The organism is Rossellomorea sp. GQ25 (genome assembly GCF_059758515.1).
This window is the reverse complement of record NZ_JCAXEQ010000002.1, coordinates 978,807-1,036,477: the sequence shown is the minus strand read 5'-3', so window position 1 is coordinate 1,036,477 and position 57,671 is coordinate 978,807. Positions and strand designations below refer to the sequence as shown.

Annotated in this window: 51 protein-coding genes (2 of these 51 cut by a window edge); 39 read left to right on the top strand and 12 right to left on the bottom strand. The window is 42.5% G+C overall.

The window, feature by feature from the left end; translation table 11 throughout:
* The 4 genes from purM to purD form a co-directional block, all read left to right on the top strand.
* Positions 1-888 carry the 3' portion of a phosphoribosylformylglycinamidine cyclo-ligase gene (gene purM, locus AC6CIB_RS10870; RefSeq protein WP_498280455.1) on the top strand. 141 nt of this gene lie to the left of the window's left edge, so only the last 888 of its 1,029 coding nucleotides appear in the window; its start codon lies beyond the left edge, outside the window; its stop codon occupies positions 886-888.
* Positions 889-924: 36 nt separating this feature from the next.
* Positions 925-1,500, top strand: a complete 576-nt coding sequence (gene purN, locus AC6CIB_RS10865; RefSeq protein WP_498280453.1) for a phosphoribosylglycinamide formyltransferase — start codon at positions 925-927, stop codon at positions 1,498-1,500.
* A gap of 189 nt (positions 1,501-1,689) precedes the next feature.
* On the top strand, positions 1,690-3,225 hold the full coding sequence (purH, locus tag AC6CIB_RS10860; protein ID WP_498280451.1) for a bifunctional phosphoribosylaminoimidazolecarboxamide formyltransferase/IMP cyclohydrolase: 1,536 nt from the start codon (positions 1,690-1,692) through the stop codon (positions 3,223-3,225).
* A gap of 244 nt (positions 3,226-3,469) precedes the next feature.
* The gene (gene purD / locus AC6CIB_RS10855) at positions 3,470-4,744 is read left to right on the top strand and encodes a phosphoribosylamine--glycine ligase (protein WP_498280584.1); all 1,275 of its coding nucleotides are present in this window, start codon (positions 3,470-3,472) and stop codon (positions 4,742-4,744) included.
* On the opposite strand, the gene AC6CIB_RS10850 is transcribed toward purD, so the two are convergent.
* Both AC6CIB_RS10850 and AC6CIB_RS10845 read right to left on the bottom strand, forming a co-directional pair.
* Entirely contained in the window at positions 4,722-4,811 is a 90-nt protein-coding gene (locus AC6CIB_RS10850) for an EYxxD motif small membrane protein (RefSeq protein WP_348774862.1), read from the bottom strand. The two genes, purD and AC6CIB_RS10850, sit on opposite strands and share 23 nt — an antisense overlap.
* A 192-nt stretch (positions 4,812-5,003) precedes the next feature.
* Positions 5,004-5,453, bottom strand: a complete 450-nt coding sequence (locus AC6CIB_RS10845) for a YgaP family membrane protein (protein WP_498280449.1) — start codon at positions 5,451-5,453, stop codon at positions 5,004-5,006.
* Positions 5,454-5,578: 125 nt separating this feature from the next.
* On the opposite strand from AC6CIB_RS10845, the gene AC6CIB_RS10840 reads away from it, so the two are divergent.
* The 18 genes from AC6CIB_RS10840 (at position 5,579) to AC6CIB_RS10755 (ending at position 31,234) form a co-directional block, all read left to right on the top strand.
* A complete protein-coding gene (locus AC6CIB_RS10840; protein WP_498280447.1) occupies positions 5,579-7,318 on the top strand; it encodes an adenine deaminase C-terminal domain-containing protein in 1,740 nt (579 codons plus the stop codon).
* A 52-nt stretch (positions 7,319-7,370) separates the two neighbouring features.
* A complete protein-coding gene (locus AC6CIB_RS10835) occupies positions 7,371-8,408 on the top strand; it encodes a DUF3048 domain-containing protein (RefSeq protein WP_498280445.1) in 1,038 nt (345 codons plus the stop codon).
* 20 nt (positions 8,409-8,428) lie between these two features.
* On the top strand, positions 8,429-8,728 hold the full coding sequence (locus AC6CIB_RS10830) for a YerC/YecD family TrpR-related protein (protein WP_113968493.1): 300 nt from the start codon (positions 8,429-8,431) through the stop codon (positions 8,726-8,728).
* Positions 8,729-8,997: 269 nt separating this feature from the next.
* Positions 8,998-9,684 carry a heptaprenylglyceryl phosphate synthase gene (gene pcrB, locus AC6CIB_RS10825; RefSeq protein WP_498280443.1) on the top strand — a complete coding sequence of 229 codons (687 nt, stop codon included), beginning with the start codon at positions 8,998-9,000 and terminating at the stop codon, positions 9,682-9,684.
* Positions 9,685-9,768: 84 nt separating this feature from the next.
* Entirely contained in the window at positions 9,769-11,991 is a 2,223-nt protein-coding gene (gene pcrA, locus AC6CIB_RS10820; RefSeq protein WP_498280441.1) for a DNA helicase PcrA, read from the top strand.
* A gap of 80 nt (positions 11,992-12,071) precedes the next feature.
* A complete protein-coding gene (ligA, locus tag AC6CIB_RS10815) occupies positions 12,072-14,078 on the top strand; it encodes an NAD-dependent DNA ligase LigA (protein WP_498280439.1) in 2,007 nt (668 codons plus the stop codon).
* A gap of 15 nt (positions 14,079-14,093) precedes the next feature.
* Complete coding sequence (locus AC6CIB_RS10810; protein WP_498280437.1) at positions 14,094-15,245, top strand: CamS family sex pheromone protein; 1,152 nt, start codon at positions 14,094-14,096, stop codon at positions 15,243-15,245.
* Positions 15,246-16,197: 952 nt separating this feature from the next.
* Positions 16,198-17,706 carry a sodium/proline symporter PutP gene (gene putP / locus AC6CIB_RS10805; protein ID WP_498280435.1) on the top strand — a complete coding sequence of 503 codons (1,509 nt, stop codon included), beginning with the start codon at positions 16,198-16,200 and terminating at the stop codon, positions 17,704-17,706.
* A 273-nt stretch (positions 17,707-17,979) separates the two neighbouring features.
* Positions 17,980-19,572 (top strand): malate synthase A, encoded by a 1,593-nt coding sequence (gene aceB, locus AC6CIB_RS10800; protein WP_498280433.1) that lies wholly within the window; start codon positions 17,980-17,982, stop codon positions 19,570-19,572.
* Between the two features lie 194 nt (positions 19,573-19,766).
* Positions 19,767-21,047, top strand: a complete 1,281-nt coding sequence (gene aceA, locus AC6CIB_RS10795) for an isocitrate lyase (protein WP_498280431.1) — start codon at positions 19,767-19,769, stop codon at positions 21,045-21,047.
* A 221-nt stretch (positions 21,048-21,268) separates the two neighbouring features.
* Positions 21,269-22,303 (top strand): N-acetyl-gamma-glutamyl-phosphate reductase, encoded by a 1,035-nt coding sequence (gene argC, locus AC6CIB_RS10790; protein WP_498280429.1) that lies wholly within the window; start codon positions 21,269-21,271, stop codon positions 22,301-22,303.
* Positions 22,304-22,317: 14 nt separating this feature from the next.
* Positions 22,318-23,547, top strand: a complete 1,230-nt coding sequence (gene argJ / locus AC6CIB_RS10785) for a bifunctional ornithine acetyltransferase/N-acetylglutamate synthase (RefSeq protein ID WP_498280427.1) — start codon at positions 22,318-22,320, stop codon at positions 23,545-23,547.
* Positions 23,510-24,319, top strand: coding sequence for an acetylglutamate kinase (gene argB / locus AC6CIB_RS10780; RefSeq protein WP_498280425.1), 810 nt, complete (start codon positions 23,510-23,512; stop codon positions 24,317-24,319). Before argJ ends, argB begins: the two co-directional genes overlap by 38 nt.
* Positions 24,316-25,476 (top strand): acetylornithine transaminase, encoded by a 1,161-nt coding sequence (gene argD, locus AC6CIB_RS10775; RefSeq protein WP_498280423.1) that lies wholly within the window; start codon positions 24,316-24,318, stop codon positions 25,474-25,476. Before argB ends, argD begins: the two co-directional genes overlap by 4 nt.
* Positions 25,477-25,549: 73 nt before the next feature.
* Complete coding sequence (locus tag AC6CIB_RS10770) at positions 25,550-26,614, top strand: carbamoyl phosphate synthase small subunit (RefSeq protein ID WP_498280421.1); 1,065 nt, start codon at positions 25,550-25,552, stop codon at positions 26,612-26,614.
* Positions 26,607-29,684 (top strand): carbamoyl-phosphate synthase (glutamine-hydrolyzing) large subunit, encoded by a 3,078-nt coding sequence (carB, locus tag AC6CIB_RS10765; RefSeq protein WP_498280419.1) that lies wholly within the window; start codon positions 26,607-26,609, stop codon positions 29,682-29,684. The genes AC6CIB_RS10770 and carB overlap by 8 nt, the downstream gene beginning before the upstream one ends.
* On the top strand, positions 29,684-30,634 hold the full coding sequence (argF, locus tag AC6CIB_RS10760) for an ornithine carbamoyltransferase (protein WP_498280582.1): 951 nt from the start codon (positions 29,684-29,686) through the stop codon (positions 30,632-30,634). The genes carB and argF overlap by 1 nt, the downstream gene beginning before the upstream one ends.
* A 150-nt stretch (positions 30,635-30,784) precedes the next feature.
* Positions 30,785-31,234, top strand: a complete 450-nt coding sequence (locus AC6CIB_RS10755; RefSeq protein WP_498280417.1) for a YueI family protein — start codon at positions 30,785-30,787, stop codon at positions 31,232-31,234.
* Here the strand turns inward: AC6CIB_RS10755 and AC6CIB_RS10750 are convergent.
* Positions 31,231-32,298, bottom strand: coding sequence for an AbrB family transcriptional regulator (locus AC6CIB_RS10750; protein WP_498280415.1), 1,068 nt, complete (start codon positions 32,296-32,298; stop codon positions 31,231-31,233). The two genes, AC6CIB_RS10755 and AC6CIB_RS10750, sit on opposite strands and share 4 nt — an antisense overlap.
* 291 nt (positions 32,299-32,589) lie before the next feature.
* Between AC6CIB_RS10750 and gatC the strand changes: the two genes are divergently transcribed.
* The 4 genes from gatC to AC6CIB_RS10730 all read left to right on the top strand — a co-directional run bounded on the left by gatC (position 32,590) and on the right by AC6CIB_RS10730 (position 37,746).
* On the top strand, positions 32,590-32,880 hold the full coding sequence (gatC, locus tag AC6CIB_RS10745) for an Asp-tRNA(Asn)/Glu-tRNA(Gln) amidotransferase subunit GatC (RefSeq protein ID WP_498280413.1): 291 nt from the start codon (positions 32,590-32,592) through the stop codon (positions 32,878-32,880).
* A 12-nt stretch (positions 32,881-32,892) separates the two neighbouring features.
* Positions 32,893-34,353: an Asp-tRNA(Asn)/Glu-tRNA(Gln) amidotransferase subunit GatA gene (gene gatA / locus AC6CIB_RS10740; protein ID WP_498280411.1), complete on the top strand. Its 1,461-nt coding sequence runs from the start codon at positions 32,893-32,895 to the stop codon at positions 34,351-34,353.
* Positions 34,354-34,365: 12 nt separating this feature from the next.
* Complete coding sequence (gene gatB / locus AC6CIB_RS10735) at positions 34,366-35,796, top strand: Asp-tRNA(Asn)/Glu-tRNA(Gln) amidotransferase subunit GatB (protein WP_498280409.1); 1,431 nt, start codon at positions 34,366-34,368, stop codon at positions 35,794-35,796.
* Positions 35,797-36,111: 315 nt separating this feature from the next.
* Complete coding sequence (locus tag AC6CIB_RS10730) at positions 36,112-37,746, top strand: M4 family metallopeptidase (protein WP_498280580.1); 1,635 nt, start codon at positions 36,112-36,114, stop codon at positions 37,744-37,746.
* Positions 37,747-37,876: 130 nt separating this feature from the next.
* On the opposite strand, the gene AC6CIB_RS10725 is transcribed toward AC6CIB_RS10730, so the two are convergent.
* The gene (locus tag AC6CIB_RS10725) at positions 37,877-38,032 is read right to left on the bottom strand and encodes a hypothetical protein (RefSeq protein ID WP_498280407.1); all 156 of its coding nucleotides are present in this window, start codon (positions 38,030-38,032) and stop codon (positions 37,877-37,879) included.
* Between the two features lie 101 nt (positions 38,033-38,133).
* On the opposite strand from AC6CIB_RS10725, the gene AC6CIB_RS10720 reads away from it, so the two are divergent.
* The 6 genes from AC6CIB_RS10720 to AC6CIB_RS10695 all read left to right on the top strand — a co-directional run bounded on the left by AC6CIB_RS10720 (position 38,134) and on the right by AC6CIB_RS10695 (position 42,354).
* A complete protein-coding gene (locus AC6CIB_RS10720) occupies positions 38,134-38,562 on the top strand; it encodes a DUF4257 domain-containing protein (RefSeq protein ID WP_148967220.1) in 429 nt (142 codons plus the stop codon).
* Positions 38,528-38,692: a hypothetical protein gene (locus tag AC6CIB_RS10715; RefSeq protein WP_188048373.1), complete on the top strand. Its 165-nt coding sequence runs from the start codon at positions 38,528-38,530 to the stop codon at positions 38,690-38,692. Before AC6CIB_RS10720 ends, AC6CIB_RS10715 begins: the two co-directional genes overlap by 35 nt.
* Positions 38,693-39,289: 597 nt before the next feature.
* Positions 39,290-39,856 carry a thioredoxin family protein gene (locus AC6CIB_RS10710; protein WP_498280405.1) on the top strand — a complete coding sequence of 189 codons (567 nt, stop codon included), beginning with the start codon at positions 39,290-39,292 and terminating at the stop codon, positions 39,854-39,856.
* A 183-nt stretch (positions 39,857-40,039) separates the two neighbouring features.
* The gene (locus AC6CIB_RS10705) at positions 40,040-40,420 is read left to right on the top strand and encodes a helix-turn-helix domain-containing protein (protein ID WP_498280403.1); all 381 of its coding nucleotides are present in this window, start codon (positions 40,040-40,042) and stop codon (positions 40,418-40,420) included.
* Positions 40,421-40,762: 342 nt separating this feature from the next.
* Entirely contained in the window at positions 40,763-41,542 is a 780-nt protein-coding gene (locus AC6CIB_RS10700) for a class I SAM-dependent methyltransferase (protein ID WP_498280402.1), read from the top strand.
* 5 nt (positions 41,543-41,547) lie between these two features.
* Positions 41,548-42,354 (top strand): arylamine N-acetyltransferase, encoded by an 807-nt coding sequence (locus tag AC6CIB_RS10695; protein ID WP_498280401.1) that lies wholly within the window; start codon positions 41,548-41,550, stop codon positions 42,352-42,354.
* A 213-nt stretch (positions 42,355-42,567) separates the two neighbouring features.
* Here AC6CIB_RS10695 and AC6CIB_RS10690 read toward each other — a convergent pair whose 3' ends face one another.
* Positions 42,568-42,876 (bottom strand): hypothetical protein, encoded by a 309-nt coding sequence (locus AC6CIB_RS10690; protein WP_498280399.1) that lies wholly within the window; start codon positions 42,874-42,876, stop codon positions 42,568-42,570.
* A gap of 285 nt (positions 42,877-43,161) precedes the next feature.
* On the opposite strand from AC6CIB_RS10690, the gene AC6CIB_RS10685 reads away from it, so the two are divergent.
* Complete coding sequence (locus AC6CIB_RS10685; protein ID WP_498280397.1) at positions 43,162-44,076, top strand: diacylglycerol kinase; 915 nt, start codon at positions 43,162-43,164, stop codon at positions 44,074-44,076.
* 170 nt (positions 44,077-44,246) lie between these two features.
* Here AC6CIB_RS10685 and AC6CIB_RS10680 read toward each other — a convergent pair whose 3' ends face one another.
* The gene (locus tag AC6CIB_RS10680) at positions 44,247-44,597 is read right to left on the bottom strand and encodes a hypothetical protein (RefSeq protein ID WP_498280395.1); all 351 of its coding nucleotides are present in this window, start codon (positions 44,595-44,597) and stop codon (positions 44,247-44,249) included.
* Between the two features lie 581 nt (positions 44,598-45,178).
* On the opposite strand from AC6CIB_RS10680, the gene rlmD reads away from it, so the two are divergent.
* Genes rlmD through AC6CIB_RS10665 form a run of 3 tightly spaced genes read left to right on the top strand, consistent with a single transcriptional unit; the run spans position 45,179 to position 47,033 of the window.
* Positions 45,179-46,555, top strand: coding sequence for a 23S rRNA (uracil(1939)-C(5))-methyltransferase RlmD (rlmD, locus tag AC6CIB_RS10675; protein WP_498280393.1), 1,377 nt, complete (start codon positions 45,179-45,181; stop codon positions 46,553-46,555).
* Positions 46,556-46,571: 16 nt separating this feature from the next.
* Positions 46,572-46,802, top strand: a complete 231-nt coding sequence (locus tag AC6CIB_RS10670) for an excisionase family DNA-binding protein (protein ID WP_498280391.1) — start codon at positions 46,572-46,574, stop codon at positions 46,800-46,802.
* Positions 46,803-46,838: 36 nt separating this feature from the next.
* Positions 46,839-47,033, top strand: a complete 195-nt coding sequence (locus AC6CIB_RS10665) for a YwbE family protein (protein ID WP_044339059.1) — start codon at positions 46,839-46,841, stop codon at positions 47,031-47,033.
* Between the two features lie 670 nt (positions 47,034-47,703).
* On the opposite strand, the gene AC6CIB_RS10660 is transcribed toward AC6CIB_RS10665, so the two are convergent.
* From AC6CIB_RS10660 to pxpB, 3 genes are all read right to left on the bottom strand, one after another.
* On the bottom strand, positions 47,704-48,846 hold the full coding sequence (locus tag AC6CIB_RS10660; protein ID WP_498280578.1) for an NRAMP family divalent metal transporter: 1,143 nt from the start codon (positions 48,844-48,846) through the stop codon (positions 47,704-47,706).
* 83 nt (positions 48,847-48,929) lie between these two features.
* Positions 48,930-49,931 (bottom strand): 5-oxoprolinase subunit C family protein, encoded by a 1,002-nt coding sequence (locus AC6CIB_RS10655; RefSeq protein ID WP_498280389.1) that lies wholly within the window; start codon positions 49,929-49,931, stop codon positions 48,930-48,932.
* Positions 49,928-50,647: a 5-oxoprolinase subunit PxpB gene (pxpB, locus tag AC6CIB_RS10650; RefSeq protein WP_498280388.1), complete on the bottom strand. Its 720-nt coding sequence runs from the start codon at positions 50,645-50,647 to the stop codon at positions 49,928-49,930. The genes AC6CIB_RS10655 and pxpB overlap by 4 nt, the downstream gene beginning before the upstream one ends.
* 488 nt (positions 50,648-51,135) lie before the next feature.
* On the opposite strand from pxpB, the gene AC6CIB_RS10645 reads away from it, so the two are divergent.
* Positions 51,136-52,329, top strand: a complete 1,194-nt coding sequence (locus AC6CIB_RS10645; RefSeq protein WP_498280386.1) for an MFS transporter — start codon at positions 51,136-51,138, stop codon at positions 52,327-52,329.
* 245 nt (positions 52,330-52,574) lie between these two features.
* Positions 52,575-55,319: a GTP-binding protein gene (locus AC6CIB_RS10640; RefSeq protein WP_498280384.1), complete on the top strand. Its 2,745-nt coding sequence runs from the start codon at positions 52,575-52,577 to the stop codon at positions 55,317-55,319.
* A 72-nt stretch (positions 55,320-55,391) separates the two neighbouring features.
* Here the strand turns inward: AC6CIB_RS10640 and AC6CIB_RS10635 are convergent, their stop codons facing one another.
* Positions 55,392-56,255, bottom strand: coding sequence for an STAS domain-containing protein (locus AC6CIB_RS10635; protein ID WP_498280382.1), 864 nt, complete (start codon positions 56,253-56,255; stop codon positions 55,392-55,394).
* 230 nt (positions 56,256-56,485) lie between these two features.
* Here AC6CIB_RS10635 and AC6CIB_RS10630 point away from each other — a divergent pair, with 230 nt between their 5' ends.
* Complete coding sequence (locus AC6CIB_RS10630) at positions 56,486-56,647, top strand: hypothetical protein (protein ID WP_498280380.1); 162 nt, start codon at positions 56,486-56,488, stop codon at positions 56,645-56,647.
* Here the strand turns inward: AC6CIB_RS10630 and AC6CIB_RS10625 are convergent.
* Together AC6CIB_RS10625 and AC6CIB_RS10620 are read right to left on the bottom strand one after the other, a co-directional pair.
* Complete coding sequence (locus AC6CIB_RS10625; RefSeq protein ID WP_498280378.1) at positions 56,629-57,159, bottom strand: RNA polymerase sigma factor; 531 nt, start codon at positions 57,157-57,159, stop codon at positions 56,629-56,631. The genes AC6CIB_RS10630 and AC6CIB_RS10625 overlap by 19 nt on opposite strands.
* A 25-nt stretch (positions 57,160-57,184) precedes the next feature.
* Positions 57,185-57,671, bottom strand: partial view of a hypothetical protein gene (locus AC6CIB_RS10620; RefSeq protein WP_498280376.1) — the 3' portion only. Its footprint extends 1,484 nt past the window's final position; 487 of the gene's 1,971 nt are visible here — the last part of the coding sequence; the start codon falls outside the window, past its right edge; it ends in the stop codon at positions 57,185-57,187.

Here is a 57,671-nt window from a genome sequence, read left to right as displayed (position 1 = left end):
TCTTCTTTGAATTTAAAAGAGCCTGTTCTTGTATCAGGTACAGACGGAGTCGGAACGAAGCTAAAGCTTGCGTTCATGGCAGACAAACACGATACGATCGGGATCGATTGTGTGGCCATGTGTGTGAATGACATTGTCGTTCAAGGAGCGGAACCACTGTATTTCTTAGACTATATAGCGACTGGAAAAGCACTTCCTGAGAAGATAGAAGGTATAGTAAAGGGTATTGCGGACGGATGCGATATGGCGGGCTGCGCTTTAATCGGAGGCGAAACCGCTGAAATGCCTGGTATGTATTCAGAAGAAGAATATGATATCGCCGGCTTTGCAGTAGGGGCTTGTGAAAAAAAAGAGATCATTACAGGTGAAAAAATTTCTGAAGGAAATGTGTTAGTCGGACTGGGTTCCAGTGGTATACACAGTAATGGATACTCTTTAGTACGAAAAGTATTCTTTGAAGATCAGTCGTTCTCTTTGGAAGAATCATTACCAGAAGTCGGGACCACATTAAAAGAAGCATTACTTACACCAACCAAGATTTACGTGAAACCAGTATTAGCGGCACTGAAACAATTCTCCATCAAGGGTATGTCCCATATTACAGGCGGTGGCTTCATTGAAAATATCCCCCGTATGCTGCCGGATCATTTGCAAGCAGACATTACAGAAGGTAGCTGGGATATTCCAAGCATTTTCACTGCCCTTGAGCACTATGGGGAAATTCCCCGCAGCGAAATGTACAACATTTTCAACATGGGAATTGGATTTGTGTTAGCGGTTGAAGAAAAGGAAGCAGAAGACATTCTTCAATTTTTCAACGAACAGGGAGAAGAAGCCTTTATCATCGGACGTGTGACCACTGGAAATGGAGTACGTTTCGTTCGTTGAAATGAAGGGTGAGCAAGTCAATAACGGGGGCGAGTCATGAGACAGATTGCCATTTTTGCATCAGGAAGCGGAAGTAATTTTCAAGCATTGGTAGATGCTGTTCAAGGTGGAACACTGAAAGCGAATATTAAACTTCTTGTATGTGACCAGCCGGGCGCTTTTGTTATTCACCGCGCTCAATCAGCAGGGATTCAGACTTTCGTCTTCCGTGCAAAAGATTACGAAAACAAGCATGCATTTGAACAGGAAATCCTAAATGAGCTGGCTCATTTGGGTGTTGATTTTATTGTATTAGCAGGGTATATGAGGTTGATTGGTCCCACTTTACTGGAAAGCTTCGGAGGACGGATTGTGAATATCCACCCTTCTCTTCTCCCTTCCTTTCCAGGAAAAGATGCCATTGGGCAAGCCATCGATGGAGGAGTGAAAATCACCGGAGTCACCGTTCACTATGTAGACGCCGGAATGGATACAGGCGAAATCATTGCACAGGAAATCGTACGGGTCACAACAGGTGAAACCAAACAGTCACTCCAGGACAAAATCCAGCACGTCGAACACCACCTGTATCCAACCACCCTGAATCACCTCTTCCTTACTACGGGTTACTAAAGCCAGGGAGAGGTTGCTGCTTTATTGTGGTAGAGTGGTGAGGGACGGACCTTGGGTTTGAGTTCATTATAAGTAATAGGTGGAGTCTTTCCACCCATAAAAATCTTATGAAAACCCTCAAACCCATCTCCAATTCAACAAAATAATGAAATAAAATCAGCATTACAGCAGGCAGAGGAGGATCAGACATTGAAAAAGAGAGCATTAATCAGTGTTTCAGATAAAAGCGGAGTAATCGAATTTGCTAAAGAATTAAAGTCACTTGGGTACGAAATCCTTTCGACAGGTGGAACAAAGAAGCTCCTTCTGGAAAGTGACGTGGAAGTGATGGGAGTAGAAGAAGTAACAGGTTTCCCGGAAATACTAGAGGGACGCGTTAAAACACTTCACCCCAATATCCACGGTGGACTACTCGCGAAACGCGGTGAAGAAAGCCATCGCAGGCAGCTTCAGGAACAAGGGATCGAAGGAATCGACCTGGTGTGTGTCAACCTTTATCCATTTCAACAAACCATTGCTAAGCCAAATGTCGGTGTAGAGGAAGCAATTGAAAATATCGATATCGGCGGTCCAACGATGCTGCGAGCGGCAGCGAAAAATCATCAATACGTAACGGTGGTAGTCGATGCGTTAGACTATGATGAAGTCATTGCGGAGTTGAAGGTTCAAGGGGAATTATCATTAGAAAAACGCCGTAAGCTGGCGGCTAAAGTGTTCCGTCATACAGCTGCTTACGATGCGTTCATTGCTGAATATATGACAGACATTTCAGGGGAAGAAAATCCTGAGCGTTTTACAAGAACGTACGAGTTAAAACAAACACTGCGCTATGGGGAAAACCCTCATCAGCAAGCTTCTTTCTACCGTGCACCACTTGGCTCTGAATTCTCTGTAGCCATGGCAAGACAGCTTCACGGAAAAGAGCTCTCTTATAATAATATCAATGACGCGAATGCGGCACTTCAAATTGTGAAAGAATTTACTGAACCAGCTGCTGTAGCAGTCAAGCATATGAATCCATGTGGTGTTGGAGTAGGTACTACGATTAATGAAGCTTTTTCTAAAGCCTATGAAGCGGATTCTACATCTATTTTCGGTGGGATCGCAGCACTTAATCGTATCGTGGATGAAGAAACAGCAAAGCAGCTGCATGAAATTTTCTTGGAGATCGTCATTGCTCCTGCTTTTAGCGATGAAGCATTTGAAATTCTTTCAAGCAAGAAGAATATCCGTTTATTAACGGTTCCATTTGAATCCACAAATAAAATTGAACGTAAATTAACAACCGTTGAAGGTGGATTGCTTGTTCAGGCGGATGACACATTTAGCCTTGATGATGCTGATCTGAGAGTGGTAACAAAACGTGAGCCGACAGAAGAAGAGTGGGCAAGCATGAAATTAGGTTGGAAAGTTGTGAAGCACGTGAAATCCAACGCAATCGTTGTAACGGATGCTCACATGACGGTGGGAGTCGGGGCAGGACAAATGAACCGCGTAGGAGCTGCAAACATTGCTCTGGAGCAAGCAGGCGAAAAAGCAAAAGGAGCAGCAATGGCCTCCGATGCATTCTTCCCAATGGACGACACCGTAGAAGCAGCAGCCAAAGCAGGCGTAACAGCCATCATCCAGCCAGGAGGCTCCATCCGGGACGAAGACTCCATCAAAAAAGCCGACCAACACGGCATCACCATGGTCTTTACCGGAATCCGTCACTTCAAGCATTAAATTTGAGGGACGGACTTCCAACATACAGAGGGTTTTTTGTGAAATTACCGTTTGAACCTTGTGGGGAAGGAATATGTTGGGTTCTGGGTGATTAGTCAGAGCAGGTTTGGGGGGGACAGACCTCCACCAGAACGATAGACATCTCCAATCCCAACACCTCACTAAAATAGATCCATTCCATACAACCTCTCCTCATCTTTAGCTCAGGTAGGAGAGGTTTTTCTTAAAAAGGGGGCTTTTCATGATGAAAGTACTAGTTATCGGTCGTGGTGGTCGCGAGCATGCGATATGTAAGAAGTTAGCGGAAAGTGAAAGTGTGACAGAGGTGTTCTGTGCACCCGGAAATGCAGGTATTGCAAGCGTTGCGACGAATCTTCCATACAGTGAATCCGATGTGAATGATCTCATTGCTTTTGCTAAAAAAGAGCATATCGCTTATACCTTTGTAGGTCCTGAAAATCCATTATTGGATGGTATCGTAAATCGCTTCCAGGAAGAGGGCCTGCACATATTTGGACCGACCAAAGAAGCGGCCATCATAGAAGGAAGCAAATCGTTCTCTAAAGAATTAATGAAAGAGTATAATATTCCAACGGCTAAATATGAAGTGTTCACAAGCGTTGAGAAAGCAATCGAATATGTAAAAGAAGTTGGTGCCCCGATTGTTGTGAAGGCGGATGGATTAGCTGCAGGCAAGGGCGTCGTGGTTGCTGAAACCGAAGAAGAAGCAATCAGTGCATTGGAAGAAATGCTTCTTGATGAAAAGTTTGGTGATGCTTCTTCTAAAGTGGTAGTGGAAGAGTGTCTGTTTGGGGAAGAGTTTTCTTTGATGGCCTTTGTACATGGTGAATCCGTTTATCCGATGGTGATTGCACAGGACCATAAGCGTGCTTTTGATGGAGATCAGGGACCGAATACAGGCGGAATGGGGGCGTATTCTCCGGTACCTCATATTTCGGACGATGTCGTGCAAGAAGCGATTTCAACTGTTCTGTATCCGACGGCTAAAGCGATGGTAAAGGAAAATCGCTCCTTTACCGGCATACTTTACGCAGGTCTGATGCTCACAAATGAAGGTCCAAAGGTAATCGAGTTTAATGCACGATTTGGCGATCCGGAAACACAGGTCGTACTGCCGCGTTTGACTTCTGACTTTGGTCTTGTTGTGAAGAACATGATTGAAGGGAAGCCTGTGCAATTAGAATGGTCACAAGATGCTGTTCTTGGAGTTGTATTAGCGGCTGATGGCTATCCAGGTCATTACGCAAAAGGAATCGCCCTTCCGAACCTTGAAGAGTCAATGGATGAAGAAACCCTTGTATACCATGCTGGAACCGAGCAGAATGATGAAGCTGCCCTTGTTTCAAATGGTGGGAGAGTGTTACTTGTAGCTTCTTCTGCAGCTTCTGTGGAAAAAGCGCAGGCTAAAGTGTATAAAGAATTAGATAAGGTGGATTGGAATGGGTTGTTCTACAGAAGAGATATCGGGAAGAAAGCTATCGAACACGTCTCTTCCTAGTTCTGCGAACATAAACAAAAGCAATGGCAATAATGCCGCCAATCAGGGAAAACAACACATACGACATATCCATTAAATATTCCCAAAACATAAATGAGCAACTCCTTTATTAAAAAATAGATTAATCATGAGTGCCAGGTCTAACCCCATTTGAGGGACGGACCTTGGCACTCTTGCTATTAGCAGAATTCAAATCAGGTAAAATGCCTTTAATATAGATGAAAGGGAGGGAATGGTCTTCCCTTATATCCCAATATTCTTAAGAAAGAAGGTCCGTCCCTTCCTTGTTGTCCCCATTTAATGCTGCCTGGACTTCTTTGTTGGTGAGTTCTTCGGGATTGAAGTTGGATTCTTTTTTTGTATTGTCCAGGGGGTCTTGTTTGTGTTCGTTTGTTGGGTGGTGATCTTTGTGATCTGTTGATTTGTCGGATTTCAGCATGTCTTTAAAGTTCATCATATCCTTCGCTTTGAAACCGCCAAATCCACCGCTTCCGCCATTTCCATCTGCGCCTTTTTCAAATAGGGCTGTAATAGGGCAGTAGCGAAGAATTCCTTCTCCTACTTTCATGGCACCAATCACAGCCATCACGAGATAAGAGTCTCTCCAAGGGCGTCTCGCAAGCTTGGATGTGCTCCAAGCTAGAATCGTGAAACCAACGGTGATGCGGATAAGGGCATTGATAATCCCGATGTTTGATGATACTTTCATTTGTAAACTCCTCCTTAATAGAAAATTCACATAATTGTTGTAAACCGTTAATGCGTTAAATAGTAAAATATGTTAACATAAAATGAAACTTAAACTAATACCATTCCACTAGAGGAGTGTTCACATTGGAACAGCGCTACAGATGGAAGAACAAACAACTACGAGAACATGTACAAGTACTGAACGGAGAAATATCTCCGAGCCTTCTTTTAAAGAATGCAACGTACCTTCACTCGACTCTAAAGAAATGGGTGCAGGGACACATTTGGGTTTACCGTGATCGAATTGTCTATACAGGCGATCAGCTCCCGGAAAACCTTGAGAAATGCGAAATAGTGGACTGTGACTCACAGTACCTCGTTCCCGGATATATCGAACCGCATGTACATCCGTTTCAGCTTTATAATCCCCAATCTTTTTCCAAGTATGCATCCCAAACTGGTACAACGACATTCGTAAATGATAACCTAATGATGTTTTTACAATTGGAAAAAAAGAAAGCGTTTTCTTTATTGGGAGAGTTTAATAAAATGCCCGTCACTATGTATTGGTGGACAAGATTCGATTCTCAAACGGAGATGGCGAATGAAGAGGTAACCTTTTCAAATGGTGAAGTGAAATCATGGTTGGAACATGACTCTGTGCTCCAAGGAGGAGAATTGACAGCTTGGCCGAGGCTGCTTCAGGGCGATGACCTGATTCTCCATTGGATGCAGGAAGCAAAAAGAATGGGCAAAATCGTTGAAGGGCATCTGCCGGGAGCATCTGACAAAACCATTGCCAAGCTTCGCTTATTAGGAATTGATGGTGATCATGAAGCCATGACGGGTGAAGATGTCTATAAGCGGCTTATTCAAGGGCTGACCGTCACATTGCGTCACTCCTCCATCCGACCTGATTTGCCGGTCCTTTTAGACGGGTTAAAAGAAAAAGGCATAGATTCGTATGATTCCTTGCTGTTTACAACGGACGGATCGACACCAGGCTTTTATGAACAAGGTGTATTGGATTTCATGATAAAAATGGCGATTGATAAGGGCATACCCTCAATCGAAGCATATAATATGGCTAGCTACAACGTCGCCAATTATTATCACATCACTCATTTGCATGGGATGATCGCTACAGGCAGAGTGGCTAATATTAACTTCCTTTCGGCAATTGATGACCCAACTCCGATTTCCGTTCTCTCAAAAGGGGAGTGGGTACGTAGAGATGGTGAGCAAATAGAAGATTCCATAGAGATAAATTGGGAAACAAACGGATTTAAACCATTATCCTTGAATTGGGAAATAGGCTACGATGACCTCCAGTTTTCCATGCCTTTCGGAATTGAAATGGTGAACGATGTCATCACCAAGCCTTATTCCATATCTATCAATCCATCTACGGAGGAGCTAGATCTTGATCATGATCAATCGTTCCTCATGCTTCTGGATCGAAAGGGAGAATGGAGAATCAGCACAATGATTAAAGGATTCTCAACGGGTGTCATGGGCTTTGCTTCTTCCTATTCGAATACAGGGGACATCATCTTAATTGGAAAAAACAAGTCAGATATGATTGCTGCCTTTAAAAGAATGAAGGAAATCGGAGGCGGAATTGTTTTGACGGAGAAGGGTGAAGTCCTTCACGAAATACCACTTCCATTAAGCGGCCTGCTCTCTCATAAAGAAATGCCGGAGCTAATTGAGGAAGAAAAAACACTTAAAGGTTTGTTAAAAGAAAGGGGCTATCGCTTTTCGGATCCCATTTATACATTGCTATTCCTTCAGTCCACTCACCTTCCTTATATACGGATGACACAAAAGGGAATCTATGATGTAATGAAGAAAACGGTACTCTTTCCAACGATAATGCGTTAAAATAGTAAAGTGTAGGGAAAAGGATTTCTATAAAATAGGGGTGTCTAATAACATGCTAAAAAGAGCTTTGATCATTGCTTTAAGCTCGTTTACACTTGTCGCATGTAGTTCAGATAAAGAGATAAAGAAAGAATCTGATAAAGAAGCAGCAACTCCAGTTGTGAAAGAGGAGTCAGGCGTAGAAACGGAAGAGAAAAACCAATCACCGTTAACAGGTGAGGTACAAGAGGAAGAATCCATGGCGCGAGCGGTTGCTGTTATGGTGAATAATCACCCGAAGGCACGTCCCCAATCAGGCCTTTCAAAAGCAGACATTGTGTATGAAGTCCTGGCAGAAGGGGATGTCACTCGATTCCTGGCTATATACCAAAGCCAAAAGCCTAAAGAGATCGGTCCTGTACGAAGTGCCAGAGATTACTATGTAGAGCTTGCCAAAGGATATGATAGTCTATATGTTGCCCATGGATATAGTCCAGAAGCACAGGAAATGCTGACTAACGGTTTCATTGACAATTTAAACGGCATGAAATATGATGGAACGCTGTTTAAGCGTGCAAACTTCCGTAAGGCTCCTCATAATTCCTATATCTCCTTTGAGCATATCAAAGAGGGAGCGGAGCAGAACGACTTTGATATGGAACGTCCGCCGGAAGCATTAAACTTTAGTGATAAAGGGCCGGTAAGCGGAGAAGCATCCCAATCTGTCATGATTTCATATAACAATAATCCTCTGTTTAACGTAGTGTATGATTTCAACGAAGAAAAGGGTAAATACGAGCGTTTTTCAAATGGTGAACAGACCATCGATTACGATTCCAAAGACCCTGTTTTAGTAGAAAATCTCTTAATAGTGGAAGCGTCTCATAAAATAGTCGACGATGCAGGCAGACGAAACATTGATTTTGAATCCGGCGGGAATGCGTACTTGATTCAAGAAGGAAAACTCCGGGAAGTTCAGTGGAGGAACGTAGATGGTAGAATTCTACCTTTTGAAAATAATAAACCTGTCAGTTTGCGAAAAGGATCTACGTGGATCAATATCATTCCAAGTTCTCCAGGCTTGGCGGGGTCGGTATCAAATCAAGAATAGATGGAAAAAGGAGTCTTTTTATGCAAATAAATAAACTAAGAGGCAAGGAGCTAGATCAATTATTCAATGCTGTTTTATCTCTACAAGATCTTGAAGAGTGTTATCGTTTCTTCGATGACCTTTGCACAATCAATGAAATTCAATCTCTTGCTCAGCGCCTTGAAGTAGCTCGTATGCTGCAAGATGGGAAAACATATCATAAGATTGAAACAGAAACAGGTGCAAGCACTGCAACCATTTCCCGTGTAAAGCGTTGCTTAAACTATGGAAATGATGCCTACGAGCTGGTATTGGATCGTGTGCATCAAGAAGAAAAATAATAGAAGGGACCGCTGTCGTCATGATGAGCGGTCTTTGTTTTTGTGGGGGATTGATTGGTCTATGAAAGATGTCTTCTAGCTCCGGGGCTTAGAGGCTCGAGGTCATAAGTGAACTTGCCAAAAAGGCAAAGAGCGCCTTTCCGGCAGGTTCGCCTTATGCTTGTCGCCTCTGGGCAAAGCCCCTACGCTTTTGTAGTGATGAGGTAATGCGACACCTTCCCACAAATGATATAATACGTGAGATGGATGTATGAATGGAGGAACAAAGCATGTATGATGTCCAAAAGTGGAGCCATGTATTTAAACTAGATCCGAATAAGACAATCGATGATGGAGATTTAGAAGCTGTATGTGAATCAGGGACAGACGCCATTATTGTAGGGGGAACGGACGGTGTAACCCTTGAAAAGGTTCTTGATTTGATGGCACGAGTGAGACGATATACTGTTCCTTGTATTCTGGAGGTATCTAATTTGGAGTCGATTACTCCGGGCTTCGATTTATATTTCATTCCGATGGTGATGAACAGCTCGAACATGAACTGGGTGACAGGATTGCATCACCAGGCTGTAAAGGAATATGGGGAAATCATGAATTGGGATGAAATCCTTGTAGAAGGATATTGTATATTAAACAAAGACTGTAAGGCGGCACAGGTTACGGAGGCCGATACAGAGATTTCAAGTGAAGACGCGGCAGCATATGCCATGATGGCAGAAAGAATGTTCAACCTGCCAATCTTTTACCTGGAGTACAGTGGTACATATGGGGATGTTGAAACGGTGAAAGAGGTAAGAGATTCACTGGAAAACACAACATTATTCTACGGTGGTGGCATTAAATCCGTCCAGCAGGCGAAGGAAATGGCTGCAGTGTCAGATGTTGTCGTTGTAGGAAATGCTGTATATGATAATTTGAAAGAAGCGTTAAAAACAGTAAAAGCAGTGAAGGGATAAGGATTAAACTGGAGGTCCGTCCCTAAGTAGGATATAATGGAAATATAAATATAGAACGTACGTTCGTTATGGTGGTGTGAGAGTATGCAATTTTTGACTGATCGATTGTTGAATGGAATGAATCCGGAGCAGGCAGAAGCTGTGAAGGCGACAGAAGGGCCTTTATTGATTATGGCAGGGGCAGGCTCCGGTAAGACAAGAGTATTGACGCATCGAATAGCGTATCTAATGGTAGAAAAAGGGGTCAATCCATATAACATATTAGCGATTACCTTTACAAATAAAGCAGCGAGAGAGATGAAGGATCGTATTCATAACATTCTGGGCGGGGCTTCTGAGAACATTTGGATCTCAACCTTCCACAGCATGTGTGTGCGAATCCTGAGACGTGATATTGATCGCATCGGGATGAACCGTAATTTTACGATCCTTGATTCTACTGATCAGCAGTCGGTGATCAAAGCGATTTTAAAGGAAAAGAATATTGATCCGAAAAAATTTGATCCCCGTTCGCTTTTGGGATCCATCAGCTCTGCGAAGAATGAGCTGACGACTCCCGAAGAATTATCCAAACAGGTAGGGGGATATTACGATCAAGTTGTCTCTGATGTGTACACAGAATATCAGAAGCGTTTACGTAAGAATCAGGCGTTGGATTTTGATGATCTCATCATGACGACGATTCAACTGTTTCAGCGCGTACCGGAAGTCCTGGAGTTTTATCAAAGGAAGTTCCAATACATTCATGTTGATGAGTATCAGGATACGAACAGAGCTCAATATATGCTCGTTAAATTGTTGGCTTCCCGCTTTCAGAACTTGTGTGTAGTCGGGGATTCCGATCAATCGATTTATCGCTGGCGCGGAGCGGACATTGCCAATATCCTTTCCTTTGAAAAGGATTATCCAAGAGCAACCGTTATTTTCCTTGAACAAAACTATCGTTCAACGAAGAGGATCCTGCAGGCGGCGAATGAAGTAATCCAAAAGAACTCGAACCGTAAACCAAAGAATCTTTGGACAGAAAATCATGACGGTGAAAAGATTTCGTATTTCAGAGCGGATACCGAGCAGACCGAAGCCCAATTTGTGACAGGTAAAATCAAAGAAATGACTGAAAACGGTAAGAGGAAATATTCCGATTTCGCCATTCTTTATCGAACAAACGCCCAGTCCCGTGTGATGGAGGAAGTTCTGCTTAAATCGAATATTGAATACTCCATCGTCGGCGGCATCAAGTTCTATGACCGTAAAGAGATCAAGGACATTTTGGCTTACCTGAGACTCATCTCGAATCCGGATGATGACATCAGCCTTATACGTGTCATTAACGTTCCGAAGCGGGGCGTAGGAGCAACCTCTATAGATAAAATTGCCCGTTATGCACAGGATCACGATATCTCCATGTTCAGAGCGTTAGAAGAAGCGGATTTTATCGGCCTAAGCCCGAAAATAACGAAAGCCGTCATTGAATTTAAGGAAATGGTGAAAGGTTATACAGGCATGCAGGAATATCTTTCTGTAACGGAACTTGTAGAAGAAATACTGGAGAAATCCGGTTACATCGATATGTTAAAAGCAGAAAAGTCGATTGAGTCTCAAAGTCGCTTGGAAAACTTGGACGAGTTCTTGTCTGTAACGAAAAGTTTCGAACAATCCAACGATGACAAGAGTCTTGTCGCATTTTTAACAGATCTGGCACTCGTGGCGGATATCGATAAGCTTGATGAAGATGATCAGCCAAAAGACTCGGTCATTCTGATGACCCTTCATGCTGCAAAAGGTCTTGAGTTCCCTATCGTATTCCTGATGGGGATGGAGGAAGGGGTTTTCCCACACAGTCGTTCCCTTATGGAAGAAGATGAGATGGAAGAAGAACGCCGTCTGGCTTATGTAGGAATCACCCGTGCAGAAGAACAGCTCTATCTAACAAATGCTCAAATGAGAACACTCTTCGGGCAGACGAAGATGAACCCTGTGTCCCGGTTCATTCAGGAGATTCCAGCTGAACTGTTGGATGACGTGATGGCAGAAAAGAAGAGTGCTTTCACACCTTTCGGCAAATCTGCGAAAGCACCTGCGCGTCCTGCCCCGCGCAAGCCTGTTTCACGACCGGTTCAAACGACAACCGGTGGTGAGTCTGTTGCATGGCAAGTAGGGGACAAAGCCCAGCATAAGAAGTGGGGGACAGGTACTGTTGTCAGTGTGAAAGGCTCCGGAGACAGTGTAGAGCTTGACATTGCGTTCCCGAGTCCAATGGGCATCAAGCGTCTTCTTGCCAAATTCGCACCTATAGAAAAAGCGTAACAATCTAAAGTCGGGAGTGAAGTCCACTCCCGGCTTAAACTCAATCATTCTGATCAATTTAGCAAGAAAGGGTTGTGGAAATGGATCGACAATCAGCCGAAAACCGTATAAACGAACTACATGAATTGTTAAATGAGTATAATTATGAATATCATGTTCTTGATAAGCCATCTGTTCCCGATTCTGAGTATGATCAGCTACTGAGAGAACTCATCGAACTGGAAGATCAATTTCCTGATCTGAAAACATCTGATTCACCTTCTCAGCGTGTTGGTGGAGCCATATTGGACGCCTTTGAAAAAGTGGAACATCGGACGCCGATGCTCAGCTTGGGGAATGCTTTCAACGAAGAGGATTTGCGTGACTTTGATCGTCGTGTCCGTCAAGCCGTTGGAGATGACTTTTCCTATGTATGTGAGCTGAAAATCGATGGGTTGGCTGTTTCTCTTCGTTATGAAGATGGTGTCTTTGCTCAAGGGGCGACGAGGGGAGATGGATCGATAGGAGAAGATATTACATCAAACCTTAAGACCATCCGTTCCATTCCCTTGAAGATTTCTGAAAAGGTTTCCTTTGAAGTCCGGGGAGAAGCCTTTATGCCTAAAGGTTCCTTCGAAGCGTTAAATAAAATCAAAGATGAAAAAGGGGAAGAGCCTTTTGCCAACCCCCGCAATGCAGCTGCAGGTTCCCTCCGTCAGCTCGACCCTAAAATCGCAGCATCCCGAAATCTCGATCTCTTCTTATATGCATTAGCGGATATTGGAGATACAGGGATTGACTCTCACAGTGAAGGGTTAGATAAATTAGAAAGTCTCGGATTTAAAACAAATCCTGAACGGCAGCAATGTGCCACAATTGAAGAAGTCATTGATTTTGTCGGCAAATGGACCGATCAACGTCCGAATCTGTCCTATGACATTGACGGGATCGTGATTAAAGTTAATTCATTAGAGCAGCAGGAACAGCTCGGAACGACAGCGAAAAGTCCACGCTGGGCGATTGCATTCAAGTTCCCTGCTGAAGAAGTGGTAACCGTCTTAAAGGAGATTGAACTGAGTGTTGGCCGTACCGGCGTGGTGACACCAACGGCGATACTGGAGCCTGTACGTGTCGCTGGTACAACCGTTCAACGCGCGTCCCTTCATAATGAAGATCTTATTAGAGAAAAAGATATTAAAATCGGGGATCAAGTCGTCATTAAAAAAGCCGGTGACATCATTCCTGAAGTGGTCAACGTATTAGAAGACAAGAGGACGGGTGACGAACAGGAATTTCATATGCCTACTCATTGTCCTGAATGCGAAAGTGAGCTGGTCAGACTTGAAGGGGAAGTCGCCCTTCGCTGTATCAACCCTAAATGTCCAGCACAGATTCGGGAAGGTCTGATTCACTTTGTATCCCGAAATGCCATGAACATCGATGGTCTGGGAGAAAAGGTGATCAGTCAATTATTCAGGGAGAAATTGATTGAAGATGTGGCAGACTTGTACCGGTTAGAGCGTGATCAACTTCTACAACTGGAGCGCATGGGTGAAAAATCCGCGGATAACCTATTGGGTGCCATTCAAACTTCAAAATCCAATTCCCTGGAAAAATTGCTCTTCGGACTCGGAATCCGTCATGTTGGAGCAAAAGCGGCGAAAACATTGGCTCAAGAGTTCGGATCAATGGATAAGTTAATGAACTTGGGCAAAGAAGAGTTAACCAATGTAAACGAAATCGGTGATAAAATGGCTGATGCCATTGTGGCCTATTTTGAAAATGATGAAGTAAAAGAACTGATCCAGGAACTGAAAGATGCCGGTGTAAATCTTGAATACAAAGGACCGAAGCCGGTAGTTGTAAGTGAAGTCGACTCTTATTTTGCAGGGAAAACCATTGTGTTAACCGGAAAAGTTGAACGATTAAGCAGAAATGAAGCAAAAGAAAAGATAGAAATGCTCGGTGGAAAAGTCACTGGCAGTGTGAGTAAGAAAACCGATCTTGTCATCGCAGGGGAAGAAGCAGGGTCAAAGCTTGTGAAAGCCAATGAGTTGAACATCGAAGTATGGGATGAGGACAAGCTGATGGAAGAACTTAACCGATAAGAGGTGTAACGAGTAATGAAAAAAGGGATTTCGGTCGCTCTCTCCGCACTATTGTTATTAGGAGGTTGTGCTCCGACATTTGAAAAGCAGGATCAGGTCGTTCAGGAAAACCAAGATAGCGAAGCAAAAAAAGCGATCATTCCAAGCTTCCAGATATCCAAGGAATACTATAAGACGATGCTCCCGTATGAAACGAGTAAAACCCGTGGAGTCGTCGTCAATGATTTAGGATCAAGATATGATATCAATGAAATTGAAACGGGCTTGCTGAGGGTAGCCCAAAATCGTTTTTCAACGGATGAATATTTTTTCAAAGAAGGACAATTCCTCACAAAGAAAACAGTTGATAGCTGGCTTCAACGAAAATATACAAGTGAACAACTGAAAGAAAAAGGACTTCAAGAATCTGAGAATGTGGGGCTTAACCCTGTCCAGACAAAAGGTGAGAACGCCCCAATCTACTTAGCGCATGTGATTGAACATAATTACTTAATGAAAAAAGAAGACAACAAGGTCCATCTAGGTGGAGTGGCAATTGCTCTATCATTGAATTCTGTTCAGTATGAAACCAATCTCTCATCTGGAACAAGAACAGTAAAAAACATTAGCAATGAAGTCTTAAAGGAACAAGGAGCGAGAATTGCCGACGAAGTCCTCAAACGTCTTCGTCAGAAAAAAGAACTTCAAAACGTTCCCATCACGATCTCACTTTATAAACAGGCTCCAAAAGAACAGGTCGTCCCTGGTCACTTCTTCGCCTACACAACCGTTGAAGCAAACGAAAGCAACATCCAAAACTGGGAAGGAATTAATGAAGAATTTTACTTATTCCCTTCTCCGGAAGCTCAAAAAAGTCATCCAAACGATTATAAAGTATTTAACGAGCTGAAAACGGATATTGAGAAATACTTTCCTGTTTACACAGGTCTGACGGGACAAGCACTCTATCAAAACCAGAAACTGTCCAATATGAAATTTGAGGTAGCCCTGTCCTTCCAAGGAAAAGCTGAAACCATCGGATTCGCCCAGCACCTTTCCAGCATGATCAGCAAGCAGACGCCGGACACCTGGGACGTAGAACTCCTCGTGTCATCGTCCTATGGGCCAGAAGCTCTGATTGTGAAAAAGCCTGGTAGTAAAGAAACGTATTTGCACATTTATGAATAGAAGAGGAGAAGGACTAATCTTATAGATTAGTTCTTTTTTTTACAGATAGGATTGTAGAGTGGTCGAGAAATTAGTTGAATCTTGTATAAATGTCATATCATGGAAGTTTTTTGATAAAATGAAACTTAGGTTGATATGACTTATAAAGGGGGATAAATCTGAATAACAGCGATAAACTTGAACTTCGTCATGTATTTCATGATAATTCCAAAAAAATGAAACCGAACGCCACGGATATCCGTAATCTATACATTGATTATAAATAAAATAAAAACAAAGAAAGGGGCAAAGAATGATGGAAATTATTGCACTTGTTATAGCTGGAGGAGCTTTCTCAATTGTCATGATCCTTCTTGGAGAAAACAAGAAATTAGATAAAAGAGTGAAGGAATTAGAGAACAAAATGTAATCGAATAAAAGCTTGGGGAGTCTCAGGACATGATCTGCATTCGCTACAATTTACCAGTTTCCAGTAGCCAATCAGGAAATTCTATTCCCCACCCTTTTCTTCATGTATATGAATGTATCATTTGTTGCAAAATAATGATGCTAACGTTAGTGGAAACCAGTAAATGAAACAAATAGGTGAACAAAAAGTAACTTAATTTTATAAATTTTTATGAATAGTTATAGCTAAAAAAGCGCTTTCATAAAAATATATGCATTATATATGAATAATTATTCATACGGGTGAGTTTATTCAGAAAATTCTGTGTGTAAATGTTGTAAATGTATGTTAGTATAATAACGTTGTGAACTTGTTACGGAATGTCGCTTCGCAGAATGAACTTTTTCAAACATTATTGATTGAATAAGTTTACAACCCGTATGCATGGGGTAAAGAACTGTTGGACTTGCAAATCGGAAGGTCTTTTGGCATGGATCGAAAGTTAGATTAAGCACCTAACGAAAAGCAATACAAATTTATTGAAAGGAGAATGCTAACTACACAATGGATATAGCTACTTTAGTCACCTTTATCGTATATTTAGTTGGAATGCTCGCAATCGGTATTATTTCTTACAAATTAACAAGCAATTTATCGGATTACGTTCTTGGAGGACGTAGTTTAGGACCGGGGGTAGCAGCATTAAGTGCTGGTGCTTCAGATATGAGTTCCTGGTTGTTACTGGGACTGCCTGGCCTTGCTTATGCAATTGGTTTAGGTTCGATTTGGTTAAGTATTGGGTTAGTAATTGGTGCTTATTTAAACTGGAGATTCGTCGCTTCAAGACTACGCGCTTACACGGAGGTTGCAAACGATTCTATTACGGTTCCGGACTTCTTTGAAAATCGTTTTAGAGATGGTTCCCGTCTCCTTCGTGTCATTTCAGCAGTGATCATCTTGGTATTCTTTACCTTCTACACATCTTCAGGTCTTGTAGGCGGAGCGCTATTATTCCAGGAAACGTTCGGAATGTCTTACAATCAATCACTTTGGATTGGTGCTGCAGTAATCATTTCTTACACATTCCTTGGAGGATTCTTAGCAGTAAGTTGGACTGACTTCGTTCAAGGTATTCTAATGTTCCTTGCGTTAATCATTACACCAATCGTTGCGATCATAGAGCTGGGGGGATGGAATGCTACAGTTGATGCTGTTCGTTCTGTTGACGCAGCCAATCTTGATACAATGAATACGATGACGCTTATGGGAGTCATTTCACTCCTTGCTTGGGGACTTGGTTACTTTGGTCAGCCGCATATCATCACTCGCTTTATGGCACTTAAATCCACCAAAGATGTACCAAAGGCACGCTGGATTGGTATGAGCTGGATGACGTTATCAATGATTGGTGCTGTACTGGTCGGTTTCTCCGGTATCGCCTATTTCGCCGATATGCCATTAATCACAGGTGATGTTGATAATTCTGAGAAAGTATTTATCTTCTTTACAGATGTCTTATTTAACCCATGGGTATCTGGTATTCTGTTAGCGGCGATTCTATCTGCTATCATGAGTACAATTGATTCCCAATTACTTGTTTCTTCCAGTGCGTTAGCGGAGGATTTCTATAAAGCGATCCTCCGTAAAAATGCTTCTGACAACGAACTTGTATGGGTAGGTCGTATCGGAGTGCTTCTAATCGCATTCATCGCGATCATGCTTGCTATTCAAGGTAACCCTGCGAATGGCGGTGGTACGAAGATTCTCGATCTGGTAAGTTACGCCTGGGGTGGATTCGGTGCCGCATTCGGACCAATCATCCTATTGTCTCTATACTGGAAAGGTATGACACGAAACGGTGCATTAGCTGGTATGATCACTGGTGCTGTAACAGTCGTCGTTTGGAAACAGCTGACTGCAGCTGGAGTTATTCCATTCGAACTGTATGAAATTGTTCCAGGATTCTTCCTTGCTATGCTGGCAATCGTGATCTTCAGTAAGGTTGGACCACAACCAAGTGCTGAAATTCAAGCTGAATTTGACGAAGCTGTTGCCAAAGACATCGTTAAATAATGAATTAGAGTATCGATAAGAGGTCCGTCCCTCGTCACTTATGAGTGGCTAAGGGACGGACCTCTTTTTTTGTTGGGCTTGAACTTCTGTTTTTCATTAGATGGGAATTTGAGATACATGTCCTCAGAGATAGGATTGCGAAATTTGTCGAAAGAAAATTATCAGAAAGTTGTTCCAAATTCAAATACTCTGTTATATAATACAAACATGTTAAATAATCTGTATTATAACAATAAAGATTTGTTTAATACTGCTAAGGAGTGATGGTGTTCAATGTCTACAAAAATGGTTGGTATCAAGGTAACTGGGGAACTTCAGCCAGGCTTTGATAAAATTTTATCTCAGAAAGCATTGCAGTTTTTAGAACAACTGGAGCGCCGATTTGGAGAAAAACGGAAAGAACTGTTACATAACAGAGAGGAACAACAGGAACGAATCAATGGAGGAGAGCTTCCTCGCTTCTTACCTGAAACAGAATCGATTAGACAAAGTGAATGGAAAGTGAGTCCGATTCCTCAAGCTTTACAAGATAGAAGGGTAGAGATCACTGGACCTGTTGACCGGAAAATGGTCATCAACGCATTGAACTCTGGTGCAAAATGTTTTATGGCATGTTTTGAAGATGCCACTTCGCCTACATGGACGAACCTCATAGAAGGACAAATCAACCTCAGAGATGCAGTACATCAAACAATAGACTTCACGAATCCAAATGGGAAGCGTTATGAATTAAATAAAGAAAATGCCGTATTAATTGTTCGGCCAAGAGGATTACATCTGGAAGAGAAACATATCGAACTGGATGGGAAATCAATATCAGCAAGCCTTGTCGACTTTGGATTATTCTTTTTTCATAATGCCACTCATTTAACCTCAAGGAACAAAGGCCCTTATTTTTACTTACCTAAATTAGAAAGTCACCTGGAAGCGCGCTTCTGGAATGATGTGTTTATTTTTGCCCAGGAATTTATCGGGATTCCTCAAGGGACGATCAAAGCAACGGTCCTGATTGAAACCATCACAGCGGCATTTGAAATGGATGAAATCCTTTATGAACTAAAGGAGCATTCAGCAGGGTTGAACTGCGGAAGGTGGGATTATATTTTCAGCTATATTAAAAAACTTCGGGAGCAAGAGGATGTTATCCTGCCTGACCGTTCAACGGTCACGATGACAACGCCCTTTATGAGATCGTATTCTTTGCTCACAATTAAGACCTGTCACAGAAGAGGAGCTGCTGCAATCGGAGGGATGGCGGCACAAATTCCAGTAAAGAACGATCCTGTGAAAAACGAAGAAGCGTTCAACAAGGTGAGAGCAGATAAAGAAAGAGAAGCACAGGATGGTCATGATGGCACCTGGGTAGCTCATCCTGGTCTTGTACCTGTTGCAATGGACGTTTTCAATCAAGAAATGAAAAATGATAATCAAATTGCAGAGAAAACACTAGATGATATCGAAGTGTCAGAGCAGGATCTTCTTGAAGTTCCTCAAGGGACGATAACAGAAGAAGGTGTCCGCTTAAATATTAACGTCGGAATTCAATATATATCTTCCTGGCTGAGCGGCCAAGGAGCAGCACCGATCCACAACTTAATGGAAGACGTGGCAACGGCTGAAATTTCCCGGGCTCAACTATGGCAATGGATCCGTCATCCAAAAGGAGTTCTTGACGATGGCCGCAACATCACCATCGATCTCTATGAACAACTAAAGCAAGAAGAACTAACCAAACTCAAAAGCCAAATGGGAGAACAACTGTACAAAGAGCGCCGGTTCTCGGAAGCTGTCCAACTATTCGACCAACTCATCCAAAACGAACAATTCACAGACTTCCTCACCACCCCGGGTTACCGAATCCTTTAAAGGGACGGACCTGGAAAAAGCATCAACAAAGCAAAAATGGTTGAATACTCAAGCCTAATTACTTTAATGAATGACCGCTGCAGTGAATGGAGGGACGGACCTCAAACTACTGTACATCGGTTAGATATAAATTCACCAAAGTACTTCTTATCAAGAATCAAAACCAAAAAACAAACAAAAGGGAGAGATTATCAATGGTAACAGCAAATAATGAACGCGTAAAAGCACTGCTAGAGAATTGGGAGATGGATCAAAGGTGGGAGGGGGTATCCCGACCTTATTCAGCTGAGGATGTTATTCGTTTAAGAGGATCAATTGATATTGAGTATACTCTTGCCCGACGCGGATCTGAAAAGCTTTGGAATCTGCTTCACAAAGAAGACTACATCAACGCACTTGGTGCCTTGACTGGAAACCAGGCTGTCCAACAAGTAAGAGCCGGGCTGAAAGCGATCTACTTAAGCGGATGGCAGGTAGCGGCGGATGCTAACCTGGCCGGGCAAATGTACCCCGATCAAAGCTTGTACCCTGCGAACTCTGTGCCATCCGTCGTGAAAAGAATCAACCAGGCTCTTCAGCGTGCTGATCAGGTTCACTATGTTGAAGGTGATGAATCGATCGATTGGTTTGTCCCGATTGTAGCCGATGCAGAAGCAGGCTTTGGCGGACAGCTTAATGTCTTCGAACTCATGAAGGGTATGGTCGAAGCAGGGGCTTCAGCTGTCCACTTTGAAGATCAACTTTCTTCTGAGAAGAAGTGCGGACACTTGGGAGGTAAAGTATTACTGCCAACACAAACGTCCGTGAAGAATTTAATTTCAGCACGTCTAGCAGCAGATGTAATGGGTGTACCAACATTAATCGTAGCCCGTACAGATGCGAATGCTGCAGATTTAATCACGAGCGATGTGGATCCGTATGATGCGCAGTTCATTACAGGGGAACGCACTCCTGAAGGGTTCTTCTGTACAAGGGCCGGTTTGGATCAGGCGATTGCAAGAGGCTTGGCTTATGCTCCTTATGCAGATCTTGTTTGGTGTGAAACATCAGAACCGAGTCTTGAAGAAGCTCGCCAATTTGCTGAGGCAATTCATGCTGAGCATCCAGGGAAATTATTGGCGTATAACTGCTCACCATCCTTTAACTGGAAGAAGAAATTGGACGATGAAACGATCGCTAAGTTCCAAAAGGAGCTTGGGAAAATGGGCTATAAATTCCAGTTCGTAACGCTTGCAGGATTCCACGCACTGAACCATAGCATGTTCGAGCTTGCCAGAGGATACAAAGAACGTGGAATGGCTGCATACTCCCAACTTCAAGAAGCGGAATTTGCCAGCGAGAAGTATGGCTATTCAGCTACGAGACATCAGCGCGAAGTAGGAACAGGCTACTTTGACGAAGTATCGATGGTGATCTCGGGGGGAACATCCTCTACAACAGCCCTTAAAGGTTCGACAGAGGCTGCTCAATTCTAAAAAATTCAATTGCATAAAAATATAAATGAAGGTCCGTCCCTTGGGGGTTGTTATACCCCGAGGGACGGACCTTTCTTTAGGCGCTTCCTTGTAGTACTATCGATGCAAATTTGTGAATAGTTTAACTTTATAGAAATTATTTATAAATATACTATTGATTTTATTAATATACATCAATATAATTAGAGCTAATTTAAATTTAATCTGTGTGGTGAATAGTTATGAATGTTGGTATCGTTGGAAGTACGGGTTATGGTGGAGTGGAGTTGCATCGGTTGTTATCAAATCATCCGAATGTAGATGATTGTATTTTATATTCATCTTCTTTGGAGGGGGCACCATATGCAGATCAATATCCACACCTCATTAACTTGTCACATGAAGTAGTGAATCCTATCAAAATCGAGGAAATGAAGCAGCTTGATTTCGTCTTTTTGGCTGTTCCTTCCGGGGTATCGAAGGAATTATCTCAGAAGCTCCTCGGTGAAAAGGCGAAAGTGATCGATCTTTCAGGAGACTTGCGTTTGAAGAATCCTCAAGAATACGAAGAGTGGTACAAAGGAGAATCAGCCTCTTCAGATGTTTTACAGAAAGCGGTGTATGGTCTCACAGAATGTAATCGACAATCCATTCAAGAGGCGGAACTGATAGCGAACCCAGGCTGCTTTCCGACTGCCTCCCTTCTAGGGTTGGCTCCGCTGTTTCACCATGAGCTTGTAGAGCCACATTCCATCATTATCGATGCCAAAACGGGATTATCGGGAGCAGGGAGAAAAGCGACTCAATCCAGTCACTTTTCAGAGACTCAAGAAAATCTACGAATCTATAAGGTTCATCAACACCAGCACACCCCTGAAATTGAACAGCAATTGAATGAGTGGAACAGCGAAGCGGGACCCATTACCTTTACGACTCACCTTATTCCCATGACCCGTGGGATTATGGCTACGATGTACACGGAATTAAATAACACATACACCACTGAGCAGTTACACAACATCTACCAAGACTATTACGAAAAGCATCCCTTCATCAGGATTCGTCCTGTTGGCCAGTTCCCAAGTACAAAAGAAGTGTTCGGCACGAATTTCTGCGATATTTCGATAAAAGTAGATTCACGGACGAATCGGGTGACGATTGTGTCTGTGATCGATAACTTGCTAAAAGGAGCTGCCGGCCAGGCGGTTCAAAATATGAATGTAATGTTAGGGTTAGACGAAACGACTGGACTCTATCACTATCCAATTTATCCATAAGAGGGGGAGAATCAATGAAACTAGTAAAAGAAAAAGCTGTTCAACCAATTCCTGGAGGAACGATTCTTTCACCTCTTGGGTACAAGGCAGGGGGGATGCATACCGGTCTTCGATACGCAAAGAAAGACTTCGGGGTCATCTACAGTGAGATGCCTGCACAAGTCGGAGCGGTTTATACGCAAAGTCATTTTCAAGCTGCTCCCCTTAAAGTGACACAAGAGAGTATCTTGAAATCACACACACTACAAGCGATTGTGGTCAACAGTGCGATCGCAAATGCCTGTACGGGTGAACAAGGATTAAAAGATGCATATCAAACGAGGGAGTGGGCGGCCAAACGATTTCAAATTCCGGAAGAGTATGTAGCCGTTGCTTCGACAGGAGTCATTGGAGAGTGGCTTCCTATGGAGAAGATTGAAAAGGGCTGTAACGAAATCGAGGTTGATTTGACAGAGCAGAGTGCCCAATCTTTTCAACAAGCCATCCTAACGACGGATCTTATCGAAAAGACTTCATGCTATGGCGTAAAAATAGATGGAGAAATGGTCACAATCGGAGGATGTGCGAAGGGATCAGGTATGATTCATCCAAATATGGCGACGATGCTCGGCTTCATTACAACGGATGCATCGATTTCATCCACCGTCCTGCAAAAAGCACTTAAATTAGCGATCGATCAATCCTTTAATCAAATCACTGTAGATGGTGAAACATCTACGAATGATATGGTCATTGCGATGGCAAACGGGATGGTAAAGCACGACACTTTACATGAAAGCCATCCTGATTGGCATCACTTTCAAGAGGGGTTAATTCACGTATGTCAAGATCTGGCTAAACAAATTGCCAGGGATGGTGAAGGAGCAACCAAACTCGTGGAAGTGAATGTTAAAGGAACTCACTCCCATCAAGACGCCAATATTTTAGCAAAAAAAATCGTCGGTTCCAATTTAGTCAAAACGGCACTCTTTGGCAGGGATCCAAACTGGGGAAGAATCGTCGGTGCCATGGGACACAGTGAGGTGACGATCGAGCCCAATCAATGTGATATTTATATTGGAGAAACACTCGTGTTTTCAAATGGTACTCCTCAGCCATTCAAGGAAGAGAGTGTAAGTCAGTATATGCAAGCGGAACATGTGATCATATCTGTCAGGTTGCATGGTGGCGAAGGAAAAGGAAAAGCTTGGGGGTGCGATCTTACGTATGATTACGTCAAAATCAATGCAAGTTATCGAACATAAGCCAGTGATTGCAATCAAACTGGGAGGAAGTGTCCTTTCTAAGCTCTCATCCCTTTTCTATGAAAGTATAAAAGGTCTTCAGCAGCACTACCATGTAGTACTTGTTCACGGGGGAGGCCCTGAGATTACGGCTATGCTGAACAAGCTGGCCATCGAATCCACCTTCATAAATGGCCAGCGAAAAACCACAAAGAAGGTTTTTGGAGTCGTTGAACAGGTGTTAAAGGGCAAAGTGAATAGCGAGTTAACACATCAACTCAATTTGGCAGGTATAAACGCAATCGGATTAAGCGGGTACGATGCCCATTTGTTAAAGGCCAGTATCATGGATGAAGGATCTCTGGGTTATGTTGGCAAAATTGAAGAAGTTAACCTTACTCTGTTAAACAATCTGCTTTCGCTAAACTACGTGCCTGTTATCGCTCCCCTTGCCACAACAAACAATGGGGAAAAGCTAAATGTGAATGCAGACCTGGCTGCATCAGCCATAGCAGAAGCCCTTCAAGTAGAGAAATTGGCCTTTGTCACAGACGTTCCGGGAATTTTAAAAGAAGGGGAAATTGTTTCACGTGTAACAAAGGAAGAGATCCTTCATTATATAGAAACCGGAATCATCCACGGCGGAATGATTCCAAAGGTGCAGGCAGCCCTATCGGTTCTGCAGCTTAACATTAAAGAAGTAATGATCGTCGGGTGTCAGGACACGATCATTCAAGATGGAGAAATGCTGGGTACACGTATAACAGAAGGAGGAGGAGTCGGGGCGGTATGAGTCATTTATTTCCTACTTATCAAAGGTTAGATATTGAATTGGTTACAGGAAACGGCACGGTTGTTCAAGATCAGAACGGGCAATCTTATTTGGATTTCATTTCAGGTATAGCGGTTTGTAATTTAGGTCACTCTCCTTATGTTGTTAAAAAGGCTCTTGATAAACAGTTGGATAAACTTTGGCATGTATCAAACCTGTTTCCGATTACGTTGCAGGAAGAGACAGCTTCACTTCTTGCTTTCGCCAGCGGCTTAGATGCGGTTTTCTTCTGTAATAGTGGCGCTGAAGCGAACGAAGCGGCGATTAAGTTAGCCAAAAAGCACACGGGCAAAACGAAGATCCTGACCTTCAAGCAATCGTTTCATGGCCGGACCTTTGCGACCATGAGTGCCACGGGGCAGGAGAAGGTTCATAGCGGCTTTGGTCCATTGCTACCAACCTTTGACTATCTTCCTTATAACGACGAACAGGCTCTTTCGAACGTGAAAGAAAAAGACGTTGCGGCCATCATGGTGGAAGTGATTCAAGGGGAAGGCGGGGTCAACCCTGGTACTCTGTCCTTTTTACAAGCAGTAGAAATGAAGTGCAAGGAGATGGATGCTTTACTCATCGTCGATGAAGTTCAAACAGGGATCGGGCGTACGGGAGTTCCATTTGCTTATCAGCATTATTCCCTGCAACCGGATATCGTCACGACGGCTAAAGGATTGGGAAGCGGTTTTCCCGTCGGTGCCATGATGGGCAAAAAAGATCTTGTTTCCTCCTTTTCACCGGGAACTCACGGGTCGACATTCGGAGGCAATCCATTAGCGATGGCAGCAGCGAAAGCGACTCTTGAAACGATTGTTGATGCAGCGTTCCTGCAAGAAGTACAAAGTAAATCTGATTACTTTATGCAGGAGCTGAAGAATCAACTACAGGAATGTTGGAGCGTAAAAGAGGTAAAAGGGATAGGCTTTATGATCGGCATCCAATGCGATATGGAAGTAAAAGAGATCATCGATGAGCTGCGGAACAATGGATTATTGACGCTACCGGCAGGTACTCATGTGATCCGTCTTTTACCACCTTTAACGGTCACCTATGACGAACTCGATCAGGCACTTCACATACTGGTCGGCACGCTAAAACAACATCAATCGGCCAGTGTCTACTAATTTATTTTTTTAAGAAACAAATGTATAAAAATACTTATATTTATATAAATATTCAAGAGTAGGAGGCAATCTCATGACAGGTTACTTATGTTTAGAAAACGGAAAGACCTTTATAGGTGAAGTCACAATGGATGAAGAAGATCCCGTTCAGGGTGAGATTGTGTTTTTTACAGGAATGACGGGATACCAGGAAGTGCTGACCGATCCTTCCTACAAAGATCAAATCGTTGTTTTCACATATCCGCTCATCGGTCAATATGGCGTGAACGAAGAGGACTTTGAGAGCTCACAGCCGCAGGTGAAAGGAGTCATCATGCTTCAATCACCGGAGTTGTATTCCCATTATCATGCCTCTTCTTCCCTTAAAGACTATCTTAAAAAGTGGAAGATTCCATTCATGACAGGTGTGGATACGAGGCAGGTAGTGAAGGCGATCCGTGATGTTGGAAGTCAAAATGCGTGTATATCTTATACAGAAGTGCTTCCTGCAAAAGAAAAGCTCACAGGTCAAATCGAAAAGGTAGCTCTATCTCACATCCTCAAGATGGGAAGTGGAAACAAGCATATAGCTGTCGTCGATTTCGGTGTGAAAAAATCGATTCTATCCAGTCTGATAAAGATGGATTGTCTTGTTACCGTTATTCCCTATCATCAGCTTGAGCTTCTGGATCAGTTGAATGTTGACGGACTGGTGTTGTCGAACGGTCCTGGAGATCCGAAAGAAATGATGAGTCTTTTACCTAAACTGAAGGAAAAAATCATGGAGCTTCCAACCCTCGGAATTTGTTTAGGGCATCAATTAATCGCACTGGCACTCGGAGGGAATACTGAACGATTATTATTCGGTCATAGAGGAGCGAATCATCCTGTCATTGATAACCAAACCGGAGAGGTGTTTATCACATCACAAAATCATAATTACGTTGTGAACGGGGCCAGTTTAACAGGGACCGGGTTGGAACCGCGTTTTATGAACGTCAATGACGGCTCCCTTGAAGGGCTTCAACATATAAGCAAGCCTATCCTTTCGGTTCAATTTCATCCTGAAGCGCGTCCGGGTCCGGAGGATGCTTCGTGGATATTCCAACAATTCTATCAAACGATTAAACAACCAGGGAGAGAGAAGATATATGCCTAAAGATTCCAGTATTCAAAAAATCCTCATAATCGGATCAGGGCCTATCATCATAGGGCAAGCAGCAGAGTTTGATTACTCAGGTACACAAGGCTGCCTTGCCCTGAAGGATGAGGGGTATGAAGTGATTCTCGTGAATCATAATCCGGCGACGATTATGACGGATACGACCTACGCTGACAAAGTGTACTGCGAGCCCTTAACGGTCAAAACATTAACTGCGATTATCGCTAGTGAACGCCCCGATGGAATCGTCGCAAATCTTGGAGGTCAAACCGCTCTGAATCTTGCAGTGGAGCTGGATGAAAGAGGTATTCTCGAGAAGTATGGAGTGACACTGCTTGGGACCTCTGTGGATTCGATTCAAAAAGGGGAAGACAGAGAGAAATTTCGAACCTTGATGAACACATTGGGACATCCAACGGCAGAAAGTGATATCGTACACGATCTTCAAGAGGCTCTTCTCTTTTCTGAAAAGATTTCCTTCCCGATCATTGTGCGTCCGGCTTATACATTGGGAGGAAGAGGCGGCGGTATCGCTTCAACCAGGGAGGAATATAGTAAACTCGTTCAAACCGGCTTAAAGGCAAGTCCGATTCATCAAGTACTGGTGGAAAAAAGCATTGCCGGGTTCAAAGAGATTGAGTATGAAGTCATGAGAGATTCGAAAGGAAATTGTATATCCGTTTGTAATATGGAAAATTTCGATCCTGTTGGGGTCCATACGGGTGACTCCATCGTCGTCGCTCCGTCCCAAACCCTGACAGATCAAGAGTTTCATATGCTGCGTACAGCGGCGTTTGATATTATCAGTGCGTTAGAAGTGGTGGGAGGATGCAATATACAATTTGCTTTAGACCCTAACAGTAACCAGTACTATGTGATTGAAGTGAACCCAAGGGTGAGCAGGTCTTCTGCTTTGGCATCAAAGGCAACGGGCTATCCGATCGCCAAAATAGCGGTGAAGCTTGCAGTTGGCTATACACTGAACGAAATCATCAATCCTCTGACGAGAACCACTTTTGCAAGCTTTGAACCAGCTCTTGATTACGTTGTCGTCAAGTTTCCAAGATGGCCATTCGATAAATTTCCTGAGGCGAATCGAGTGCTCGGAACGAAGATGAAAGCAACGGGTGAAGTGATGGCGATCGAGCGTTCGTTAGAGGCTGCTTTTCATAAAGCTCTTCAGTCGTTGGATCTATCCTTGGAGAACGTCAACACTGAAATAGCTGGCGTATCTCATGAAGAGCTGGAAAAAAGGATTGGAACAGCAACAGATATTCGTTTTTTTGAACTGTTGGAATTGTTGAGACGAGACTACTCTATTCACTATCTCCATGAAAAGACAGGAATCGATAAGTTGTTCTTGTCCATCTTGAGTAACTTAGTATTCATGGAAAATAAATTAAGTACATCTGAGTTCACTTCTGACCTTTTGAAAGAAGCAAAGAAATTCCGATTTGAGGATAAAACAATTGCCGGATTAATGGGGAAACCGGAGGCGTCCATTGAAAAAATGAGAATGGAGGAAGGAATTGTGCCCGCCTTTAAAATGGTGGATACATGTGCAGGTGAATTCGAAGCGATCACCAATTATGCCTACTCCACTTATTATGGAGACAATGAGATTCAACCGTTACAAGGAGAGAAGAAGGTCCTGATTGTTGGAGCGGGTCCGATTCGAATCGGTCAGGGAGTCGAGTTTGACTACAGTGCCGTTAAGGCGATTCACCGATTGAAAGAGCATGGATACACTACCATTATGGTGAACAATAACCCGGAAACCGTGAGCACGGATTATGAGACGGCAGACCGATTGTACTTTGAACCTCTTACGAAAGAATCGGTCCTTTCCATTATCCAGCATGAGAAAGTAGATACCGTACTCGTTCAATTCGGTGGACAAACGGCATTAAACCTGGCTTCTATTTTAGAAAAGAAAGGCATCCAATTACTTGGGACGTCTTCAGACATCATTGACCGTGTAGAGGATCGCGAACGTTTTTATCAACTGCTGGATGAACTGGAAATTCCTCGTGTGAAAGGAGATATCTGCCACAGTAAGGAGGAAGCATTACAAGTAGCACAACATTTAACCTTTCCTCTTCTTTGCCGTCCATCCTATGTGATTGGAGGAAAAGGGATGGTGAAGGTCACGACACTCCCCGAGATGCAAAGGTTTATACAGGAAGCGGATGAAGAATACTTTCCTATTTTAATAGATGAATTCAAAGAAGGTCAGGAAATTGAAGTTGACTTGGTGGGGGACGGAGACGGAGTGTATGTTCCTGGAGTAATCGAGCATATTGAACGGGCAGGCGTCCATTCAGGGGACAGCATGTCTATTTTTCCTTCTGAATCCCTGTCAGATGAAATCAAGAGAACGATTGAAGGGTACGCCCGGAAGATTGTGTCTTCCCTTCATTACAAAGGGATCATGAATATTCAATTTTTGCTGAAGGATGAAGAGGTATTCGTGTTGGAAGTGAACCCGAGAGCAAGTCGGACGGTTCCGGTGGTCAGCAAGGTTCTTGGTTACTCATTAATCGATATGGCCACAGACCTTATGTGCGATGAGACGTTGAAGATAGACGCCTTTAGCCCTCCTACAGAAACAGACGTTGTAGGAGTGAAATATCCTGTGTTTTCATCACATGCCCTGCCGGAGATCGATCAAACACTCGGGGCCAATATGAAGTCAACGGGAGAAGGATTATGTCTGGGTAAAACGGTTGAAGAAGCCCTATATAAAGTATTTGAAGGATTGCATGAGGATGTAGAGACTGGTGGAACGGTTTATATTGATAGTGATCAAATAGAATTAAAACAGTACCAGACTTCTACGGAAGCTTCGTTTAGTGACTGGATTGAAACAAGCAATGCTTCTGTGTATTTCAGTCATGTAGAAACGGACGAGATGAAGAAGAGAAGAATTGCTGCATTAGAAGCAGGGGTCACCGTTTTAACAGAAGCAGAGACCTTGTATGCCTTTATTCGAAGTATGAAGGCAAAGGAAGTGAACCCCATTCCATTGGCACAATTAAAATCCATACAGGGAGTGAGCAGAGTATGATGAATTCAAGTATTGCGAAGTCGCCGGTAAAGGTTTCTTTAAAAGGGAGAGATCTTGTCACGTGGTTAGATTACACAACCGAAGAAGTATATGAGCTCTTATCATTGGCACAGTACTTGAAGAAAAATCCTTATTCAAAGGCGTTGGAAGGGAAAACCCTTGGAATGATCTTTGAAAAGTCTTCCACAAGAACCCGTGTTTCATTTGAAGCGGGAATGCTCCAGATGGGAGGTCATGCTATTTATTTAAATGCCCGCGATATACAGCTGGGAAGAGGAGAATCAATTGCAGATACGGCACGGGTCCTTTCTTCTTATGTGGATGGAATCATGATCCGTACGTTTGAAACTGAAAAGGTTACGGAACTTGCCCAGCACGCGAATGTCCCAGTCATCAACGGACTTTGCGATACGTACCATCCTTGTCAGGCATTGGCGGATGTTCTCACGATTTTGGAGCTGAAGGAAACGTTAAAAGGATTGAAGGTTGTGTATATAGGGGACGGAAATAATGTGGCACACTCCTTTATGATTCTTTGTGCGAAGCTTGGAATGGACGTCGTCGTTTCTTGTCCTGAAGGCTATGAACCCGTTAAAGAAATTATCGGGAAGACGGTGGAGATTGCCAGAATGAACGGTGGCAGCTTTACTCTTTCTTACGATCCGGTTGAAGCGGTAAGGAATGCGGATATCGTATACACCGATGTATGGGCAAGCATGGGGCAGGAGGAAGAAGCGATTAAGCGTCTTAAAGAATTTAAACCTTATCAGGTGAATGAACAGCTGCTTCAGCATGCTGCACCCGAAGTTAAATTTCTCCATTGTCTCCCGGCACACCGTGAAGAAGAGGTAACAGCGGCTGTCATTGACGGGCCAAGTTCTGCCGTATTTCAGCAAGCAGAGAATCGATTACATGTACAGAAGGCAATACTGCAATCACTTTTCGTATAAAGCTTTTAGGTTCGCTTCTAAATGGAAGCGGACCTTTTAGTTGCCTGAAAGCATTTCCATAAGAGAAAATAAGACTGAACCAAACGAACACATGTAAACATATAGTGTAGGAGAAACTGTAATTAGACCGTTTTGGAGGTGCTTGTGGTTTTGAGTAAACCAACGATTGATGATTACCTGGATAATGGAATATATGGTCAGAAGCAAACGAAGCCTGATGAAAGAAGAAAGTTTCTCGGAAGCTTGCGGGAACGAATCGTCATTGCCCTGACTCAGAGTCAGGTAAGGGAAAAGGGAGTGTACAAGGAAGTTCAGGAGAGTCTGAAGAAGCATCCTGATGCGAAGCTTTTATTAAATGGTAATATGAGCTACTCCTACTTATCTAAATACATCAAGCTCGCTGATACGTATCATGTCTCGTTTTCAATGGTGACAAATAAGGAGATCGAAACCGATATTGGCCTCGTCCTCGCTTATGATCATGCCATTGATAAAGAGGAAATCTATGTGAAGAAAAAAAATGAAAAGACCTCTGAAGCTAAAACGAAGCAAAAGCCAAAGAAAAGCCTATTTTCATCGATTAAAAAGAAGCTATTTTAATACTGTGTGCCTTTTTTGAAAAATGAGAGTTTAAACAGTCCTTTCAAAATCGCTGGGATGATAAACAGAATAAACAATATCCTAAACAAGTGATATCCGGTAATGATGGAAAGGTCAGCGTTAACGGCTTGTCCTACTAATGCCATTTCAGCCATTCCCCCTGGAGCCAAGCTAATAAAGGCAGTAAGAAATGTAATGTCATGCCAGCGACTTAATACAAAGCTTAGGCCCGCGCAGCATAATAGCAGGCAGACGGAAGTAAACAAAGACCAAAGAATGAACTTGGACAATTCTTTAGATGAAGAGAAATTCATCATGAAACTAAAGTAGATTCCCAGGGATAATTGAGCCAGAATAATTAACGGATCAGGCATTTGAGGTACAGAAAACCCAGCCACCATGAAGCCGCCGATGACTAAAATCGGTCCTAGCATTGCAGGGGTGGGTAAATGGATTCTTTTAGCCACAATCCCTGACAGAAAGGCAATGATGAAGAATAGGATGAATCCCCACTGGAATGAGGGTACTTCGAAGGGTGGTAAAGCATTCCCGGGACTGGATCCACCACCGCCTTTTAAAAGGGGGCTGAACACCAGAAACGGTACAACAAAGATGACCGATAATAAACGGATCACCTGCAGGACTGTCACAACTGTTAAGTCTATATTCTTCATTTCCTCTCCAAGAGCCACCATTTGCGAAAGACCGCCCGGTATACTCCCTGTAATGGTTGAGGTAAGACCGATCCCCGTCATTTTAGACGTAATATAGGCAAGAACCATACTGAATACAATGATGGCAATGGTCATCGTCAGCATGGAAGGAAGCTGAGTAACGATTTCAATCATGGTTTCATTACTAAAGGATTGGCCAATGGCATAGCCTACAATGATTAATCCAAGGTCTCTGAAATAAGAGGGCCATTCTAACTCGAGCTTTGTCCATTTATTGATGAGGAAGACTGAAGTCATAGAACCGAGCAGCCAGGACAGGGGGAGATGAAGCAACGTAAATACCCCGCCGCCCATAATCCCGACGCCAAAGGCTAATAAAATAGGATGCATTTTGAAAATCCTCTCATTTTATTTACTCTATTTAAAGGTAATCAATTGGAGGAGAGGAAGCAAATGTAATGGATTAACTATAATTTCACCACACCATACCCCCACCCAAGGTCCGTCCCTCACAAAATGGCACATACTATCCCCAATTCGTGGTAGAATGAATGGAGGTATGGACAAGAATCAGCCATGCTCCTAACAATCGTTATCTCTTATCATAGTTGCTTTAATGAAGCGGATTTTGGTATTATCAATAGTATTGTGAGTGTTCGAACATATACGGAGGTGAAGAAGATGACTAGAATTTCTGAAGATCAAGTAAAGCATGTTGCCCACCTTGCACGACTAGCCATCACAGAGGATGAAGCGAAAAAGTTTACAACTCAATTAGATGCGATTATCGGGTTTGCCGAGCAGCTGAATGAATTGGATACTTCAAATGTGGAAGCAACGAGTCATGTGCTGGATATGAAGAACGTTATGCGTGAAGATAAGCCTGTTGAAGGATTACCACGTGAAGAAGTATTAAAGAACGCACCAGACAAACAAGATGGACAAGTTCGCGTTCCATCGATCTTGGACTAAGGAGGGGACCTCATGTCATTATTTGACCATAAATTATCAGAGCTTCATGAGCTTTTACATAAGAAAGAAGTATCTGTCACAGATCTAGTAGATGAATCATACAAACGTATTGATGCTGTTGAAGATAAAGTAAAGGCATTTTTAACTTTAGATGAAGAAAATGCCCGCAGTAAAGCGAAAGAAATGGATGCAAAGCTTGGTACAGATGAAAGCAAAGGTCTGCTTTTCGGAATGCCGATCGGGATTAAAGATAATATCGTAACAAAAGGACTCCGTACAACATGTGCCAGTAAAATCCTTGAAAACTTCAATCCGATTTATGATGCGACGGTTATCAATAAATTACATAGTGCCGATACGATTACGATCGGAAAACTGAATATGGATGAGTTCGCGATGGGTTCATCTACTGAGAACTCCGGTTTCCAGAAGACAAGCAATCCATGGAATCTTGAAACGGTTCCCGGGGGATCTTCAGGTGGTTCCGCAGCATCCGTTGCAGCTGGAGAAGTACCTTTCTCACTGGGTTCAGATACAGGTGGATCGATTCGCCAGCCAGCAGCATTCACGGGTACTGTCGGTTTAAAACCAACGTACGGACGTGTATCCCGTTTCGGTCTTGTAGCATTCGCTTCTTCACTGGATCAAATCGGACCAATCACTCGTAACGTAGAAGATAATGCATACTTACTGCAAGCGATCGCTGGTCTTGACCCGAATGATTCTACTTCAGCGAATGTTGAGGTTCCGAACTACGCGGCAGCTCTGACAGGTGATGTGAAAGGCTTGAAGATTGCTGTGCCGAAAGAATATTTAGGTGAAGGTGTCGGCGAAGAAGCCCGTCAAGCAGTGCTTGCTTCATTGAAAGTGTTAGAAGGCATGGGAGCTACATGGGAAGAAGTTTCTCTTCCTCACTCTAAATTTGGTGTTTCAACGTACTACTTATTAGCATCTTCTGAAGCTTCTGCAAACCTTGCACGTTTCGATGGTGTTCGTTACGGTTACCGCACTCCTAACGCAGAAAACCTTCTTGATCTTTACAAGAAAACCCGTGCAGAAGGATTTGGGGACGAAGTGAAGCGTCGTATTATGCTTGGAACGTTTGCATTAAGTTCTGGATACTATGATGCTTACTACAAAAAAGCACAGCAGGCACGTACACTGATCAAGAAAGACTTTGAAGATGTATTGGCGAAATATGATGTCATTATTGGACCAACAACACCAACTCCAGCTTTCAAAATTGGAGAAAAAATCGATGATCCATTAACGATGTATGCAAACGATATTTTAACGATTCCAGTAAACCTTGCAGGTGTACCGGGGATCTCTGTACCTTGTGGATTCTCTTCAACAGGATTGCCACTTGGATTACAAATCATCGGTAAGCATTTTGACGAAAGCACGATCTATCGCGTAGCTCATGCGTTTGAGCAAGCTACAGACTTCCATACAAAAAGACCACAACTGTAAGGGGTGAAATCAATGAATTTTGAACCAGTAATCGGACTAGAAGTCCACGTAGAATTAAAAACGGACAGTAAGATGTTCTCTCCGGCACCGAACCATTTCGGAGCAGAGCCGAACACGAATACAAACGTCATCGACCTTGGATATCCCGGCGTACTTCCGGTGGTAAACAAGCGTGCCATTGAGTTCGGAATGAAAGCCGCAATCGCATTGAATTGTGAAATAGCAACGGATACGAAGTTTGACCGTAAAAACTATTTCTATCCGGATAACCCGAAAGCGTACCAAATTTCTCAATTTGACAAGCCAATCGGTGAAAACGGCTGGATCGAGATTGAAGTGAACGGTGAGAAGAAACGTATCGGAATCACTCGCCTACACCTGGAAGAAGATGCTGGAAAGCTGACGCACTCAGGCGACGGTTATTCCCTTGTTGACTATAACCGCCAAGGAACTCCTTTGATTGAGATTGTCTCTGAGCCGGACATCCGTACACCGGAAGAAGCGTATGCGTATCTTGAGAAATTGAAATCTATCATTCAATACACCGGTGTTTCCGATTGTAAGATGGAAGAAGGGTCGCTTCGTTGTGACGCCAACATTTCCCTCCGTCCAATCGGCCAGGAAAAGTTCGGAACGAAAGCTGAGCTTAAAAACCTGAACTCCTTTAACTTTGTTAAAAAAGGATTGGAGTATGAAATCGTCCGTCAGGAGAAGGTTCTTTTATCAGGAGGCTTGATCCAACAGGAAACGCTTCGTTTCGATGAATCAACAGGTAAAACGATTCTCATGCGTGTCAAAGAGGGATCGGATGATTACCGTTACTTCCCTGAACCTGATTTATTACATCTCCACATTGATCAAGAGTGGATGGACCGCATCCGTGCAGAGATTCCTGAGCTTCCGGATGAGCGTAAAAAACGCTATGTAGAAGAGTTGGGCTTACCAGCGTATGATGCCATGGTTCTGACATTAACGAAGGAAATGTCTGATTTCTTCGAGGAAACTGTTGATGCAGGTGCGGATGCGAAGCTTGCATCCAACTGGTTGATGGGTGAAGTTTCAGCTTACTTAAATGCCGGTCAAAAAGAGCTTGAAGACGTGAAGCTGACTCCTCAAGGATTAGCTGGCATGATTGCGTTAATCGAAAAAGGAACGATTTCTTCTAAGATTGCGAAGAAAGTGTTCAAAGAACTAGTGGAAAACGGTGGAGATCCAGAACAAATCGTGAAAGATAAGGGTCTTGTTCAAATCTCTGACGAAGGTGCCTTACTCAAGATCGTGACGGAGACGCTCGATGCCAATCCACAATCCATCGAAGATTACAAGAACGGGAAAGACCGCGCCATCGGCTTCCTCGTTGGTCAAATCATGAAAGCAACAAAAGGGCAGGCCAATCCGCCGCTTGTAAACAAACTCCTGCTTCAAGAAATTCAAAAACGCTAAAAATAGAAAAGCAGCCCCTGGAAACTTATATTTCCAGGGGCTATTTTTATACGGATGAGGGACGGACCTTGAATAAATTCAAGGTCCGTCCCTCTTTTTAGTTCAAGTTTTCCTGAAAAGCATGACTCCCCTGCGTTTCGTGTAGGTATTTTAACCCGATGTTGAAAAAAGAAAAATGTAGGTCTATTAACTCATTCGTTGGGAAGGGTGCTTGTACTATAGTGAATCTAATGTTTTTAATAGTTAGAAAATTCTTATAAAGAGGTGTTGTAATTGAAGAAAAAAGTCGTTGCATTAGGGTTAACAGCAGGATTAATGATGAGCCCGGTATTTTCTCCGGAAGCATTGGGTGCTCCGAATGTGAGTGAAAAGGTGAACTTCAATGAGAATACGGGGACTCCTCAGTTTATATCGGGGAAATTAACCAAGGCATCCACCAATGCCCCGGAAACGATTGTGTTTGATTACTTAATGGAAAAACAAAAGGCCTTCAAGTTCAAAGGAGACTCAAAGCTTTCCTTCAAAGTGACAGAAAAACGCAAGGATGATTTAGGATTTACATATCTCCGAATCCAGCAGGTGTATAAAGGAACGCCTGTATACGGAGCTGTTCTAACAGCGCATGTGAATAAGAAGGGTGTCCTGACTGCATTATCGGGAGCACCAGCTACGAACCTGGATCAAAAACAAAATCTAAAACATACAAAGAAATTATCTAAAAAAGAAGCAGTTTCAGCAGGGGAAAAAGACTTAGTAGCACATGTAGGCAGCCAGCCTGACTATGAATATGAACCGAAATCCGATTCAGTTATCTATATGAAAGATGGGGAAGCCCATTACGCTTATCTCGTAAACTATAATTTCCTTGCTCCGGAACCAGGGAACTGGAACTATTTCGTTGATGCTGTGACAGGTGACATTCTAGGAAAAGTAAATGAGCTTCATGAAGCGAAAGGTGTAGGCGGTGGTAAACCTGGCGGCGGTGGAGGTCCAGGAAGTGGTGGAACCGATGCAGTTGGATCAGGAACAGGAGTACTGGGAGACACGAAATCGTTAAATACCTACCTCTCATCGTCTACTTATTATTTACAAGACCGTACAAGAGGTGGTGGAGTCTTCACCTATGACGCAGGGAATCGTACCCGTCTTCCAGGTTCCCTATGGGCAGACAGCGACAATCTATTCAATGCAAGCTATGATGCAGCTGCTGTAGATGCTCACTATTACGCAGGTCAAACTTACGATTATTACGCCGATACACATAACCGAAACAGTTATGATGGGAATGGCGCAGCCCTTAATTCAACCGTTCATTATAGCCGAAACTACAATAATGCATTCTGGAATGGCCAGCAAATGGTATACGGTGATGGGGACGGCTCAACATTTGTTGCTCTTTCAGGAGGATTGGACGTTGTAGCACATGAGCTTACACATGCCGTAACGGATACAACAGCTGATCTGATTTACCAAAATGAGTCCGGGGCTATCAACGAATCTATGTCTGATATCTTTGGAACATTGGTAGAATACGATACAAATAATAATCCTGATTGGGAGATCGGGGAAGACATCTACACGCCTAATCAAGGTGGGGACGCTCTTCGCTCCATGTCTGATCCAGCAAAATACGGAGATCCGGATCACTATTCTGTAAGATACACAGGGACGCAGGACAATGGTGGGGTTCATATCAATAGTGGAATAGGAAATAAAGCGGCCTATCTGCTAAGTCAGGGTGGTACTCACTATGGTGTGAAGGTGACGGGAATCGGTACGGATAAAACAGGGGCGATCTATTACCGTGCGTTAACTCAATACTTGACACCGTCTTCAAACTTTAGCCAGCTTCGTTCAGCAGCGGTTCAAGCTGCTACAGATCTATATGGTGCAGGAAGTGCCGAGGTGGCGAGTGTAAACGCGGCGTACAATGCAGTAGGTGTCAATTAAATAGACTGATTGAATAGAAGGGCTGTAATGGCTCTTCTTTTCATTGTTATAAAAAGTGCCTGAACCTTATTTAAGACACAGGGAAGTATATGCACGGTGGCTATTTTTATCGGCACTTGCCCAATAAATGTTACATTTGTTTCTTTTTTGCTTTCTCCAGGATCTGTTTAGCCAAGCGGTAATACGTATCCGCTTCGATTTTTGATTCAGCTCTCTTTAGCTGCATCATGTAGTTTTGGAATCGAAGTTTGTCGACTGACGAGACTTTCATCACAATTTTTCTCATTTTGGCACTCCTTTAGTGGACAAAATTGCGTCCAATTATCTATTCTGAATTTTCTGTAAATAATGTATAATAATAGTAAATGATTCCAGAGGGTGGATAGAATGTCCTTATTCGAAGTGATCTTGTTGCCAATGTTAATGGGTGGTATTGGAGGCTTAGGACATATTCTGGTTTTCAAAAATGGTCATTTCACTTTTCCGCGAAAATTCATCGATGACCAAGGTGAGAAGCACTATCTTTTTGGCTCAACAAAGGATATTATCATAGGCATTCTAGCAGGGTATCTGTCAGTATTACCGGTTGTTGAAACGGTCCCGATCTGGTATGTCATCTATATTAGTTTATTATCAGGAATCGGGGGAAGTTCCGTCATCACACGAAAAATCGAACAAAATTTAGCAAGCACCAAAGCGTCTTATATCCAAGAGCTATCTCATTATCAGCTCGAACCGACCTCTAAGGGAGGATCACCAAATCATAATGAGGTGAAACCTGTTGGCGAAGTGGAAGAAAAAAAGAATCAAGGTTGAACTGCCACCAGAAGACTATGAAAAAGCAAATCACTATTTAAAAAGACTGAAGGAGGCAGATAGCCTAATCGAGCTGAACTACTACTATAATAAAGTGGCAAAAATAATTGAAAAATCACAAGATGTTTAAGATGATTCAATTCAAGAGTAGTCCTATACCTATCTACTTTAACCAAAAAATGTGAGGATGAAACTGACAATTGAGTCAGCTTTTTTTCTGTCAAGGAAAGATGTATGAAAGATATTTCTCTTCGCATACTTATCTATTCATCCCCCCTCTGGAAAAATAGTCGAGGAGTAGCAGTATGCTATTCCTATTTTTTAATGGTTCTTTTCACAAAGATTGTGTTTTTATAACATAAGAACTGCCAAGGCTCTGTCAATCAGTGTGTGCTAGGAGGTGAAGGGAACCACTCCGCTTACAGCTAGCGAGCGGCCGAGCATCCTGCAGCGGAAATGAACTACTACTTTCTACTCTAAAATGGCAACAATTTTTTGCGAAAAGAATCTAAAAGAAAGAGTTCATAAGAACCTGTAAACTTGTCCATTATGGTGCTTTTCTTATATTATATTCCTACAGGCATAATCGTACAATTGAAATTTTGAATAGAATAAAAAGTATATTTTCCTTGTGGAATACGACAAACATGAATATGCTATAAAGAGAATTTAAGAGAAAAGTTGTTTGTGCTTCACTGGAATGTGTGGCGCTGGAGGAGGAAGAAACATGAACTTAGAACAATGGTTCACTAAAGGGATGACACCTGAAGATTACTTGGAATATATGAGTGTACATAAAGAGAATACCGAAGCGATCAAGAAAAACTTTACGATTCCACAGGAAGATATGGAGGTATTGAATAAACTTGGAGAACACTCATTACGAGTGATTGCCATCACGGAAGATTGGTGTGGAGATGCCATGCTGAATATCCCCATTCTGTTAAAAGTGGCAAAATCCGCTGACATGGACGTTCGCATGATTTTACGGGACGAAAACCTTGAACTGATAGATCGATACTTAACAAATGGCACATCGAGAGCGATTCCGATTTTTATTTTCATCGATCGTGAGGGAAATGAAAAGCTGGTATGGGGCCCAAGAGCCCCTATGGTAAAGAAAATCGTGGATGACGAACGAGCGAAGCTGCCACCGAAGGATCATGAGCTTTTCCCGGAAAAGCAGAAGGAAATGATTCATCGCTTAACTTCTCAATATACGAAAGATAAAGAAGTATGGCAGGAAGTGTATGAAAGCTTGAAAACGAGTCTTGTCCAGAATGTGCTGATGTAAAACGAAACGAATAGTGGAAGACATCCGGGCGGTTCCTGGAGTCTTCTTTTCTTTTAGGGCATGATGTCTTCATACTCACTCAAAATAGAATGGTAAAAAGTACCCGTCGGCATGGGATTTTTTGCCGGTTCACGAATGACGGAATTCGCGTTAATATGGTATAGGATGAGGAGTTGAAGCATCATGATTCACCAAAAGACAAATACAATTGTGATAGAAGCGCTAAATAAATTTCCCCATAAAATTCACATTAAATTGGGAGAAATCCTGCGTGAAAGAGGATTGACACAAGGCGATCTTCATCGCTTAACAGGGTTAAGAGTGGCTACGATTAATGAGCTAGTGAATTTTAAGAAGAAATCCTTAACGGTGGCTCATCTTGTTTCCATTATGATCGCCCTTAGAATTACAGACATTCGTGATCTCATCGAAGTAGAATTTGATCAAGAAGTTCAAGACTACTTCAATGAAGAAAATCAACGAATGAAAAATGGGTTTACTCCAGACCTGACAAAAACCGCTGAACAAAACGTAAAGCGAATCGCAACTGGAGCAAACAGCTAAACATCAATACAGCTCAAACGGTCATTCCTGATGACCGTTTTTTTAGGTTAGGGACGGACCTCTATTTCTTATTCGTCTTCCCTTATCAACTGATAGAAATATAATATAACTCAAGGTTTACAACCAGGCAAAACAGGATAATTCCTTAAAGTAAGAGTTTATTTAGAAGGTTTGTATTTATAACGATATAAAAATCATTGAGGTCCGTCCCTGGCAGGAGTTTTGGGACAGGGTACAGAATGTAGTATGTATGGTGTTGTTGGCAGGGTTTTGTGATGGAGTTGACATGAAATCGTAATGCTCATTTGAGGGAAAATCAATTATGATAGGGGAAGAGAGTAAATGGAAGTTAATTTTGGTCATGTGACCTCTCGTTATGCTGCGTCTTGTGATGATATTCCGCATCAATTTTTTGATACATTAAAGGTTAGGGGAATTGTGTGGGAAGGAAGAAAAGTAGCTGAAATTGGTTCGGGTACCGGTGCTTTGACACGAAAGCTACACAAGCGTGGAGCAGAAGTGATCGGGGTCGAGCCGTCCATTGAGCTTAGGAAAGCTGCCAAGGCATTAGAGAGTAAGCAATACTTGGACATCCCATATCTTACAGGTACAGCTGAATCTACGAATCTGCCAGATCAGTACTATGATATCACGATGATTCACAGAAGCTGGCATTTATTCGACCGCCCAAAGGCGATCAGCGAAATGAAGCGGATTATGAAGGAAAAAGGGACGTTCATTGTGAGTGATTCAAGCTTCGTTCCAGATCATGAAGTGGTAAAGGATACGATGACGTTTTTAAATGAATATATAGATATGACCCCACCGGGATCAAAAGCTGAATCAGTGAATCAATTGAATGGAATTCCTGTGGAATGGCTGTTAGAATGGCAGGAAGCTGACTTTAACTTGAAAGATTTTTACACATTTTATTATGCAGTCGACTTTACGTTACAGTCCTGGTGTGAGCGAGTAGGCTCCTTATCCTGGCTCACTCATTTAGAGGATAGTGAGAAAGAGGGATTACTGCAATCATTACATACGTTCCTGTCCGGGCGTTACGATGCTCTTCAAGAGTTTACTCTTCAGCACCAGTTTACAGTCTGCCTGATGAAAAAGTAGAAAGAGTGATCGGATTGGAAGCAGTAAAAAAATATGTAAACTATTTAAATATGGATATAGAGCCCCCTACGTTAAACTATTTGCAACGACTTATCCAGCAGCACTTGATCAGGATACCATATGAGACCTTTAGTAAATTCTTTTACTTTTCTCAAGGTGAATCCTTTGTACCTTCCTTGCGCACTTTCGCAGAGAATCTCCACTCTAAAGGGTGGGGAGGCACCTGTTTTACCTTAAACATCAACTTTGGAAGACTGCTGAAAAAGTTAGGCTTCCATTGTCAGTTTGTCAGAGTGCAACCGGGTCACCTTGGATTAATGATTACGATTGATAATCGTAAGCTCTATGTGGATGTTGGATATGGATCCCCGATTATGAAGCCTGTTGAGCTTGAAGCGAGGCAGAAGCATCTTCTTCACGGTTTTGGGGAAGAAATCATTTTTACCCAGAAAGACATTCGTGAATTTGAAGTGGATCGACGTTCAAATGGCAAATCCTTTGTGAAAAAAACCATAGAGTGGATTCCGTTAGAGGAAGAAGAATTAGAGTCCGATATAGAAGCATCTTATTTGGATTCTGATGACAACATTACCATGAGAAGAATCACCGCAGTCCGCTTCCAGGGCAATCAATGCTATTTCCTTCGTAATGAGACATTGAAAGTGATGACCTACCGAAACATCCGTGAATATCAGATGAAAGATTTTGATAAGTGGAAAGATATCGTCGGGGAAGTCTACCACTTTGATGCGACGTCCCTGCAGGAGTCCATCCAGTTTTTACAACAACGGAATATCAAGCTGTTCCCATAGGCCGTCTGGAATATCGTGTTGATATTCTGGATGGTTTTTTGTATATACGTGAAATCATTCATTCGGACTACTTTATTTAAGGCTTCATAATCATAAAAATAAATAGAAGTGTCCCCAGAGAGGATGCAAGATAAAAGTAACGATTGATCGTCACCAGATGACGTTGTATTTCTTCGGGTGGTGCCCCTGTAAGGTGTGCATTTTCCGGTAAGGCTATCCATTTGTTGATTTTTTGAGAAACAGGTGTGATGAAGCCGATGACAATGATTTGAATGAGAACCTAAAGTATGACAGACCCCAGAATCCACAACTGAGCAAATCGGCCGTAGTCCCTGTATAAAGAGGGATGAATCCCGTTAACACGGCAATGCTTCCGCCAATTTTAGGGAAGTATTCCAATCGTTTATTCAATTCCGTCGTAACCTTTAATTGATCAATGGTTTTGTCTGGCCTGGTTAAAACATGAGCAAAGAAAGTAGGCCCAACCCCTATAATGCCAGACAGCACATGTAAAAGAATCAACCATTCAATCTGACCACCTCCATGATGAGTAATCTATAAACATTACGAATGAGAGAGCTGATTTATGTATTTTTTATAACAATAATAGGGGGAGAATACTTGCCAATTTTCATTTTTCATTAGATTTTTCCAGCGAAAAGAGTTATGATATTGACCGGTAGACGCTTTATATAAATAACCGTCGGAATAAAAATTGCATGAATAAAAATAATAAGTATATGATGTTAAAAGATGGAATATAAAAGGACGAGTCTTTGGAATTAATACAGATTAGGATGATGGGGTATGAAACGAGCAAGAATTATTTATAATCCTACTTCTGGTCGAGAGCTATTCAAAAAGCACCTTGCAGAAGTATTAATCAAATTAGAACAAGCAGGATATGAAACCTCCGTTCACGCAACCATTTGCGAAGGAGATGCAACAGAAGCGGCACGAATTGCTGTAGAACGTAAATACGATATCGTTGTCGCTGCTGGTGGAGATGGCACTTTAAATGAGGTAGTCAACGGATTAGCCGAACAGGATTACCGACCTAAACTTGGAATCGTTCCAATGGGGACAACGAATGACTTCGCACGGGCTCTTCACATTCCAAAGGATATTGGATCAGCCATTGATGTCATCATAAAGGGTGAATCCATCCCTGTCGATATCGGGCGCATGAATGAACGCTACTTCATTAACATCGCCGGTGGAGGAAGAATAACCGAATTAACCTATGAGGTGCCAAGCAAGCTTAAGACGATGATGGGGCAGCTGGCCTACTATTTAAAAGGAATTGAAATGCTTCCATCCATCAAGCCAACGGATGTTTCCATCGAGTATGATGGAAAGCTGTTTGAAGGGGAAGCAATGCTATTCCTGATCGGTTTAACCAACTCAGTTGGAGGCTTTGAAAGGTTGGCTCCGGATGCGTCAATCAATGATGGCTTATTCTCTCTTTTAATTTTAAAGAAAACGAATTTGGCCGAGTTTATCCGCATTGCGACATTGGCCGTTCGAGGTGAGCATGTAAATGATCCCAACGTCATTTACACACAGGCCAATCGAATCAAGATCAAAGCAAAAGAAAAGGTACAGCTGAATGTAGATGGTGAGCTGGGAGGAGTCCTACCTGCAGAATTTGAAAACCTTTACCGCCATTTACAGGTATTAGTCCCTCTTGATAAAATTCGCCCTGAAGATAAAGCTGAATGATAAAAAGGAATGCCATTTGAGGTTAATGGCATTCCTTTTTTATATGTTTGCGAAGTTTTCCTACCCTATAGGTAATGTGAATCTACAGATACAACATTGTTATGGGGGCCAATCTGCTTTTAAATACGTCAAAAGTTTCATTTAGGCAACGTTCCACAAAACCGCCATCCTCAATTTACTAACAAAAACACACTAAATGACAATGGGAAACCAATCAGAAAGCCCCATCCGATCTGTTGCTTATTCCGGAATGGAACTTTTCTCACGATCCATGACAAAATGTGGGCGATGATCACAAATGCAAAGACCCAAATCAATTGTCCGACCACAAACACAAATAGAAAAGCTAGTATGGATTCTTTATTTAATAAAAGGGAAATCCCGAATCCAAAGGTCAAGGTTAAAAATGTGACTGCAATGAATATGTAGGGTAGCCACCATCTTCTTGACTTGAGAGCGAATAGCACCCCAAGAAAAACATTCCCTACCAGGATAAGGTTGACTAAGAAGTCTGGGTTCATGTTTATCTACCTTCTTTTTCTAGAATTGTTGCACATACCATTTTACCCTTTGTTGAGCACATAAAACGAGGTAAGTTTTTACAACCTGGCCAGGAAATGTATAGAAACTAACCCTCATGTGGCTTGAAAGTATCAAATAGAGAATAATAGAGGAGATTAATCTGAATCGTCAAACGTTTGTTAAATTTTGTATTCACTCTCACTTAGTGACTATGTTACAGTGGATTAAAATTATGTCGGACAAATAGGGCCGCTGGAGGGGTGAATTCAATGTATATCGTTCATTCAACATTTGTAGTTCCTGATGAGAAGGCTGATGAAGTGATTTCAATGAATCTCTTGAAAAGAGCGGTGTTGAAAAGGGTGAAGACTTCAAGCTTTACCTGAATGAAGCGATCAAGTCCATGCAAGCGGCAGATCGCGAAAACATGCCAGCAAACTAAACGATAAAAGCATCGAGCCACAGAGGTCGATGCTTTTTTTATATAGAGAGGGACGGACCTCCATTCATTTCATTCTCCACCTTCATTTATGGTACAATCAGTAGAGTCTTAAAAAGGAATTCGTAAAGGAAGATATACGTGAGTAAAAAAGCACCAGTTCAAAAAAATGATTATATAGATGAAGCGGTATTTGAAGACTTAACCCATGATGGGAATGGCGTGACGAAGGTTGATGGTTATCCGTTATTCGTTCCAAATGCCCTCCCCGGTGAGGAAGGGAAGGTTAAAGTCGTGAAACCTGGTAAAGGCTATGGATTTGGTCGACTGACAGAGCGAACCAAGGAAAGTCCGTTTCGCCAGGAGCCTCCATGTCCGATCTATAAAGAATGCGGTGGCTGCCAAATTCAGCATATGACCTATGAAGGACAGCTGCAGGCAAAAGAAAAAAGTGTCCGTGATGTCATGCAGCGTATTGGAAAGCTTCATGACGTATGTGTTCACCCGGTTTTGGGAATGGAAGAACCATGGCGCTACCGCAACAAAGCCCAAGTACCTGTAGGGGAAAAAGACGGACGCTTTGTTGCCGGCTTCTATCAAAAACGAAGCCATGAAATCATCGATATGGACAAATGTATCATCCAGTATGAAAAAAATGATGAAGTGATTCAGCATGTGAAAGATATATGCGAGAAACTGAAGGTCCGTCCCTATGATGAGAAGAATCATAAGGGGACCCTGCGTCATATTATGACCCGGACGGCGTATACGACGGGTGAAGTGATGGTCGTATTGGTCACTCGTACGCCGGAGCTTCCTCATAAGAATGCAATCATCGAAGGGCTTGTCGAGAATATTGAAGGATTAAAATCGATTGTTCATAACGTGAATCCTAAAAATACAAATGTGATCATGGGGGATTCCACACGCGTCTTATGGGGGGAAGAAGTGATCCATGACTATATCGGGGACGTGAAGTTTGCGATCTCAGCAAGATCCTTCTACCAGGTAAACCCTGAACAAACGAAGGTGCTTTATGATAAAGCATTAGAATATGCTGATTTACAAGGAGAAGAAACGGTGATTGATGCGTATTGCGGGATTGGAACGATATCCTTATTCCTTGCCCAAAAGGCAAAGATGGTGTATGGAGTTGAAATCGTCCCACAGGCGATAGAAGATGCGAAGAAGAATGCAGAGTTGAATGACATGACCAATGTAGAGTTTGAAGCAGGACCTGCAGAAGTCATCATTCCCAAATGGTATAAAGATGGAATCAGAGCCGACGTCCTGGTAGTGGATCCTCCACGAAAGGGCTGCGATGAAGCGCTCCTGAATACCATCCTGGCCATGAAGCCGAAGCGCGTTGTCTATGTATCCTGTAACCCTGCGACACTTGCCCGTGACCTTAGAATTTTAGAGGATGGCGGGTACAAGACAACCGAGGTCCAGCCTGTTGATATGTTTCCACAAACGATGCACTGTGAAGCCGTTGCGAAGATTGAGTTAGTAGAATAAGCGAGGAAGAAAGCCGATGTATCTCACAATTAAAGAAACAGCCGAATATCTGTCACTGCCGGAAACGTATATTGAGAGCCTCATTCAGCAAAATAAAATACGAGCGGTCCACGACGGAGATCAATATTTATTATTCCGGGACCAATTCAATCAGCATCTGGAGCAAATGGAAAAAATGAAGCGTCAGCTTGCTGAATACTTAAGTGAACCGATTCCGGAAGATATCGATGTGAAGGATGAAGACTAGCCTTTCGTAAATCACCTAATGAAATGGAGAAATACAATGAGCGGACAACAACGTTCCAATATCAAACAAGGTCTTGAAGTGGATATCGTCCTAAAAAAAGACCAAAGAACAAACAAGCTTACCCGTGGGATTGTAAAAGATATTTTAACCAATTCACCGAATCATCCCCACGGCATTAAAGTCCGGTTAGAAGATGGACAAGTTGGGCGAGTGAAGAATATTATTCAGTAGTGTGAGGAGAGAGGCCTTTAGTGGTCTCTTTTTTTATGGCTCTTTTCGTAAAGTTTGTTGTTTTGTAACATAAGCCAGGGCTCTGCCAACCAGTGTGTGTTAGATGGTGAGGGGAACCGCTTCGCTTGCAGCTAGCGTACGGCCGAGCCCCCTCAGCTTCGCTTCCGGGGTCTCGCCACGCCCGTTTTTCCGCAGGAGTCTGCGCAGTTCCCCTCATTATCTTCAAGAAATTTACGTGACAGAGCTTATAGGGAAAAAAATTCTTAAGAAAGCAGAATTTCTAGTACTTAAGAGAAAATCACCATTGCTCTCTTTAAAAGAGGTTGTCTTCTGAAAAAAATTTCTTATAGAAAAACTTCATGCTGGGAAAGTTGATTCTCGCTGCGGGTGCTCGACTCCTGCGGGAGAAGCGGGATAGGTGAGACCCCGCAGGAGCTCAGCGACGAGGAGGCTCACCGCCCGCCCCGCGGAAAGCGAGCATCCTGTAGCGGAAAGCGACTACTACTTTCTTCTGTTAAATAGCAACAATCTTTGCGAAAAGAGCCTTTTTTATATAGTTTTCTATTGATGCGGTGCCAGGTACTAATGGGCGTATCGGTGTCTGGCATCAAAAAATGAGTTAACAAAAAGACCTTGATATCTAAAACGGATCGAGGTCCTTCTTTTCTACTTAACTAAACAATTGAGGAATGCCTTTAATTAACGAGTATACACCCATATAAGACATGGCCACGACAATCAACGCACCGAAAATGGTCATCCAAATCGGGTGCTTGTAATCACCGACGATTTTGCTTTTATGAGCAGCGATCAGCATAACCCCAAGTGCTATTGGCAAAATCAATCCATTAAGTGAACCAACAAGGATTAAGATCGCAACAGGCTTACCTACAATGACGAATACTAGTGTTGAAACGGTAATGAATCCAACGATTAGCCACTTATGATATTTCTCCAATAGTGGGCTGAACGTTCGAATAAAGGATACCGATGTATAGGCAGCTCCCACAACGGATGAAACAGCTGCAGACCACATGACGATCCCGAACATCTTGTACCCTATATCTCCGGCAGCCAATTGGAATACGGAGGCTGGCGGGTTAGAAGGATCCAGTTTCAGACCTTGTGACACAATCCCTAAAGCCGCAAGGAATAGGAAGATACGCATGATGGACGCGATACCGATTGCAGTGACAGAACTTTTCGTGATCTCTGGAAGGACTTGTTTCCCTGTAATTCCAGCTTCTAATAATCGGTGACCACCTGCGAATGTGATATAGCCTCCTACGGTTCCGCCTACCAAGGTAATAATGGCAAGAAAGTCAATGGTGTCTGGAGCGAATGTTTTGGTTACGGCTTCTCCAACCGGCGGATTCGCTGTAAACATAACGTAAACTGTAAGGATGATCATGAGAAACCCAAGTATCTGGGCAAACCTGTCCATTAGTCTTCCCGCTTCTTTCACCAGGAAGATTCCTACTGCGACAACTCCACTAAATAATGCGCCCATTTCAGGCGAAATACCGAACAACACATTCGTACCTAATCCTGCTCCGGCGATATTTCCAATGTTAAAGGCCAGCCCTCCGAGGACGATCAGTACGGAAAGGAAGTAGCCTAATCCTGGTAAGACATCGTTGGCAATATCCTGAGCCCTTTTTTCAGCGATGGCAATGATACGCCATATATTGAGCTGGGCACCAATATCAATGAGGATCGAAACAAGGATGACGAAACCAAAGCTTGCCGCCAGGGTTTGAGTAAATACGGTTGTTTGAGTCAGGAATCCTGGTCCAATGGCGGATGTGGCCATTAAGAACGCAGCACCTAACAATAGACTGAAATTTGATTTTTTCTTCAAAAAGTTCGCTCCTTTGCTGTCATGTAAGTTGCTACTTAGTTGAATTTCAAGGCGATCCCTTGCTTTAAATGCCTTAAATGTCGTTCGCGATCTATGTAGAGTTCCTGGGCTTTTTCATGAGAAACCAACGTGAAAGTCAAATCCTCTCCAGGCTTTGCTTGTGCAATCAGAGGAAGATCCACTGATGCAATCTGACCGATTCTAGGATAGCCTCCGGTTGTTTGCCGATCAGCTAACAGGATAATAGGGTTACCATTCGACGGAACCTGAATCGTTCCAAAGGTAACCGCTTCTGAAATCATCTCAAATCCTTTTTCAAGATGGAGGGACGGACCTTCCAGACGGTAGCCCATGCGATCTGATTGAGCAGACACTCTAAAGGGTTTATTGAATAAGTGTTCCTGGCTTTCTGTTGAAAATAGATCGTACTCGGTACCGGTCATAACTCGAATGGTTTTCTTCTGTTGATAAGCCGAGATAAATTCCGAAGAAATCGACCAATCAATTTCCGTGAAATCATTGTCCTCTAAAAAAGGATGTAAATAGTCAATGATATTTTCAGATTCCTTCGAAAGCGTGCCAGCTTTCAGGCTGTCACCTTCTTTTAAGGAGCGACCATTTAATCCTCCGATTCCAGCTCTTACGTAAGTGGATTTACTGTTCATAACAGTTGTTACATTGAATCCACCTGCAATCGCAAGGTAACTGCGGCAGCCACTCTTGCATGCCCCGAATTTGAGAACACTTCCAGCTTTGATCAAAAGTGATCTCCTTAAAGGAACCGGTTTCCCGTCAATGGTTGGAGATAAGTCTCCTCCACAAATCGAGATAAGGGTGGTTTCCTGGAACTCCAGCACAGGACCCAAAAGTGTCATTTCAAGAGTGGCCTCGTTTTCATCATTCCCTACCAGAAGGTTAGAGATTTTATGAGCGAGAGGATCCATACTCCCACTCACGATGACCCCAAATTTTTGAAAGCCGTACCTTCCCAGGTCTTGAATCGTCGAAAGGAGGCCCGGTTTCATTATATTAATCATTGTTTCTCCTCCAATGCTTTATATTCTTCAAATGAAATGGGGGTGAAACGAATTCGATCCCCTGCTTTTAGTAAGCTTGGTGAGTCGTCGTTATTTGGTTTGAATAATTTTAAGGGGGTTTGGCCGATCAGTTGCCATCCCCCTGGTGTTTCAATCGGGTAAACGCCTGTTTGTTCTCCGGCAATTCCAACCGATCCTGCCGGGATCTTGAGGCGCGGTGATTCTCTTCTCGGTGTCGCAATCTCTGGGGACATGCCTCCGATATAAGGGAATCCCGGTGCGAATCCAATCATGTATACGAGGTAGTCACCATTGGAATGTTTCGCGATGACTTCTTCAGCAGACATGTGACTGTGGTTCGCGACTTCTTCAAGGTCCGGTCCGAAATCTCCACCGTAGCAGACGGGAATGTCCACGATTCGCGAGTCTGTTTGTTCTCCGATTGTAAGGGGGGAAAGCATATGTCCAATTTCTGAACAAACAATTTTGTAGGGTAATGTGTTTTGAAAAGGCTTGTGAGATTCGATGATTTTGATTGGATCGTAATAAAGTGTGACGGTTGTAAATGCCGGGATGATTTCCACAAGCCAGTCGATTGTCCGGGTTTCAAAAAAGGTGGTGACGGCTTTAACCATTTGGTGTGTTTCTTGCTGAATGGAGTTTCCTAATTGTATAACGATGGCATGATCGCCTAAGGGTCGTAACGAATAATTCAAAGAACTACCTCCAGTCGTGTATGGATGTTTATAAAAAATAGAAAATAATTATGTATGAGTAGGCGCGCAAATGTGATTATTCAGAAATTTAAGCCATGTTGTTATTATAGTATAATTCTTTGTCTTTTCAATAAAAGGTTGGGAATTAGATGGTTCTTCCGAAAATTATGATGTGTGGGGGGGGGTTAATTCTGCATTCGTTTTTTTTGCTCATTCGAGTGAAACGTTCGTTTCACTCGCTGAAAGGCCGGGTAGAGAAGGAATGAGCCAAAAAAACAGTTAGTACTACTTTCCCTATATTCACCTAAAATCAATCATAAAAATTCTTCAACTTTCATATCGCAGTTTTTGTAAAAAACTAGCCTATTTTCGCCGATCTTAAATCGTATCGTAATTGTGTTTTATGTGCTATTATTTAGTAATTCGAAATATTATCCTCCTGAATGTATTGTGAGGATTATTGATAGATGGTGAAAGGAGGTTTTCTTATGGATAAGGTAAAGGATCCTTTATGGACGAGGTCTTTTATTATGCTGATGGTAGGAAACTTGTTTGTGTTTATGTCGTTTCAGATGCTGATACCGACGCTTCCGCCTTATATAAAGTCGATCGGGGCTTCAGGTTTGGAAATTGGATTAGTGACGACGTTATTTTCGATAGGTGCAGTATTAAGTAGGCCTTTCATTGGGTTTATGTTGGAGTATAGGGACAGGAAACCTCTCGTTCTAGTAGGCGGGATCTCGTTATTATTGATTACGGTGATTTATCCATTGTCCAGTGTGGTATTCATCTTTCTTTTATTCAGGTTTGTACACGGATTGGCGTGGGGATGGTCCACAACGGTGAATGGGACGGCAGCCGTGGATGTGGTGCCAAAATCACGCTTAGGTGAAGGAATGGGGTACTACGGATTGTCGATTACGATCGGAATGATTATAGCTCCGAGCCTCGGAATTTATTTATTCCAGGTAACCACGTTCACGAACCTGATCATTACTTCCAGTGCACTGGGTGTCATCGCGGTTGTCTTGTTAGGGATCGTTCATTACCGTACACCTCAAGTCGTCGAGGAAACGAAAAAGGAAGACTTGAAGTTTTCATATCTGGGTTCATTAGTTGAAAAATCCAGCTGGTTTCCTGCGTTCATTACGATTATGGTGACCTTTGGTTACGGGTCGATCGTTACCTTTATCGTCATCTTTGGAGAAGAACGTGGAATACAGCATATCTTCTTATTCTATTTATGTAATGCGATCATGGCATCCTTATCAAGACCGATTGCAGGGAAATGGTTTGATGAACGCGGACCTAAGGGTCTTGTTCTCTTTTGTATCCTGATAACCTTTGTAGGTATGTGGGTATTATCCTATGCTCATTCTGATTTCCTCATCATCGTATCAGGTATTTTGTTTGGAGTTGGATTTGGAACTCTTATTCCAACACTCCAATCCTGGACTTTGTCATTAACTCCTGATAATAGAAGGGGAGTAGCCAATGGGATGTTTTTCTCTTCCATTGATCTTGGGATCGGCTTAAGCGGCTTAGTATTCGGAGTGCTTGCACAATATGTTGAGACGGGTGTTTTATTCCAAATCTCAAGCTTATTCCTGCTCCTTGCGTTAATCGTCGCCATAATGGAAGGGCGCAAACAAAAAAAGTTCGTTCATCAGACATCAGCCTAGTTTGATAGGGGAATAATGGTGGTAAGTAAAAAGGACTATCTGTTTTGGAGGTGTAAATAGCCTTTAGTAACAGATGGTCCTTTCTTCTGTAATAGAAGTGATTCCTAAGGATCACGGCAGAAAGTATCAATCGGAAATTGAAAAGGAAATGAAATTTTATCCCAATGAAATTCTGTTAGAATGATAGAAATAGACTAGTCTGTGAGGTTCCTTGAATAGGGGATCCACATATAACGGAGGATATTATGACAGAAGAAAAATTACTAATGGAAAAGTCATTCTATGGAACTTTTTTAGTAGACTATGACACGAACCGTCATCCAATTGAAGTACTTGGTCAAGCTTTTGTAGAAGAGCAGCAAAATGAGCCGTATGATTTAACGTTCATTCGCTATGCTCAGGGTGAGGTCTATTTTCATAGCAAGGACTATGAAGCGGCTATTTTCAAATGGGAAAGCATCCAGGACGAATTAGAACCTTGGGCAAAGAAGAATATTGCGGATTCTTACTATGAGCTGGGCTTGTTATCGTCAGCGGAGGATGTCTATACAGCTATCCAAACGGAAAGCACGATTTTAACGCTGGAAGTATCCCTGCAGCTATTCTCTCTTTATATCGAACGAAATAAGGTCCAGTCAGCTTATCGTACCATCGACAAAGCCTTGACGATCGATCCGGATTATCCCAACGTAACTGAACTGGCCCGGGCTTTTTATGAAGAACAAGAAGACTGGAATAAAGCCGTAGAACTCGCGGTTCAGGAATCTATCCGGACCCAGGATCCTGCTTGGTTCATGATTCTGAGGGAATATGGGGATCAAGGTTACACAACACCCTTTGCGCCTACCTATTTCTACGATTTATTGATTGCGGTTTATGAAAAGGATCGTAAACAATTTAAGGACCTCGTGTCTTCTCTATGGACTAGTTACAGAAGCAATTCGGTCGCCCATATTGAATGGATGCTGACGGTCAATACAATCTTTGAATATGTAGAAATACTCCCGAATGAATCATGGGAGGACATCTTATCCCAATTCCAAGAAGCATACGTAGGATTCCTGGAAGGCAACTACTTAGTGAAAGACCTGGAAGGCTTTATGCCAAGCATGCTGAGCAATTGGCTGAAAGTGAGCAGGGATCAGCAACCACTTTTCCCGGCAGCTGCCGTTTTAGCCTGGAACGATGTCTTTTCGTACAGCATTGAACAGATGGTGACAGATGAGGCCGAAATGATCCTGCTGGAAGGAGACTCCTATCAAGCCCGCTTTGAAGACATTATTCTGTTCTTAAATAAAATTATTGATTGGTCAGAACGAAATGATGCTTCTGTAGGCTATAAAACAAAATGGATTGCTGAGCAGTTAATGGATCTGAGTGAACACCACTTATTAATCGCAGGGAGTGGCTCAAGCGGAAAATCTTCCTTCGTTCAATCCGTTTTAGGTGAGAGTGTTGGTGAGGCTGAAGGTTCCACTATCATTTATAGCTATCATGATCAGCAGGTAGAAGTGAAGGAGATTCACAATCATGGAGTTCACAAAGTAGAGAGCATCGCTGATTTTGAAGAGCTGATGCAAAGAGAAGCATTTGTAGAATATAAGCTCCCGTCTGAGTTTCTTAAGAAAAATGGAAGTGCCATCATTGACGTTCAAACCGGCCAAAGGCATCTGGATGATCTAACGGCCTTTTATCCTGTAGCTGATGGATTACTTTATGTCTTGAATGCTGATGCCCCGTTTAATGCAGAAGACAGACAAACCTTAAGAAAATTAACGGAAATCGGACAGCCTGTGAACGTACATTTCTTATTAAATAAGATGGACAAAGTATCTCATTCTGACCGCACAGAAGAGATCATTGAATCAGCCCGAAACAAAGCCCGTGAATGGTTCCCGGACGCAGAGGTGTTGCCGTATTCATCCCTTGAAGCCGTTCATCTGCAGCGCCAAGATGTTCAGGCCTTTCTAAAGAAACAGTATATGGTGAATGGAAATGTGCTCAAAGTGGAACGTGGAGCCAAATTATTTTACCTGGTCAGAAAAACATTAAGAGATCTTTACTCAAAACGTAAGAATCGCGAAAATGAGTTGAAAGAGACAATCGAGAAGAATGAAGATATCCTGACGCGTTTGAACGGCTTTGATAACTACTTGGGTGACATGCAGAGCGATAAGGTATCAATCATTAAGGATTCTTTCCATAAAAAGAAAGAAGCCATGAAGAAGGAAATCTCTGAGAAAATCCCCGGTATCCTTAGCGGCTGCTCTGATCTGATCAGTGAAGAAAGTGATTTCAGACAGATTCATACAGAGTTAAATGAAGCGATGAATACGCGAATTCAAGGGTATATCCAAGATGATCTCATGCCCCGTTATGTAAAATCTCTCGAGGAGTGGCTAGCCTTTTCAAAGCAGGAGCTTCAAGAGAGCCAGAACTATTTAAATGAGATGAGTGAAACTTTCAACGAGTTATTCGGCAAGGATAAAGTCGTTTTACAATGTGATTTCCAAGTAATGGACGACTGGCGCCGGGATGTAAGCAGAATGGGAACGAGAGCCCAGATCGATAAAGAGAATATTCTATTGCGCTTTAAACCGGCTCAGTTCCTATTAAAGAGTGCAGGGAAGCTGTTAGGAGTATTACCTCAGAATAAGTCGTTACTCTACAATCAATATAAGCGTTATTTAGAGAACGAAGATTATCAGGATATCACGGCATCTGTTGTCAATAAATTCTTCCTTCAGTTTGATTTGTTCGAAAAATCACTGCAACAGGATGTTCACTCTTTCTTCGCTGAGCCATTTAAACAACTGGGCGTCACAATTAAAGATACAGAAACAGATATTGCAAGCGACAAAGAATCGTTAAAGAAAATGAAGGCAAATCCGGAGCGATATTTCGACCCGATTACTTTATTCGAAGTGAAACTGCTTCAACATGAATATATGGTGAAAGCGAGTTATAAAGCTTCTCATCATTACTCTTAATAATAAAAGACTGATTCTCAGGAGGGGAGGTTGCCCCGTTTAGAATCAGTCTTTTTACTTGCGTCCATCTTCCTATATCTGTAAAAAATCGCTATTTTCCTGAATCACATCGGCAATGATTCGCTCGAGGGAATTTTCACTATAGATATTGGAGAAATCCAATCCTAAATGGATGGCTGTCTGAGCTACTTCCGGACGAATCCCGGTGATGACGCTCTTCACTCCAAGTAGGTTTAAGGCATCGATGAGGTGGAAGATTTGTTGAGCAACCATGGTATCAACAAATACCACACCTGATAAGTCGATGATCAGCATGGATAAATGGGCATCGGCACTTTGTTGAAGGGTTGCTTCTAATATCGTACTGGCCCGTGTCGTATCAATATCTCCAATGATAGGCAAAAGTCCTACCTCCGAAGTTAAAGAAATGACCGGTGTACTTAACTCCTTAATCAGGGTAGACTGAGCCTGCAGTCGATTCATTAATATGTCCAGGAACTTGGAAGTGAATGTTTCTAACACATAATCCAATGCGAAATTGATCTTTCGTTCCCACTCAAATACTTCTTTGAGCTGGATGTTTACGTTTGATCCTTCCACAAACTTTTCAACATACGTCCAATACACTCTTCTGAACACACCTGAGTTACGAACAACCTCATCGAGAGTCGTACTGGATTTACTTCGATCTGCAGCTGTTTGTGAAGTCCAGTTATAAATCAATTCCTTTGACTCTTCTTGAGAAAGTAACAGACATTTGGCGATGATTTTCACATAATTAGAATTTTGTTCTTTTATTTTGTTGTGTACCTCTTGCGGAGAATCAGGAGAATAGTGAGATCCGGATTTAATATTCTGGAACTTCAACCAGTCTTCAGTGAAATCTAAGGCATGATCAACTAAGTATTCATATAAATCAGACGAATGTGTATCCATAAAATCTCCCTTTAAACTTGGCTTATACTCTTATTCTGAAACCTATAGAGGAGACTGTCAATGTTAAAGGTAGAAATGACAAAAGAACAAATAAACAAAATACTTCTTTTGTTATGCAAAAAAATACACAAAAAAATCCATACTAGTAGATAAGAATTAGTCTGAATACTAGTAATATTCTAATATTCATTAAATATATTCTAATATTATAATTATTAGAAAATAAAACTATGAAAGAAGCGGGTAATAAGTACGAAGTGAAGAACATAGGATGGGATCCGTTATTTGCAGCAGTTCAAGCCGCCTATGATCTTGTTAATTTTCAATCTATTACAAGAACGACAAAAGGAGCCCTTAAACAAGGCTCCTTTTTCTATGCAGTCTTTGCATAAACGATCGAGTACAGCTGCTTTCTTGCCCGGTGAAAACGGGTTTTGACGGTGGAAGGAGAGAGGTTCAGCTTTAAAGCAATCTCCCCATCACTAAGATCCCGTGTCACTTTCAATGACATGACTTCCTGCTGAGACAGTGGCAGCCTCTTAATATTTTCCTGGATGCAGCTCTTAAGAAACCGTGCTTCAATTTCCATTTCCAGAGGGTTATCACCTTGTATGGAATGAACCTCTTCATCATCTTCCATGCAGACTTCATTGCGTTTCGACTCTTTTCGGATGAAATCGATTGCCGTACATCTTGCGATGGAAGTGAGCCAGGACTTCGTTTTCGTTACATCTAGTAAAGTATCCATCTTGACGTAAGCTTTGAGAAAGGTTTCTTGAACGATATCCTCTGATAAATGAGCGTCCTTTGTAATAGTATAAGCTATATGGTAGATCAGTTTATGAAATTGTTCAACCATCTCCTCTAACGTGAGAGGAGATGGTTGCATGTGTAATGTGCCCATATGGCTTCACCTCGACTTTCTATTGTCAATTTTCCGTTTTATTCTTCAGGAATGAAGGTGTATCTTCAGCTTTTAACCCTCGCACTTCGACATTTCCGTGGGTTTTATACTTGATGATCACCATATATTCATTGGTCATCTGATTGTATACGAGTTGATCCATGATGGCTTCTACGTGTTTGGAATCAGCTATTTCAATCCCTTTGTTTTCTTTCTTTAACTCTAGGGCTGCCGTATCTTGATCCATGACGTTGAACAGACGGTTACGGTATTGCTCTTGATCGATTACGTACATCCACTCAACGTCAGATGCAGTCACCCTTACATCTTCAAGGTATCCGTTTTCCTGTAGCCAGGATTCGAATTTCTGATCGTTATTACGTACCCCGACATGGATCCATTGATTCTCCGAAAGAAGTAATTCAACGTTATAGAGGTTCACTCTGTCGCGATTTTCAAACGTATCATTATAGGTTTCTTCTTTTAAAATCCCGATGGCTTCATTGATTTGT

Coding starts and splice junctions, on each gene's coding strand:
- AC6CIB_RS10770 (WP_498280421.1), top strand. CDS start 25,550: ATGACAGGTTACTTATGTTTAGAAAACGGAAAGACCTTTATAGGTGAA.
- aceA (WP_498280431.1), top strand. CDS start 19,767: ATGGTAACAGCAAATAATGAACGCGTAAAAGCACTGCTAGAGAATTGG.
- AC6CIB_RS10655 (WP_498280389.1), bottom strand. CDS start 49,931: ATGATTAATATAATGAAACCGGGCCTCCTTTCGACGATTCAAGACCTG.
- AC6CIB_RS10845 (WP_498280449.1), bottom strand. CDS start 5,453: ATGAAAGTATCATCAAACATCGGGATTATCAATGCCCTTATCCGCATC.
- AC6CIB_RS10830 (WP_113968493.1), top strand. CDS start 8,429: ATGCAAATAAATAAACTAAGAGGCAAGGAGCTAGATCAATTATTCAAT.
- purD (WP_498280584.1), top strand. CDS start 3,470: ATGAAAGTACTAGTTATCGGTCGTGGTGGTCGCGAGCATGCGATATGT.
- AC6CIB_RS10850 (WP_348774862.1), bottom strand. CDS start 4,811: ATGTCGTATGTGTTGTTTTCCCTGATTGGCGGCATTATTGCCATTGCT.
- AC6CIB_RS10710 (WP_498280405.1), top strand. CDS start 39,290: ATGAACTTAGAACAATGGTTCACTAAAGGGATGACACCTGAAGATTAC.
- AC6CIB_RS10720 (WP_148967220.1), top strand. CDS start 38,134: ATGTCCTTATTCGAAGTGATCTTGTTGCCAATGTTAATGGGTGGTATT.
- pcrA (WP_498280441.1), top strand. CDS start 9,769: ATGCAATTTTTGACTGATCGATTGTTGAATGGAATGAATCCGGAGCAG.
- AC6CIB_RS10700 (WP_498280402.1), top strand. CDS start 40,763: ATGGAAGTTAATTTTGGTCATGTGACCTCTCGTTATGCTGCGTCTTGT.
- argF (WP_498280582.1), top strand. CDS start 29,684: ATGAATTCAAGTATTGCGAAGTCGCCGGTAAAGGTTTCTTTAAAAGGG.
- gatA (WP_498280411.1), top strand. CDS start 32,893: ATGTCATTATTTGACCATAAATTATCAGAGCTTCATGAGCTTTTACAT.
- gatC (WP_498280413.1), top strand. CDS start 32,590: ATGACTAGAATTTCTGAAGATCAAGTAAAGCATGTTGCCCACCTTGCA.
- AC6CIB_RS10635 (WP_498280382.1), bottom strand. CDS start 56,255: ATGGATACACATTCGTCTGATTTATATGAATACTTAGTTGATCATGCC.
- AC6CIB_RS10705 (WP_498280403.1), top strand. CDS start 40,040: ATGATTCACCAAAAGACAAATACAATTGTGATAGAAGCGCTAAATAAA.
- argC (WP_498280429.1), top strand. CDS start 21,269: ATGAATGTTGGTATCGTTGGAAGTACGGGTTATGGTGGAGTGGAGTTG.
- AC6CIB_RS10670 (WP_498280391.1), top strand. CDS start 46,572: ATGTATCTCACAATTAAAGAAACAGCCGAATATCTGTCACTGCCGGAA.
- argJ (WP_498280427.1), top strand. CDS start 22,318: ATGAAACTAGTAAAAGAAAAAGCTGTTCAACCAATTCCTGGAGGAACG.
- AC6CIB_RS10640 (WP_498280384.1), top strand. CDS start 52,575: ATGACAGAAGAAAAATTACTAATGGAAAAGTCATTCTATGGAACTTTT.
- AC6CIB_RS10625 (WP_498280378.1), bottom strand. CDS start 57,159: ATGGGCACATTACACATGCAACCATCTCCTCTCACGTTAGAGGAGATG.
- carB (WP_498280419.1), top strand. CDS start 26,607: ATGCCTAAAGATTCCAGTATTCAAAAAATCCTCATAATCGGATCAGGG.
- AC6CIB_RS10665 (WP_044339059.1), top strand. CDS start 46,839: ATGAGCGGACAACAACGTTCCAATATCAAACAAGGTCTTGAAGTGGAT.
- AC6CIB_RS10835 (WP_498280445.1), top strand. CDS start 7,371: ATGCTAAAAAGAGCTTTGATCATTGCTTTAAGCTCGTTTACACTTGTC.
- AC6CIB_RS10630 (WP_498280380.1), top strand. CDS start 56,486: ATGAAAGAAGCGGGTAATAAGTACGAAGTGAAGAACATAGGATGGGAT.
- AC6CIB_RS10645 (WP_498280386.1), top strand. CDS start 51,136: ATGGATAAGGTAAAGGATCCTTTATGGACGAGGTCTTTTATTATGCTG.
- purN (WP_498280453.1), top strand. CDS start 925: ATGAGACAGATTGCCATTTTTGCATCAGGAAGCGGAAGTAATTTTCAA.
- AC6CIB_RS10680 (WP_498280395.1), bottom strand. CDS start 44,597: ATGAACCCAGACTTCTTAGTCAACCTTATCCTGGTAGGGAATGTTTTT.
- AC6CIB_RS10725 (WP_498280407.1), bottom strand. CDS start 38,032: ATGAGAAAAATTGTGATGAAAGTCTCGTCAGTCGACAAACTTCGATTC.
- gatB (WP_498280409.1), top strand. CDS start 34,366: ATGAATTTTGAACCAGTAATCGGACTAGAAGTCCACGTAGAATTAAAA.
- argB (WP_498280425.1), top strand. CDS start 23,510: ATGATTACGTCAAAATCAATGCAAGTTATCGAACATAAGCCAGTGATT.
- AC6CIB_RS10810 (WP_498280437.1), top strand. CDS start 14,094: ATGAAAAAAGGGATTTCGGTCGCTCTCTCCGCACTATTGTTATTAGGA.
- AC6CIB_RS10660 (WP_498280578.1), bottom strand. CDS start 48,846: ATGGCCACATCCGCCATTGGACCAGGATTCCTGACTCAAACAACCGTA.
- putP (WP_498280435.1), top strand. CDS start 16,198: ATGGATATAGCTACTTTAGTCACCTTTATCGTATATTTAGTTGGAATG.
- AC6CIB_RS10730 (WP_498280580.1), top strand. CDS start 36,112: ATGATGAGCCCGGTATTTTCTCCGGAAGCATTGGGTGCTCCGAATGTG.
- argD (WP_498280423.1), top strand. CDS start 24,316: ATGAGTCATTTATTTCCTACTTATCAAAGGTTAGATATTGAATTGGTT.
- ligA (WP_498280439.1), top strand. CDS start 12,072: ATGGATCGACAATCAGCCGAAAACCGTATAAACGAACTACATGAATTG.
- AC6CIB_RS10750 (WP_498280415.1), bottom strand. CDS start 32,298: ATGCATCCTATTTTATTAGCCTTTGGCGTCGGGATTATGGGCGGCGGG.
- AC6CIB_RS10685 (WP_498280397.1), top strand. CDS start 43,162: ATGAAACGAGCAAGAATTATTTATAATCCTACTTCTGGTCGAGAGCTA.
- pcrB (WP_498280443.1), top strand. CDS start 8,998: ATGTATGATGTCCAAAAGTGGAGCCATGTATTTAAACTAGATCCGAAT.
- aceB (WP_498280433.1), top strand. CDS start 17,980: ATGTCTACAAAAATGGTTGGTATCAAGGTAACTGGGGAACTTCAGCCA.